Source organism: Paenibacillus glacialis, from assembly GCF_001637205.1.
Taxonomy (GTDB): Bacteria; Bacillota; Bacilli; order Paenibacillales; family Paenibacillaceae; genus Paenibacillus_AQ; species Paenibacillus_AQ glacialis.
Genome location: NZ_LVJH01000011.1, coordinates 1 through 46712 on the forward strand (window position 1 = coordinate 1; position 46712 = coordinate 46712).

The following is a 46712-nucleotide window of genomic DNA, read 5'->3' on the forward strand; positions in this document are numbered from 1 at the left end:
CCAGTGTGGCCGTCAACCAGATCGCGTCGGCTACGCATCGTCGCCTTGGTGAGCCGTTACCTCACCAACTAGCTAATGCGCCGCAGGCCCATCTATAAGTGGCAGATTACTCCGCCTTTCAGTGTCTCTTCATGAGAAGAAATAAATTATCCGGTATTAGCTACCGTTTCCGGTAGTTATCCCAGTCTTATAGGCAGGTTACCTACGTGTTACTCACCCGTCCGCCGCTAAGTTGTTTTGGAAGCAAGCTTCCAAAACAACTCCGCTCGACTTGCATGTATTAGGCATGCCGCCAGCGTTCGTCCTGAGCCAGGATCAAACTCTCCATATAGTAGATCGTTTCAAATCAGCTTTGCAGTGATTTGGAACGATCTATGAAAAGAGCGATATGCTCATTTAAAACAAACTGACGAGAAATTTCTTTCTCTATCAAATGATTTCTCATTTGTTTTGATTTCACTTTCGTGAAATCTACTCACTCGTTGTTCAGTTTTCAAAGACCAATTTTTCTTTTTCGTTGACACCAGTTTATCTCGGCGACAACTTCTATATCTTATCATGCTACCCAGCATTTCGTCAAGCTCTTTTTTTGAGAAGTTTTTAATTTCTCATTTTCACCTTTCGGCAAGCTGCAATGCCTTTTCAAGGGGCGAGAAATAATATAACACGTTTTGATATTACACGTCAACTACTTATTAAATATATTTTCAAACCATACAGGAGAGCCACGCCAGGGAGACCTAATACTGTGACGGTTCCAATCGTAACCGGATTCAACGGAATATATACAGTGGTTATAAGACCTGAGAAATTAACTAAATATATCCCCACTGTTGCCAGCACCATATGTGTTCCAAATACAGTTAACCATCCAAAACCTAATTTCTTCTTAAGCACAATAAACAACAAAGCAAATAAAGATAATATAAGTACACCCATTACAATCCATTTCATCAATGTTTATTCTCCCTTCATGCAGTATCTTTTATTAGCATTTAATATGGCGTCATCTACGAGGCTATCATGTTAATTCTTTATTCCCAGATAATTGTTCGCAACCATGCCTAATTTCTTAGCTTGTTTCAGGTGCATCTGATATTTACGCTCTGCGGCTTCTAACATGTAAATGGCATAGTCCACTTGATCCTCACCCAACGCTTCTTCAAAATACATATATGCTTCTTCCCAATGAGCTTTAGACTTTTCAATTTCTGTAAAGAGCTCACCCTTCGCTTCTTGTTCAGTTGCCCTATCTTCTTTGAGAGTACTACCCCACAGTTTTTTTATTCTCCTCATAAGTAAATCCTCCTTTATCTCGTAACTCCCACTTTCATACATATCGAGAAAAGGACAAACTTAGAACAAACAAAAGAATAAAAAAAGAAGCCCTTCACAGGACTTCTCAGCATTCATATTTAAATTTAGGAACAATAGGATCAATTAAGCTCTCTACGGCCTTCCAGTGCTTTAGATAATGTGACCTCATCGGCATATTCCAAATCGCCTCCGACGGGTAGTCCATGAGCAATACGGGTCACCTTAATGTCAAAGTGGCGAATAAGTCGAGAAACGTACATTGCTGTCGCTTCTCCCTCAATATTAGCATTAGTTGCTAGAATAAGTTCCTTTACTCGCTCATCCGTAAGTCTGTTCAACAATTCTTTTAGACGAATGTCATCAGGACCAATCCCCTCCATAGGAGAAATCGCACCTTGAAGAACATGGAAGTACCCATTAAACTCTTTCGTACGTTCAATGGCCACGACATCTTTATGATCTTGGACGACACAGATCACGGATGAATCGCGCGTTTTATCCTGACAAATACGACAAGGGTCGGTATCTGTAATATTGCAGCAGACAGAGCAGTAATGGAGATTTCTCTTCACACTAACGAGCGCCTTGGCAAAATCTATGACATCGTCCTCTTTCATCGTAATCACATGAAACGCCAAACGACTTGCTGTCTTAGGACCAATACCAGGTAATCGAGTAAACGATTCGATCAGTTTTGCAATAGGTTCGGGATAATACAAAGCTAAAAATCTCCTTCTGCTGAAAAATTAGAATAGGCCAGGGATTTTCATTCCGCCTGTGAATTTACCCATATCATCGTTAGCAAGCTCATCCGCTTTAGTCAGGGCATCATTCACCGCTGTCATCACCAGATCCTGCAACATTTCTACATCTTCTGGATCTACCGCTTCTGGCTTAATCGTAATAGAGAGCAATTTCTTGTGTCCGTTAACTTCAACAGTAACTACTCCGCCGCCAGAACTTCCTTCCACTGACTTCGTAGCAAGACCTTCCTGTGCCTTTAACATTTGTTCCTGCATTTTCTTCACTTGTTTCATCATTTGGTTCATATTATTCATGAGTACCGCTCCTTTTTGGATGCACTTCTATGTGCTATTCTTTTATGACTACAAGGTCTTCTCCAAATAATTGAAGTGCCTCGTCAATCCACGGTTCTGACTTCTCTTCACCATCTTCATGTTCATGCTCTAACTTCAGTTCTTCTTTCGCCTTTTGCGTAGACCCTTCAATAGCCGCCATCCAGTCTCTTTGCATAATCGTAACTAAATAATAAGCTTTCCCAAGCTTTGATTCCATCACGTGCTCGATTACCTGTTTATTAGCTGGCTTCTCCGTGGTCTCACGGTGAATATTATTCTTAAAGGCCACCAGAACAGAATCCTCTAATACAGACACTGGTTCTCCATCCATAAACCAAGCATGGACAGTAACCTTCTCTTCTTTGACTCCCTGAAGAACTGGACCCCATTGCTTCTGAATAGTCGTAAACGTCTCACTATTCTTATGCGCCAAATATTGATCCAAATGGGGAGGAAGCTTGGTCGTTGAGGAAACCCGCGGTGCTGGCATCCCAGATGGTCTTGAATTTGTATTACCATCTCGGACATTCCCTGAAGCTGCACCTGACTTCATAAATTTTTCTATCTTCTTCTCAAGAGCCAATATCTGTTGCTTCAGTTGAGAAATCTCCCCCGAATCCGCAGGCGGTGATGCTTGTGCTCTTTCATTGGATAGTCCAATCTTCAATACCTCTTGCGTACCACCCGGCAAGTTACATAACTTAAGCAGCGCAACTTCAAATAACGTCTGTGGTTGTGAAGCATATTTCATCTCACTTTGATAGTGATTCAAAATATCAATCATTTGGAACAGCTGTTCACAAGAGAATGTCTCTGCCATCTCTTTATACTCTTCCGGATTTAACACTCTGTCCGTCAGCTTGTCCGCGTGTGGTACCATTTTGATCATAAGTAGATCTCGGAAATAATACAACAGGTTCTCCATGCATTTATCTGCACTTTTGCCTTCTTGCATGAAATCCTCAACCATCTGTAGAACTAGGCCTATATCTCCATCAAGCAAGCCTTGGGCCAATCTACCGAACTGTTCAGAGGCGATACCGCCGGTCATGTTTAGTACCTGTTGGTAAGAAACAATATCCTCAGTAAAAGATGCGATCTGATCCAAAATACTTAACGCATCACGCATTCCACCGTCTGACAATCGTGCAATATATTGAAGTGCTTCGTCCTCCGCTTTAATACCTTCTTCGCCGCAAATGCGACGCAAACGCTCTGTCTGTTCATCTAGAGACACTCTACGGAAATCAAACCGCTGACACCGCGAAATAATCGTGGCTGGTAGCTTATGAGGTTCCGTTGTAGCCAGAATAAACATCACATGAGGAGGTGGCTCCTCTAACGTCTTCAATAAGGCATTAAACGCTTCTGTCGTCAGCATGTGCACTTCATCAATGATATAAACCTTCTGTCTGACTTCCGTTGGCGCATATTTAACTTTCTCACGTAAATCTCGAATTTCATCTACCCCACGGTTAGACGCAGCGTCAATTTCTTGAACATCCATCACTGCTCCAGCCGTTATACGTCGGCAAGATTCACATTCATTACAAGGTTCCGGTTCAGGTCCTCGCTCACAGTTAACGGCTTTCGCCAGTATTTTTGCAGCGCTTGTTTTCCCAGTTCCCCGTGGCCCGCTGAACAGGTAGGCATGAGAAACCCGCTGTTCGCGTATTGCATTTTGCAACGTTTGAATAATATGCTGTTGTCCCACCATGTCTTGAAAAGACTGCGGCCGCCAAGCACGGTACAGCGCTATATGTTCCACTTTGCGTTACCCTCTTTCAACTTCCACTTTCATGACGCTTAGTCGCATCATCATTATACTATATTCACGTGTTCAGCAAAACTTGAATTCATGATTACATCAAATATTATTTCAAAAAAGAAAAAGCACCTTCGCCGATTGGCAAAGATGCGTAATAGAAATACTCATATACATAACAAGACCGTGCACCTGTTATTGATAATTGCGATCCAAGCGGCAATCCTGTGCAGCTACTCGGGCTAGGCTTCCCTTCGGCACAAGAGTAACTTGCTTATGGCTGCTTCCTTCCGGACCTGACCAGGTTCACAAGCACTCATTGCGAAGGACCCAACCGTCAACATAGCACAAAGGGACCAAGACCTTACATCGACAAAACCTCTAACAGGAATTCAACCTCGCTACAGCGGATTGCGAGTTACAGGGCACCGCTACCTCCCCGTCTAGCACGATGAGATAAAGTATAGCTCATGAGTGTACAAAAATCAACCGCCTAATATTTCTTATCCATTAATTTGCTAACTTCCTTCATCACAACGCTAAAATTAACCTTCAAATATAGAATAATTATTATTCCAGTTATTCTCATCTATGGGTATTTCATTTCATTATTAATCGTATTGAATCACTACTATACATCACTCTAATCTCCTATATAAGGTCATTGTCGCACATGATTTAAAATATCAAGAAGAAGTAGCGTATCAAGTGGAACTTATACTTTCTTATGTTTATAAAAAAACCCCTAACTCTATGAAGAGTAGGGGTTTTCGTATGTTCGGTACCTCATGCGCTTACGCAGCATAGGTCCAATTAAACGCCGTATTTTTTCTTAAATTTATCAACGCGACCACCAGCATCCAGGAATTTTTGTTTCCCAGTGTAGAACGGATGACAGTTGGAGCAAATTTCTACGCGAAGGTTTTCTTTAACAGAACCTGTCTCGAATACATTACCACAAGCACAAGTAGCTGTAGTGATGTGAAATTTCGGTTGGATTGATTCTTGCATGACTTTCACCTCTTTCCGCCCTGAGCCTCATGTGGACACAGAGTTTTGTGGACATATAATAGCATTGTATCAGGTTCACTTATCATGTGCAATATTTTATTTAATCATACCGACTTTTCAAAGTGCTCTAAGCTACAACGTAATTACCTTTTTGAGACGAGCCATTCCCTCTGGGGGAACGTGTGTGAAGGAACCGATAACAACTTCTGGTAACTCCGCCTTAAATATATCAATCATCTGCTTCATACCTAATATTTCACCTTGAGCTTTCGGAATTAACCCCAGATAACTCTCAGGATCGATATTAAGATTCCGCATTTGAATCAATTTCAATCCGGTGCGTCGACAGAATTCAACCATCGCTTCAATCTCTTCCTCACGATCTGTTACACCAGGGAAAATCAAGTAGTTAATCGAGGTATAGACACCTTGATCTGTTGCATAACGAAGTGATTTCTCTACATTAGCCAGATTATATCCTCTAGGCTTATAGTATGCATTATAATGATCATCTAATGCACTGATCGTACTAACACGCATAAGATCTAGACCTGCATCAACAATCCCACGCATGTGATCGTTCAATCCCGCGTTCGTATTAATATTGATATAGCCCATATCGGTAACCGCTCTAACCTCACGGATTGCATCGATAATAATCTTCGCTTGTGTCGAAGGTTCACCCTCGCATCCTTGTCCGAAGCTAATAATGGATTCTGGCGTCTTCAGATGCTCCAGCATGACTTCCACTAATTCGTCTACCCTTGGACGGAAGTTCATACGGGTCTGTGGTGATACAAATCCACTATCATCAGGTTGCTCAGAAATACACCCGAAACAGCCAGCATTACAAGAATGAGATACTGGGACGCCACCTTCCCATCGATTAAGGAATGTGTTGGATGAAGTTAGACATTCGTATCCCAAAGCACAATTCGATAGATGAGTATACAACCTATTATCAGGGTATTTCTCAGTTAGACGCTTTACACCCTCATTCAGATCGTCGGTATCGCAATTCATCGGATTCCATTTCTCTGGATCATCCGTCAATTGTGCGCTTACGAAAAACTTACCGTCTTTCCACACCACAGCCGAATAACCGAATAACGGCAGTTTATATTCTTTATCTGTCTTCACATAACCGGGAAGATATAACCTTGTATATCCTTGCGGAAGAAGCGCTCCAACCGCTTGCGCATTGTTCGGTAGCGGCTTCATTTCACCACTCTCTGGATCCATTCCCACTACACGAGTGCTTGGTAGTCCTACTAATGTAGCACCATCAGGTAGCGGAATAAGTTCATCTTCCATCATTTCGACTATCATCTCTCCACTACGGGCAAGCCCATAGAGTGAAGGGTGATCAAATACATTTCCTTGTTCATCTGCGTATACCAGATACATGATGTTCCCCTCTTTGTAAATAAGCTATATTTTGCCGCATGGGACTTTATATTTATACATTTATGCTTACACTAACCATTATGACGACGAGACTGAAGAAGATGTTGAAGGTCGGGAAGTTCTACGTGCAGAACTTGGCTTGCTACTACTATTGCTATTATTAGTCGCTGGTTTTGCAGAAGTAGCATCAAATGAAGCTATAAATTCATCATTTGTCTTACAATCGCGTAATTTCTTGAGGAATCCATCAACGAATTCAATCGAATCATTCATGTTCTTACGAACAGCCCAGATCGTATCGAGTTCTTCTTTATTTAGGAGAACTTCCTCACGACGCGTACCGGAACGACGAATATCAATCGCTGGAAAGATACGACGCTCTGCCAACTTACGGTCAAGATGCAGTTCCATATTCCCAGTACCTTTAAATTCTTCATAGATAATATCATCCATACGAGAACCTGTATCTACCAAGGCTGTTGCAAGTATAGTCAAGCTTCCGCCTTCTTCCACATTTCGTGCTGCACCAAAGAAACGTTTCGGGCGATGAAATGCTGCTGGATCTATGCCTCCACTAAGCGTACGACCAGAAGGTGGAATAACTAAGTTGTAAGCACGAGCTAAACGAGTGATGCTATCCATCAAGATCACGACGTCCTTCTTATGTTCAACTAACCGTAATGCACGTTCCAACACAAGTTCAGCCACTTTAATATGATTCTCTGGTAATTCATCAAATGTAGACGCAATGACTTCCCCTTTTACAGAACGTTGCATATCTGTGACTTCTTCTGGGCGTTCATCAATAAGCAGTACAAAAAGTGAAATTTCAGGATTATTCGTGGAAATGCTGTTGGCAATTTCTTTTAAGAGGAGCGTCTTCCCTGCTTTTGGAGGTGCTACAATGAGTCCCCGTTGTCCCAATCCTACGGGTGCGAGTAAATCCATAATTCTTGTAGATAAATGCGTTGGGGATGTTTCAAGCACAAGTTTCTTTTGTGGGTATAGAGGAGTTAGCGCTGGAAAATGTAATCGTTCTGATGCTGTCTGAGGATTTTCTCCATTTACAGCGTTCACCTGAAGCAACCCAAAGTAACGTTCATTCTCTTTCGGCGTTCTACATTTACCTGATACTAAGTCTCCAGTTCTTAAATCAAATTTACGAATTTGTGAGGCAGAGATATAAATATCTTGTGTACTCGGCAAGTAATTTATAGGTCTAAGAAATCCGTATCCTTCAGATAATATTTCCAATACACCTTCCATGAACATCAATCCACTCTGCTCCGCTTGCGCACGCAGAATAGCAAAAATCAATTCTCTCTTCTTTAGTTGCCCATAATATGCAATCTGGTATTGTTTAGCCAGCTTGTATAAATCGGTCAGCTTCATTTCTTCCAAATCAGAAATTTGAAGATCCATTTAATAACCACCTATTCAATTTTATAAGTCCATATATCTTATTCAACAATCTATAAAACTATGAAAGTTCTTTATTTATGATAGCATTACCCAATTAACAAGGAGATATGCAAATTATACCTAAATCCTCCTCGGTAAATTGCATCTCCTTGTTCATGGATTTCAGTAAATCACTCTGTTTCACGCCAAATCTCTGCTCCCAAATGGCGAAAATTCTCAACGATGTTATCATAACCACGGTCTATAAACTCTACACCACCGACTTCCGTAACTCCTTCTTCTACAGTCAGTCCTGCAATAACAAGTGCTGCTCCAGCTCGTAAATCTGTTGCCTTGACCTTCGCAGCGTTCAACTTGCTTCCTTCAATAATCGCAGATCGTCCCTCTACACGAATCTTAGCTCCCATTCGAGCGAGTTCAGGAACATGTTTAAAGCGACTACTGTAAACAAAATCGCTAAGTACACTAACGCCCTCAGCTTGCGTAAGAAGACTTGTCATTGGTGATTGTAGGTCTGTTGGAAACCCAGGATATACGAGTGCCTTTACATCGACAGCTTCATAATTTCTTTGTCCAACAACCCGGATGCTCTCATCAAGTTCTTCAATGTGTACGCCCATTTCAAGTAGCTTAGCAGTCATAGCTTCCATATGTTTAGGGATAACATTGTCGATTAGAACATCTCCGCGTGTAGCAGCGGCTGCTATCATATACGTTCCTGCTTGAATTCGATCGGGAATAATGGAGTGTCGGCAGCCGTGAAGTTCGGAAACGCCCTCGATACGAATAGTCTCTGTACCAGCGCCTTTTATTACGGCTCCCATGGAATTGAGGAGTGTTGCAACATCTATAATCTCAGGCTCTTTAGCCGCATTTTCAATGATAGTAGAACCTTTAGCACGGGCAGCAGCTAACATAATATTAATGGTCGCTCCAACACTGGAAACATCCAAATAAATCTTAGCACCCCGTAGCTCTTTTGCATGCAAGTAAATAGATCCGTGCTCATTTGTTACTGTTGCGCCTAGCGCTTCAAAACCTTTAATGTGTTGATCAATAGGTCGGGGTTCAAAATTACAGCCTCCCGGTAGGCCGATCATCGCTTCTTTGAATCTACCTAGCATGGCACCCATCATATAATAAGAAGCTCTTAGCTTCTTCACTGAGCCATTCGGCATAGGAATTGATTTAATAGAGGAAGGGTCTATCTTCATTTGGCTGCCTTCCCTTGAAACACTCGCGCCAAGATCCTCAAGTATTTCGGCATATACCGCAACATCACTCAAAATCGGTAAATTATCCAAAATGACTTCCGATTCTGCCAAGATAGCGGCAGGAATCAATGCAATAGCGCTGTTTTTGGCACCACTAATGGATACTGTTCCATGCAGCGGCCGTCCTCCAGTGATCATCAATTTTTCCATAAGCTTAAGGGTCCCCCTACGTGTTATGCAGCCGACACACGATACGCGCTGACGGCTTTATATGATAAAAGTGGAAAGACACCGACTAAGCGGTGTACTTTCCACATCAAACTATTCAACTAAGACACCCCTAAGGACTTGTCCTAATGCTATATTACAAAATGCTATTACGCTTGGTTACTTGAACCAAACTCACGCATTTTAGCCATTACCGTTTGTTTGATTGCTTCGCGACCTGGTACGATGAATACACGTGGGTCATATGCATCAGGTTTTGCAGCAAGCACTTCACGAACTGTTTTTGCAAATACTACTTGGTTCTCTGTATTTACGTTGATCTTAGAAGTACCCAAGGAGATTGATTTCTTAATGTCGCTCTCAGGAATACCAGTACCGCCATGAAGAACCATAGGAATATTCGTAGCGTCACGAATTTCTTCCATTTCTTTGAAACCAAGGTTCGGTTCGCCGAGGTAAGGTCCATGAACGGAACCAAGTGCAGGAGCTAGTGTATCGATGCCTGTTTCTTTAACGATACGAATACACTCATCCAACTTAGCATACATAATTCCACCGATAACATCGTCTTCTTGTCCGCCAACAGTTCCAACTTCAGCTTCTACAGAAACACCTTTTGCATGAGCATATTCAACAACTTTTTTAGTCATTTCAATATTCTCATCGATCGGGTGGTGGGAACCATCGATCATTACGGACGAAAATCCAGCGTCAATCGCTTCTTTACATTTGTCAAAGCTAGAACCATGATCAAGATGGATTGCAACTGGCACAGTAATTTTCATATCGTGCAATAGGCCTTCTACCATCTTACAAACAGTAAAGAAACCGCCCATGTGACGCGCTGCTCCTTCAGATACTCCAAGAATTACTGGTGATTTCTCTTCTTCAGCTGCAGCAAGAATCGCTTGTGTCCACTCCAAGTTGTTGATGTTGTACTGACCAACTGCATATTTTCCTTTAAGTGCTTTGTTTAACATGTCTGTCATAGATACTAATGGCATGGTCCAATCCTCCTAAGAAATGTTGTTTTTGTCTATATTAATATGCCGACATTCCATACAATCTATAGTATACCACATCACATCAAAAATACTAACCAAGCATTTCTAATGAAAAAGGTTGTGTGGTTCGTTGATGTTCAGATGTCGCTCATACAGTATAATTCTATATTATTTATCATGCTGTGCAAGATGACACAATTCTAAACACAAAAAAAAATCCTGCAATAAGCAGAATTTAATATCTTAGGTACGCTTCTCAAGCAGGTTTTTCTTCAGCTGTGTGTTAACGGCTACTCTCATTTCATCAATATCAAATGGCTTCGTAAAATGCATAAGTGCTCCGAGATCCGTCGCCTCTTTAATCATGTCTAGTTCACCGTATGCGGTCATCATGATGACTTTGATATCCGTATTGATTTCTTTGATTCTTTTTAGAATCTCAAGTCCATCCATACCTGGGATTTTCATATCCAATAACACTAAGTCTGGTGACTCATTCAGAACAAGCTCTAAAGCCAATTTGCCGTTTGCTGCCTGATACGTATCATATCCTTCGCTACTAAATACTTCCATTAAAAGAATACGAATACCGTTTTGGTCATCCACGATTAATAATTTCTTCTTATCCACCCGTTAACAACCTCCGCACAATTAAATTGCTTGATAAGACGCCCCTCATTTCTGAAAGAAACCCATATTATGTTATTCTTCCTCCGGAGTCTAATTCCTGCTATATGCTTAAATTAACACAAGTAGAAACGGCGTCGCCATGCTTGGCCAAGGACAGCACCCGGTTCAGCGGAAATATAAGGAATAGAAGTATCAAGTGAAACTTATACTTTCTTATATTTTAAAAAAAGGCCTCTCTAGTGATATAGCTGCACGAAGCTGACTTTCTCAACCTCATGCCTATACCATTTAAAGAGACCTTAACTAAAAGGGCTTAACCCTGATATTTCACAGATGCTTTAACGAATTCACGGAACAATGGCTGTGGACGATTCGGACGGGATGTGAATTCCGGATGGAATTGTACCGACAAGAACCAAGGATGCCCTGGAAGCTCAATAATTTCCGCAAGACGTCCATCAGGAGAAGTTCCTGAAATAATCAACCCTGCTTTTTCAATCGCTTCACGGTATTGATTGTTAAACTCATAACGATGACGATGTCTTTCATACACTAATTCATCATCGTAGCAACTCATAGCTAACGAACCAGGTTGCAATTTACATGGATACAGTCCTAGACGCATTGTACCACCTAGATCTTCAATATCCTTTTGTTCTGGCAATAGATCAATGACAGGATACTCCGTCGAAGGATTAATCTCCGAGCTATTCGCACCTTCAAGACCTAGAATCGAACGAGCATACTCAATAACGGATACTTGCATACCTAGGCAAATACCGAAGAATGGAATGTTGTTCTCACGAACGTATTTGATAGCCGAAATCTTACCTTCAATACCACGATCACCAAATCCACCAGGAACCAGAATACCGCTAATGCCTTGTAGCATATCTGCTACATTCTCAGGTGTAATCTCTTCTGCATTAACCCAACGGATCTTCACTTCAACATCAGCTTCAAACCCAGCATGTGAAAGGGATTCTACAACGCTCAAATAAGCATCATGTAATGCCACATATTTACCTACAATGGCAATTTCCACAGTCTTGTCGAGCTTTTGAATGCGATGAACAAGGCTTTCCCACTCTGTCATATCAGGCAATGGCGTAGTCAATTTCAAATGATTAACTACGATCTCATCAAGGCCTTCATCACGCAAATTAAGAGGCACTTCATATAGTGTAGCTGCATCACGACATTCAACGACTGCATTCTCATCAATGTCACAGAATAACGCAATTTTAGCTTTCATATCTGCCGATAGCTCATACTCCGTGCGACATACGATCACATTTGGTTGAATACCAATGCTACGTAATTCTTTTACACTATGTTGGGTCGGTTTCGTCTTCACTTCACCGGCTGCCTTAATGTATGGAATCAATGTCACGTGAATGTACATAACATTATCGCGACCAATCTCACTCTTGATTTGGCGGATAGCTTCAAGGAATGGAAGGCTTTCGATATCCCCTACAGTTCCACCAATCTCAGTTATAACAACGTCCGAGCCAGCTTCACGGCCTGCACGGTATACACGTTCTTTAATTTCATTTGTAATATGAGGAATAACCTGAACAGTTCCCCCTAAATACTCACCGCGACGTTCTTTGCTGATAACTGAAGAATAAATCTTCCCTGTTGTGACGTTACTGTTCTTAGACAAATTGATATCAATAAATCTTTCATAATGGCCAAGGTCCAAATCGGTCTCAGCACCATCGTCCGTCACAAATACTTCACCGTGCTGGTACGGACTCATGGTTCCGGGATCCACATTCAAATACGGATCGAACTTCTGGATTGTTACTTTTAGTCCTCTATTTTTGAGCAGTCTGCCGAGTGAAGCGGCGGTAATCCCTTTTCCTAAAGAAGACACAACTCCGCCCGTCACAAAAATATACTTTGTCACTGTAAAAAAACCTCCTATTTATAAAGTCCAGAAATTCAGGTAACATATGATGTTATCGTAACCTATTAACGCTTCCTTACTCTTGATGGCAAATAACAATATGCGATTTGTCCAAATGGCACAGTTTTTAACCCTATTCAAGCAGAAACGGCTATGCCGTCCTTTTGCAAAGACGGCACCCGTTTTACGCGGAAATATAAGGAATAGAGTATAAATTGAAACTAATACTTTCTTATATTTTAAAAAACAAAAAAGTGACACCCGTAGTACGGGGGCACTTTTTATCAATTCAAAATTATTCAAGTTCAATCATAAGCCCATGCAATAGTTTACTCTGTGCCATGTTCTGTGTCAAGTCAGGAAGATATTATTCACGACTCCAACACATTAAACTCTGATTCGTTCTCTAAAATAAATTAGTTATTACTTTTCGTCGATTTCATCGGAGTCATCTGAGTCATCATCATCTGCAGAATCATCATCAGCGTCATCCAAATCATCGTCTTCTAGCACAACTTCTTCTTCAGCTTCTTCCTCAGAATCATCATCGCTATAAACATCGTCATGATCTTCATCAATTCTGTCGAATTCTTCTGCTTCATCGCCAGCATACGCTTCATCTTCATCAGCGAAGTCATCGTCTTCCAAATCGTCATCGTCATCATTAATGATACGTGGACGTTTGGCGTTAGAAATTGGATCTTCAGCACGATCTACAGGATACCACCGTTTCAATCCCCACAGATTGGTTCCTACACAAGCAAACCGTCCGTCGATATTAATTTCGGTATAGAGCTGTGCAATCAAATCATTCATTTCTTTTTCATTTAGACCACGCTGTTTCGCTACTTCTGACATTAGATCAAGATAATAGTACGGCGTATTCACGGTCTTTAAAATAGCAAAAGCAAGATCAACCATAGGCATTTCCTTGATTCTTTCAGGATCAAGTTTTAAATGGAGTGGGGCACTCACTTATGAACACTTCCTCTCACGCAATGTGCATATTTACACGTAATATCAATCAACATATCCATTAACACAAATAAGTAAAACCTATTTGGGATTAAATTGCAAGTTTTTATGTTCTCGGATTGTTAAGCCAAGTACAACAGGATTTAATAATACGTCTTCACAAATTCGCACGATCAAGTAGAAACGGCAATGCCGTCCTTTTTCAAAGGCGGAACTCGATTCAGCGGAAATATAAGGTATAGAGTATCAATTGAAAATTATACTCCCTTATATTTAAAAAAGGCAGGGGCCCCCCTGCCTTTATGACTGTATCCATTCCCCGAGGAAGAAACTCCTAAATGGGAGTGTCGTAAGAGCCATTCTGGTCTCTTCTGTCTATATTATGTACGCCGCTTCACTTTGACAACAAATCAGTGCCCATTTACAAAAATAAGGGCAAGTTCCCACTCCCGCAGGACTCCATGTTCATAGAATATCTCAGCATGGTTCTTCAAGAGGGGGAAGGCTCAACATGGACTACACTCGATTTATCCAGATGTTGCTCGAAGAAACCGATCGTCGCAACCCAGTCGAAGAGAAACGTATCATGACCTTTCTCAATCCCCGACTCTATTTTGCCTACCATAGGGAATTAAACAAACTTAAAGCAAACGGCGTTAAAATCCCCCACATGCAGTCCTCCCATTTAATTAAAGCCATTATTGCTCCCGTCTCATCTCGAAGTAAGTTTGCCATTAGGTATAAGGATGTTCTGCTACTGGAAGACAATATGCCAATGAAGGTCCACGCTGTTCAGAGTAAAATCGAAACGAATCCAGGCATACCCTATGGCGTGAAACAGATTCGTGCTCCCCGAGCTTGGTCCACATCAACAGGGTATCGCATTAAAATCGGAGTCATCGATACTGGAGTAGATTTCCAACATCCTGATATTCGATATTCACTGACCGGAGGCATTAATCTGTTGAACCGTAATATGTTACCTCTCGACGATAACGGTCATGGTACACATATTGCTGGAACCATTGCAGCAGCAAATAGCACAGAAGGCATGATGGGTGTTGCACCACGAGCTATCATCTGTCCTGTCAAAGCATTCGACCATAATGGCTCAGCTTATGTATCTGATATCATACTAGGCATTGATTGGTGCGTTCGTAATCATGTCCATCTGATAAATATGAGTTTTGGAATGAAGACCCGGAGTCGCGCCTTACAAGAAATCGTAAATAAGGCCTATCTCTCTGGCATTCCGATAGTCGCTTCTTCAGGAAACGACGGCAAACGGCGATCCATCGACTATCCTGCACGTTATTCGCAGACCATCTCCGTAGGAGCTACCGACCAGAACCGACGAATTGCACCATTCAGTAATCGAGGACAGTATATTGATATCTATGCTCCTGGAGATAAAATTATATCCTCCTGGACACATGGTAAATATCATGAAATGAGTGGCACCTCTATGGCTACTTCTCATGTTAGTGGAGCCATCGCGCTTTTGCTTGCACAGAACAACGCCCTTCAGCCGGCAGAAATCAAAACGCTACTTCAACGTACTTCTACTCCTTTGCGTTTGCGCAAAGACCAACGTCTTGATCGCGACTCAGGTGAAGTTAACGCGCTCCGCTTACTGAGAGAAGGAATGAAGTTCATCTCCACTGGCCCCCAACCTGTAACGGCAAGCCTTAAAACAAAGAAAAACCGCCCTTCCAAAATATAGAAGGGCAGTTTTTGTCGTTATTCAATATATTTTAAGTTGTGCTTACATTTTTTCTGGAGAAGTTACACCAATCATCTTCAGAACATTACTAATAACTACACGAACTGCACCAAGCAAGGCAAGGCGTGCTTGTGTTTGCATAACGTCCTCAGTGATAACACGTTCTGCTTTGTAGTAACTATGCAACATAGACGAGAGTTCATAAACATAACGAACCATACGATGTGGTGCATAATTATCTGCTGCTGTAGCAATCTCTTCAGGCAACTCGCCTATTTTACGAAGTAGTTCATACTCGCGGTCATTATTAAGCTTACTCAAATCGATGTCTGACAGTGCCATCAGCGTAACGTTTTGTTCTTCTGCCTGACGGAAGATACTGCAAATACGAGCATGCGCATATTGAACATAGAATACAGGATTCTCATTAGACGTTGAAATCGCTAGATCCATGTCGAAATCTAGATGTGAATCCATGCTACGCATCGTAAAGAAATAGCGAATGGCATCGACTCCAACTTCGTCCATTAGGTCTATCATCGTGACTGCTTTACCTGTACGTTTAGACATCTTCACCTTTTCACCGTCTTGGAATAAGCTCACCATTTGAGCAATCAATACGGTCAACTTCCCAGAATCATAACCTAATGAATCCATAGCTGCCTTCACACGTGGAATATATCCATGATGATCCGCGCCCCAGATGTTGATCATCTGGTCAAACCCTCTGCTATATTTATTGCGATGATAGGCGATATCTGGTGTCAGGTAAGTATAGGTTCCGTCATTCTTCACCAATACGCGGTCTTTGTCGTCTCCGTAATCCGTTGTACGTAACCATGTCGCTTCATCCAACTCGTAAACTTCGCCTCTTGCTTTCAATTCAGAGAGTGCTACCTCTACTTGACCGTTCTCATATAGTGACGTTTCACTAAACCATTCATCAAAGTGCACTCTGAAACGGGAAAGGTCCCGTTTGATCTTAGCCAATTCTTTCTCCAAACCAAAAGTACGTAAGAAGGCAGTGCGCTCCTCTGTGCTCATAGATAGCAACGATTCGCCTTTCTCTGCTACCAGTTCTTTAGCAAAACCAATAATATCTGCACCATGATAGCCATCCTCAGGCATTTCAACGGCTTGACCCAATTCTTGAAGATATCGAGCCTCAATCGACTTACACAAATTAACGATCTGATTACCAGCATCATTAATATAATATTCACGAGTCACTTGGTATCCTGCAAAATCCAGTACATTGCATAATGAATCCCCAACCGCTGCTCCACGAGCATGTCCTAAATGTAGCGTTCCTGTCGGATTAGCACTAACGAACTCGATTTGCACTCTTTTGCCTTGGCCTACGTTACTCCGACCATAGTCGCTGCCATGATCCTGAACCTGCTGCAATACAGGATATAAGTAAGCCTTAGCTAAGGTGAAGTTAATAAATCCTGGTCCGGCAATTTCTGCCTTCTCTATGTTCGCTTTCTTCAAATCCAAATGACCTATGATGCCCTCCGCAATTTGGCGTGGGTTCTTCTTCGCAATCTTCGTTAGTTGCATCGCGATGTTCGTAGCTAGATCTCCGTGAGTCTTATCCTTTGGCACTTCTAGCGTAATCGTTGGAAGTTCTTCAAGGGTAACTACTCCAGCAGCAACCACAGCATCAGCAATCGCTTCTGACACCAATTGGTTGATCAGCTCTAATGGGTTTTGTGTCATGATTTATAATTCCTCCTGTATATGTAAATGTATTGCAAATTGTCCTGATAGCTCATCGAAAACATATAAATCGTATGCAAACCGCACATGCCCATACATTCCCTCGATCTTCATATCCATTTCCGTGGTATAGGTTGAAAGATTAAATGTGGTATATGGCGAGCGATAAAAGCCAGGCAATCTCTTCTCATACTCAAAAGAGTGTTCTGACTGAACTTCGCCGTGGCGAATTATTTTGACTTCATTCTGTGTGATCTTGATCGTGGTTCGGGTAGCGCCGCCCTGTGGACTTGCGTCCAGTTCCTCATATCGCACATACAGTACCGTGCCCTTCTGAATCAATTCAGCAGGCATTTCCTGCACCACATCTTCCCCGTCAACGCGGCTGACTAGCCGTATCTTGGCTTGTGTATTGTCTGACATATATCTAACAATCTCCAATCTGTACATTCCTATTGTACTACTATAGCCAGTTCGCCCATTCAATTCAAATAAAAATAATGAATAAAGATGACCGCTCTTCTGCATGATCAATTGTATAGTTTCTTATATTTCAATAAAACGGCTACCCGCTCCGTGTATAGGGGTAGCCAACTTATAGTCATTACTATTTCATGAATGAGAACTTCACATTCCAGCTAACGCCGCCATCTTTAGTCATATAGACTACTGATTTCGTGGAACTGTTTACGACAGCTAGCCATCCTTTTTTATTATCCGTAAAAGAAATTCTTGCGTCATATCCTTCAATGGATGGTGTAATATTGGTCCATGACTTTTCTCCATTATATGAACTCCCTACAGATACAACTTCTCCAGCAGGTGATCCACCCGCTAAGAATGCCGTGCTTTTACCGATAAGCTGCATGTTGCCCGGATGTCCACCAGGAGAAGCAGGACCTTTTGATACTATGGCCTTACCGCTACCCGGGGCAGGGCCGCCTCCCGCCGTATCTTGCGCGATAACACGATTCCAATGCGATCCTCCATCTGTACTACCATAGAGGGAATAGGATACTTGTGACATACCTGACTCTCCATAGAGCACAGCCCAGACTTGATTGCCGTTGCTATATATTTCCCCACCATTATGACTATCCGCAGCCACCTTCAACTTAAGCGACCAGTGTTTACCTCCATCTACCGTCTTCATGACCTTATAGCCTCCGCTTGGAATAACCACGATAGACCAGCCTGTCTTCATATCACTAAAAAAAGCATATCGGTTATTCACAGGCGTTGGAATTGGGGTGAAATTTTCACCACCATCTACGGTTTTGTAAGCCGAAGTGGCTGTATATCCGAACCCTTCCTTGTCATTCAGTAGATCTATCCGATCAAATGTAATGGATGTATTGGCGTTCTTCCAATGCGATCCTCCATCGGAGGTCTGAATCAAATGTTTCTTTTGTTGGGAAGGTAACGTTGCCAGCGCCCACCCATTCTTATTGTTAGAGAAGTCTATTTGGGCAATTTGCCATTGCCCTGTATATATTTCCTGCCAGTGGCATCCCGCATCGGAGGTGCCTATGATAAAGCCATTACCAGAAGCTCTACCTATACGATCATTCAGAAATTGAATATCTGTAAAATAGAGTGCACTCTGACCTTCTACCTGGTGTTGCTTTTGTAACTGTTGCAGCAGTCCATGGTCCCCTTCTCCACAGACTGTGGTAGATGTAGCGGTTGCTAGTGAACCTGACCCGATGCCCCCTAAAGGAAGAAGTAATACCAGTATTATAAGGATCCGTAGTGAACGATTAATACTCTTTTTCTTCAAGTTCATAGATCATACCCCCTATTCTTAGTTATATACCCTTAACTCATGATTCATCCCCACATGCAGCTCCCTATTTGCTATATAGAAAAGAAACCTTTAGAAGCTCTGAAGAGGCGTACGCTCTTGAAGCAGTTCTAAAGGTTTCTATGTGTTGTACTAATATTATTTCACAAATCCTAGTAGCATTTCACGAATAAGCTTAGCGGCTACAATCTGTGTTTGTTCGGACTGATCATAAATAGGTGCGACTTCTACTAGATCGCAACCTACAACGTTGACTTCGGAATTTGCGATAAGATGTACAGCTTCCAGTAATTCCTTGGAAGTGATTCCTCCCGCTTCTGCTGTACCCGTACCTGGCGCTGCTGAAGGGTCCAACACGTCAATGTCGATTGTGACATAAACAGGGCGGTTGCCCATCTTAGGCAAGGCTTCCTTGAGAGGAGCCGCTACTTCAAATGGATAGAAGTTAATATTCTTATGGCCGAATTGGAACTCTTCGCGTGATCCAGAACGGATGCCGAATTGATAGATATTATTTCCACCCATAAGCGCTGCTGCCTTACGCACTGGTGTGGAGTGAGAAAGGGGTTCTCCTTCATAATGCTCTCTAAGATCGGCGTGTGCATCAATATGAATAAGTATAAGATCAGGGTATTTCGCAAATACCTGTTGAATAACAGGCCACGTCACTAAATGTTCCCCGCCCAGACCAATTGGAAATTTATCATCTGCTAGCAACTTACCCACATATTCACTGATGACTTCAAGGCTACGTCCTGCATTTCCGAAAGGTAGCATGAGATCACCCGCATCAAAGTAGGTCATATCCTCGATGCTTTTATCAAGATAGGGGCTGTATTCTTCCAATCCAATCGATGCTTGACGTATATGGGAAGGTCCGAAGCGAGAACCCGGACGGTAACTAACGGTGTAATCCATAGGCATTCCGTAGATAACTGCCTTAGAGCCTTCGTAATCTTCAGAGCTACAAATAAATACATTTCCTGAGTAAGATTGATCCAGTTTCATCGTCTATTTATTCCCCTTTACTTCGTAAGATCTTCCACGAATTTCGGAAGCGCAAATGCAGCCTTGTGCAGACGGGACGAATAATACTTCGTATCCATTTCAGGAATGCTTGTTTCGTCTACTGCTAGTGGGTCGTGAACTTTACTTCCCATTGTAAATGTCCAAAGTCCACTTGGGTACGTAGGAATGTTCGCTGCGTACACGCGGACAATCGGGAAGATTTCTTTCACGTCACGGTTTACTTGTTGGATAAGGTCAGCCTTAAACCAAGGATTGTCCGTCTGAGCGACAAAAATTCCGTCATCCTTCAAAGCTTCAAAGATACCTTGATAGAATCCACGTTCAAACAATGGCGCAGCAGGACCTACAGGTTCAGTGGAATCAACCATGATCACATCATATTCATTCTTGTGTTCTAGAATATGCATGTATCCATCGTTCACCAAAACTTCCACACGAGGATCCTCTAATTTACCTGCGATAGACGGCAAATACTTCTTAGAGTATTCAATAACTTTACCATCGATCTCAACCAACACAGCCTTCTCTACGCCTGGGTGTCTGAGCACTTCACGAATCACGCCACCATCACCACCACCTACAACTAATACATGCTTAGGGTTAGGATGCGTATTCAGTGCCGGATGGGCAACCATTTCATGATATACAAACTCATCCTTCACAGTTGTCATTACCATACCGTCAAGTACGAGCATCGTTCCGAATTCTTCCGTCTCAATCATCGCTAGATCTTGAAAATCCGTTTTTTCTGTTACATACGTTTCTTTTATTTTTGCTGTAATTCCAAATACAGGGGTTTGTTTCTCTGTGTACCATAATTCCATGGGGTGATCCCTTCTTTCGCTAAAATTATATGTGAATCCTATCATTTCCCAATCATAAAGCGAAGCAGTTACATATTTTATTTAATTGTAGCAGACAAATCACATTATAATAAATCAACATGAAAATGCAACTATTTTCATAATACATTACCCATTTTTCAATATTTCTACCCTACTACCGTGAATATCTAAACCCTTCTATTCCCATAATGAAAAGAAAAGAAACGTAATAGAAAGGGAGCTTCTCTGTCATGTCGCATACATCCCACAAATCACCTAAACGAAAAAAACGCTTTGTCTTTATCGTCAAGCTACTATTCGGCATGTCAGCTCTCGCCCTTCTGGCTGGTGCTACTCTGCTCATATATCTATACAATACAAGTTTACCTGTAGCCGACACTGACCATAATTCACGTATTCTGGATAGCCAGGAAGAGACCATGGCTACTTTTTCAGTAAGTGGGCGTAGTTATGATCCTGTGGCCTTAGATCAAATCTCACCCTACCTGATCGAAGCCACCCTGTCCGTAGAAGATCGGAAGTTCTACGACCATTTGGGTTTTGATATAAAAGGCATGGGGCGGGCAATACTCGTCAATCTCGAGAAAATGAATCGTTCACAAGGTGCAAGCACGCTCACGCAACAACTTGCTCGGAACTTGTATCTCTCTCATGCCAAGACTTGGTCACGTAAAGTACAAGAAGCCTTTTACACGACGCAATTAGAAATGAAATACACGAAACAGGAAATCCTCCAAAAGTACCTTAACGAAATTTACTACGGGCATGGGGCCTACGGAATTGAAGCTGCATCCCGTATGTATTTCGGCAAATCTGCCAAAGATCTAGATCTAGCTGAAAGTTCCATGCTTGCAGGAATCCCCAAAGGACCAACCTATTATTCACCCTATAACCATATAGATAGCGCCTTAAAGCGGCAAAAAATTGTTCTCTCAACCATGGTCGAGACAGGAAATATTACGAAGCAGGAAGCAAATACTGCCGCACGAGAGACACTTCTATTTAAGCCTCAAGGTGAACAAAAAACAACCTCTGTTGCACCTTATTTCCGAGACTATGTTCGCCATATCGTTACCAGCGAACTTGGCATTACCGAGGAGCAATTGGATCATGGTGGGTTGAACATTTATACCACCTTAGATCCCCATGCCCAACAAGCAGCCGAAGACGCGGTAGCAAAGGGAATGGATCCGAACAGTGACCTTGAGACAGCTCTCATCTCTGTCGATCCACGAACAGGATATATTAAAGCCATGGTAGGTGGTAAGAATTATCAGACCAATCAATATAACCATGCACTGGCTACGACACGTCAACCCGGTTCTTCCTTTAAGCCTATTATGTATCTGAGCGCTCTTTCTTCTCTAAAGATGACTGCGCTCAGCACTTTCAAAAGCGAACCGACGCTGTTCCACTATGATAATAATCGCAAAACCTATCAGCCGAGTAACTTTGGTGACAAATATTTAGGTGAAATTGATATGCGTCAAGCGATTGCAGCGAGTGATAACATTTATGCGGTCAACACGATTATGAAGGTAGGCCCTGAGGAGGTTCTGGAAACGGCACGAAAAATGGGTATTCTGAGCCCGCTCCAAGCCGTTCCATCTCTCGCCCTAGGTACATCTCCCATTAGTCCATTTGAAATGGCCTCTGCCTTTGGAGTGATAAGCAATGCGGGTCTTCGAATGGCTCCTATAGCCGTATTGAAAATAACCGATGCCTCAGGTGAGCTAATATATGAAGCGGAACCACGTTCAGGCGAACAAGTCGTAGATCCCGCAGCAGCTTATGTCCTTACACACCTTATGGAAAGTGTCTTTGAGACGGGTGGTACGGGTAATCGGGTATCCTCTATGATGAAACGGCCAGTGGCTGGTAAGACAGGCACTACAAATACGGATGCATGGCTCGTTGGCTTCACACCCGAGTTAGCTACCGCAGTCTGGGTGGGATACGATAAAGGGCGTAATATTGAGAATAGTGATGGACGTCGAGCCGCACCTATTTTTGCTCAGTATACAGAGAAAGCACTGGAGAATGTCCCTCCAAAAATTTTCCCAATTCCAGATGGTGTCGTCAGCGCCTATATTAATCCTGAATCAGGACTACTGGCTACGAAGGACTGCCCGAATAAAACCCTAGAAGTGTTCATTAAAGGTACAGAACCCTCCGTTTATTGCATACTACATGGCGGTGGACCTGAAGAGGTTCCTAAAGAAGTTCAGACCAAGAATCAATCCTGGTGGTCCAATCTTAGACAATGGTGGATGGAGTAACGGTATTGAACTGAACGTACTTGATCACATTATAGAAGCAAACATAAAAAGAGCTGATTTCAGCTCTTTTTTTATGAGATCGTGATACCTTTTACAATCTCAACAATTTTTATATTTAAACAATCAAATATTCGTTTGATTATTATGGTGTGCGGGTGTATATTGAAGTAACAATCAAACTATCGTTTGAATATAAATGTTTATACCCTCATTAAATCGTGCAAAAGAGGAGAGTGTACATGGAACAATTAAACGTAAAGCCTACACTTAACGAAGATGTCTGTGAAGTCTCTTGCGTCAATCTTGACACAATCACTCACCTTCAAACTGTTATACAAGAAGATGAAATCCTTGGGATGGTTGATATTTTCAAAGCCCTCGCTGATCCAACACGCATGAAGATTGCCTTCATGTTAGATCAAGCACACGAACTATGTGTATGCGATGTAGCAGCTGTTCTCGGCAGTAGTATGGCAACAACCTCACATCATTTACGCACGTTGAAAACCATGAATATCGCTTCATCTCGTAAAGAAGGTAAAAATGTGATCTATTCATTAAAAGACGATCATATCAGAACTCTTATTCAGATGACTTTGGAACATCAGAGGGAGAAGATAGACGATGAGTACAAATAATAATAACCCTAAAATACCCGTTACACCTTACGTTGAATACCCTGTTGAAGGCTTATCTTGTGCCAACTGTACGCGAGAAATGCAAGAAGAAATTCAGAAATTGGCGTATGGTTCTGATGCAAAGCTGAGCTATGTAAGTCGCAAGTTGACCCTGAGCGCAGATGTGGATATGTTACGGGTTGAGCGTATTCTGAAGAATGATGGAGCACGTCTCGTACAGAAGAAGAGCGACCATCACGGACATGATCACGGCGACGATAGCGATCACCACGAACATAGTCATGAAGGCAATCGTCTTATCAAATGGCTGCTTGCAATAGCGGCTACATTCTATATATTAACTTTCGTCTTGAATGGCCTCATACCTCAACCGATACTTATTACCTTATATGTCATTGCTATCGTGCTTAGTGGTTACTCTACTTTTTGGCGTGGTCTAAATAATCTTATACATCTTAAGTTCAATATGGATACACTGATGACCGTAGCACTCACAGGAGCTGTCGTTATTGGTGAATGGAAGGAAGCAACACTCGTGGCCATTCTGTTCGGGGTGAATGAGCTGCTCGAAAGTTACGGTATGGGACGTGCCCGGAAGTCGATGGAAGCACTACTTGCCAATGCACCTAAAGAAGCTTCATTACTACGTAACGGGGAGGTTACAAGCGTTCCTATTGCCAGTCTTCGTGTAGGAGACCTCGTACGCGTTAGATCAGGAGAGAAAATCCCTTCCGATGGCATCATATATGAAGGCAGTAGTGCAGTTAACGAGGCGGCCATCACAGGTGAATCCTTACCCGTAACCAAGAAAAAAGGGGATACTGTCTTCGGAGGCAGTGTAAATGCTGAAGGATTACTGGATATACGAATTGAGAAAGCTTACGAGGATTCTTCATTATCTAAAATCATGCATTTGGTACAAGAAGCCCAAGAAAGTAAAACACCAACAGAGTTATTTATAGATAAATTCGCTAAATATTATACTCCTGCCATTATGATTGTTGCTCTCCTAGTGATCATTGTACCTCCACTATTATTCGGGCAGCCATGGATGAAATGGGTATACCAAGGACTTGCAATTCTTATTGTTGGATGCCCCTGTTCACTCGTGCTATCCTCGCCGATTGCATTGGTAAGCGGAATGACACGCAGTGCTCGTAATGGCATTCTAATCAAAGGTGGCGTGCATCTCGAGCAGTTAGGTAAGATAGAGGCAATCGCCTTTGATAAGACCGGTACTTTAACCCAAGGTGTTCCCTCTGTCATGGAGGAAGTCATCTATGATACAGAACGATTCTATAATGTTGCAGGCTCTTTAGAGCAATCCTCTCTCCACCCCTTGGCTAAAGCGGTCGTTCGGCACATCACGAATCAACGTGCATCGAGTATCTTTCCAGATTCACTTCATTTAACAACCTTGCCTGGTTCAGGAATACAAGGTGAAGTGGAAGGAACAACCTTCTGGATGGGTAACGAGGATATATTAACACGTGTGATTGCATCCCATTCAGAACATATGGATACCGTACAACGTGATATTCTCCGTATGAAGGAGAACGGTCTCACTCTGATCATTACCGTAGACGAGACCCATGTGCTTGGTGTACTCGGACTTGCGGATAAAATACGCCCAGAGACGAAAGACGTTATCCGACAGCTTCATCAAGCAGGCATCACACAGACGGTCATGCTTACAGGTGATCATGAGCAATCAGCACGATTAATTGCTGCTGAAGCCGGTGTCTCTAGTTATTATGCGAGTCTGCTACCAGAACAGAAAGTAGACCAGATTAAGAGCCTAGCCTCTCAATGGAACGTTGCCATGGTCGGTGACGGCATCAACGATGCCCCTGCGCTTGCTACCGCCCAATTAGGAATAGCAATGGGCAAAGGAACGGACAGCGCTATGGAGACGGCTGACATCGTTCTCATGCAAGATCATCTCGGTAAGTTACCAAGCGCCATTCATATGGCACGTCGAGTTAATCGTATCATTGGCTGGAATATCGGAATATCCCTTACTCTCAAAGCCATTGCACTTCTACTCACGATTCCCGGCTGGCTGACCCTTTGGATCGCGATATTATCCGACATGGGTGCTACCATTCTTGTTACGCTACTCGGAATGTCCATTCTACTAGGTAAGGATAAATCATAAATAGAATAAAAAGGCATTCCAAGACCTCTCAATGAGATCTTAGAATGCCTTTTTTCATGAGCAATGAATTTCGAATTGCCTTAAACCTCTAACGCCTTCTTCAATTCCTCAGGTGTAGCTGCCCACCACTCCTCATTACGAGTCATTAGCAGATTCTTAAGGGCTGTTTTGTCTTCCGCGTTCATTCCATCTAACAGAATTTTACGCTTCAATGCACCATCCAGCTTATTCACATGATCCGCTAGAATCTTATACCCTCTGCGAGCTTCCGTATCAATCCACATCTCACATGCCGTAGCTCCTCCGTAGAATTGCCCTTCCGCTGTGCGATCCACGGCTACCCATACAACCCATACTTGACGGCCATTCGGCACATCTTCGCGATTGGCAGAGAACTTAATACCCTTCTCTACTTTACTCTTCGCATGCATCGCGCCAACGTCCACCTTAGCTTCCCCTTGATCAACGATGATCGGTGATACATTGTTCAGGTCGATAGAACCCGAACCAAAACCCGTATGTTTACTCTTGCTACTTACAATATTCAGGGCAATTTGTTTCTTGCCGCCTTGTTCTTTGTTATCCATTTTATTATTGTCCTCCCACTACAAAACAGAAATAAAAACCCATATTTCTGACTCCAGCTATTAATAACTGTTATTCATTTTATTTTAACTAATAATTGCCGAATTGCAAACATATACATGCTGTAGATGCTTGTCAACGGGAGGTATTCATGTATGGCCCCATCTCGCTCAAAAATGATTGTAATAACGTTTGTCGCTCTATTTCTTCTTAGTGGAACCTGGTGGACACTTCTCAGGGAATCACCAGAATCAGATTCAGCTTATGCGCCTAATAAGGCCAAGCCTTCAGACAGCATCGTTCAACTCCCACAGAAAGAAAGTGTGCAGAACCCCACTGCAGAAGTGCTAAGTAAGCGAGTCGTGGAGTATCATCTTGATGTTTCATTAGATCCTGATGAGAAGGTACTGAAAGGTACTGAGACGCTAACCTGGACACATCCTGGAAAAAACACAGTCACAGAACTCTATTTCCACCTATATCCGAATGCATTCTCCTCCACGGACACCACCTTTATGAAAGAGTCTGGTGGTAGACTGCGGAACGACGTTATGCCTACGGATGGGTTTGGGTCCATGACCCTTACCGAACTTGAGACAGCCGATGGACTTTCCCTTATGCACCGCATTCAATATGTACAACCTGATGATGGCAATAGCAAGGACACAAGTCTTGTCAAAGTGCGCCTCCCACGACCTGTCAAAGGTGGCGAGAGCATCACTCTTAATATGAAGTTCGAAGTGAAGCTCCCTCAAATATTTGCCCGAATGGGTACCGCTGGTAACTTCGTTATGGCTGGACAATGGTTTCCCAAGATCAGTGTCTATGAACCAGCTGGCTTAAGAGGTAGAACGACGGAAGGTTGGAATCTTCATCAATACCATGGTAATTCCGAGTTCTACGCTGATTTCGGTATCTACAATGTTCGCATTCACGTTCCAGAGAACTATATTGTCGCTGCGACAGGGTTTCCGATTAAATCTGCGCAGTTTCTCAAAGGTCAGAAAATCTATCAGTTCTACGCTGATGATGTACATGATTTCGCTTGGTCAGCATCCCCTGACTTCATTGTAGCCGAGAAGCCATTCTCATCGCAGGAAGTACCAGGCGTTCGAATCAAGCTATACCTGGATCCTGCCCATAAGGATATGAAGGAACGATATTTCTATGCCGCTGAGGTCGCTCTAAAATACTTCAGTAAATGGTATGGTCCCTATCCTTACTCTACTCTTTCGATCGTTGTTCCTCCTGAAGCAGGAAACGGGGCGGGAGGAATGGAGTATCCAACCCTAGTTACAGCCTTTGGTGCTAAGAACGATTCACCTGGTTATGAACTGGAGCGAACCGTCATTCACGAAATAGGTCACCAATACTTCTATGGCATGATCGCTAGCAATGAGTTCGAAGAGGCTTGGCTTGATGAAGGATTCACTTCTTACGCCGAAGATAAGTTAATGGAGCAGGAATTTGGAATCATTCCCAACCTACCCATACAAGCAGCGATCATCTCACCCGCTACACTCACACAAGAAGCATGGAAATATGGTTCTCAGGATCATTATGCCCAGAATGTTTATTACCGTGGCAAACTGGTGCTGAAAGGCATCGAGCGGCAAGTAGGTAACCAGATGATGAACAAAATCATGGCTGCTTATACGAAGAAATATCGATTCAATCATCCTACTACACGTGATTTCCAACAAGTTGTGGAGCAAGTTACACATACCTCATGGAAAACGTATTTCAATCAATATGTATATGGAAAGCAGATGACCGACTTCGCCATTGATAATATCACTATACAGAAAAAAATTAGCAGTTCAGGGACACTGTATGAATCGAACGTAACCGTGAGTCGACAAGACGGTAATTACCCTAATATCCCACTGTTATTTACATTTGCCGACGGTCATACCCTTCAAAAAGTATGGAATGGCATCGGAGATAGCACCCAGTTCAGACTTCAGTACAAATCTCCACTATCCTGGGTCATGATTGATCCACAATACACCCTTGTGTTAGAGCATAAATATATCAACAACTATTTAAAGGCGGATCTCGACGTTAAGAAGGTATCCCGCTGGAATATAAGTGTCACCAAGTTGGTGGAAACGCTACTTGGAAGTCTATCCTGGTGAGGTGAGAGACGAATGAGGAGCAATATCGCCCATGGTTGGAAAAGTCTAAAGAATCAATTCTATGTCGTCATCATTCTATTTCTGTACCACCTACTATTTGGATACTTTCTATACCGTTTGGTGAATTCAGCGGTAGTGCCGTTACTTCAGCGCTATCCAGATCCACCTCCCACTGAATTAAGTCAGATCCTATTCTATGTTGAAGGACAACTAGATCTAACCCAAAGTACCACGGTTCACAACTACCTATGGATTCTGCTCGGCATGTTACTTTTCCGTATGTTTCTTACCCCATTTATTCATTCAGGGATATTCTACGGATTGCACCAAGAACGTAAAGGAGAGATGGGTGCTTTCTTCTTCCAAGGAATTAAACGTTGCTGGAAACCAGTCATGCTATTGTACTGGATCGAAACACTCCTGGTTCTCGTTCCCGCCTATTGGCTAATACCTAAGCTTCTTAATAAGATTGCCATGACTGGATTGATGTCTCCTTCTATATTAATACAAGCTATTCCATGGGTAGCTGGATGGTGTATATACCGTTATGTCATCCATCAGATCATTCTTTACATGCAGTTTGGCACAACAGGGGAGGTATCCATCTTCTCTTCTACTTGGATATGTTTACGCCATGTTCTATCTGTTATTGGGATCTCTCTCATCTTGGGTACCTTAAGTCTACTGCTATTCTGTCTATTTACTGGTCTCTCTCTTTTATGGACCGGAATACTTGCCCTCATCCTTCAACAGGCATACCCATTAATCACTTGTCTATTCAAAATGTGGAACATCACATCACAATATCATTTGTGGTCTGACAAGTTATCAAACAAGTAGAAACGGCTGCGCCGTCCTTCTCCAAGGACGGCACCCGTTTCAGCGGAAATATAAGGAATAGAGTGTCAAGTGAAACTAATACTTTCTTATATGGTGGATAGTCAATCCTTATCGCACTTGGTTTGACAATCCATCATATTTAAATAAATAATAACTATTTTGTTATCTCTTAAGCCCCTTGATATAAGAAGAACCCCACCCTTTTCAAGCGAAAAAGGTGGGGTTCTTCTTGTCCTACTATGCATTTATGGTTTGCCAAAGTGGAGATCCTCTGTTAAAATCATTTAGTAACAACTTTGTAATATATATAAGCTATTCTTTTCAATAAATAAAGCATTGTCGATTGTCACTTTCAGGTGTACGAAACAGCCTAATTCCTAGACACCAGGAAGCGGGGGATCCATTTTATGGGTGAATTGATCTCGCAACAAAGAGATCATAGGGGACCTTCAACCGAATCCTTAAGCTAACCTCGCAGGCATTGGAAGGGGAAAACGTATTTGAAGAAGAAACTAACTGCTACAGCCTTGAGCATAGCTCTTGCGCTGACCATAGGAACAGGTAGCGTATTTGCCGACTCAAAGATGGATTCCGTGATTGACCGTACTATTGGGGTTACTTATAAGACGGGTGGAACAACGACGAATGGATTTGATTGTTCTGGATTCACTCGGTATGTATTCTTGAAATTAGGCATGACTTTACCACATCAGTCTACAGCCCAATACAAGATGGGTACTGCCGTATCCAAAAGTCAGATGAGACCTGGAGACCTAGTGTTCTTTAACACATTTGGTAAAGGCGTATCTCACGTTGGAATATTCGTCGGTAGTGGAAAATTTGCACATGCATCTTCTTCACGTGGTGTTATTGTTAGCTCACTTTCAGAAAGCTACTACGCAAAGCGATACATTGGTGCTAAACGAGTTATGAGTACTTCGAAATATCAAGCTGCAGCTTACAACTAAAATAAAATATGGCATTATATCTTCAACCCGTAGTTGAGCCGAAATCTCACTGCGGGTTTCTTATATACTAAGACGTACGAAATCATAAAAAAGTTGACACTTTATCAAAAAAATATAATTACACTCGCAAAATCAAGTAAATGTAGTCAATCATTCTATGATTCTAGCGATAACTCCAAAAAAATATAACTATTCTGCATAAAAAATGATAGAAACAATTGCCAAATGTCCATCCCTTTGCTACAATTAACAACAGTGAGTTCTTAGTAACAACTTTGTCATAAACTTTGTAACTATTACGTTAATCATATCTGCCGAATTCCCGAAAGGGAAGTGGGGGAACCAGTCTTGGGTGAATTGATCTTGCAACAGAGGGATCATAGGGAACCTTCAACCGAATCCTTAAGCTAACCTCGCAGGCGACGGAAGGAGTTAACTTTTTTGAAAAAGAAATTAACAACTACAGTACTAGGATTAGCATTATTGTTTAGCATTGGAACTGGAAGCGCTTTCGCAGACTCTGCACTGGACAAGGCCATCGCTCCTACAATTGGTACTCCATACGAGGCAGCAGGAAACGATACGAATGGATTCGATTGTTCTGGATTTACAACTTACGTGTTCAATAAACTTAGTATTGATTTACCACGTCAATCTAGTTCACAGTACGGTATGGGAACAGCTGTTAGTCGTGATGATTTAAAAGCAGGCGATTTAGTATTTTTCAATACCAATGGTAGAGGTGTTTCTCACGTTGGGATATTTGTAGGTAATGGTAAGTTTGCACATTCCTCTTCATCTAATGGTGTCAAAATTAACTCTCTTAGTGAATCCTATTATGTTACCCACTATGTTGGTGCTAAGAGAATTATGAGTAACGATACATATGAATCTGTCGCTATCGACAAATAGATTATTTACTACCGGCCTGTGGAAGAGATTTAATAAATCTCAACTGCAGGTTTTTTCAAAATATAAAAAAGTATAAGTTTCACTTCATACTCTATTCCTTATATTTCCGCTGAAACGGGTGCCGTCCTTGGAGAAGGACGGCGCTGCCGTTTCTACTTGTATGTGTAATCGTCCATACTAATCATCACCCGCCTCGTTGAAAAGTAAACAAACAGAAAGGATCCTCTATATGATCACTCCGCACTTTATCATTACACTTATGACACTTGAACATGCACGTGCTATATCTGAATGGGATTATCCCGCTCCCTATAACATATACGGCTGGATGCCCTGGAAACAAATGGTGGACCTTCGCGTTGAATTTGCCGATCCCGTTCTTCGTGCAGAGCAGTATGCTTCTATTATCTATGAACACGGAGAGTTATGCGGGTTTGCACAATTTTTCCCGTTAGTAGGTGTAACTCGACTCGGCATCGGTATGCGTCCCGATTTATGCGGACAAGGGATGGGTAAATCTTTTGTGCAATCTATTGTTAATGAAGCAGCAAACCGGAAACCACAGGATGAAATCGATTTAGAGGTTCTTACATGGAACAATCGTGCTATTCAGGTATACCAAAAGGTAGGGTTTGAAATTACAGACAGTTATGAGCGAATGACTCCAGATGGTAACAAGCCATTTTATTGTATGGTTTTCAGACAAATCTCTGATTTCCATGATAAATAGCATAGTATTAGAAGATTATTGAAACAAATATTGGTATTTCGGTCTTTTTTTTGACACAAATACTATGCTGTGCGTTCAGCATCCGTTATAATATAATCATCAGCTTACATAAGAAAGGAAGAAAAATATGCAAAAATATATCATGAGCGGTTTCTTTTTTACTGCGTGTATTTTGGCGCTTGTACTTATTTTTACCCTACCTGGTAAAGAAGAAGTGGCAAAGGAAGCAAAACCTAGTATGCCAGAAGTGGTATTAGATGCTGCCGCTGCCGAAACACTAGTTAAAGCCAATTGCATATCTTGTCATGGTGATCAGCTACAAGGTGGCGCAGGTCCAAATCTACAAAAGATTGGTAGCACCCTATCCCCTGAAGAGATTTATTCACTTGTAGGTAAAGGTAAAGGAATCATGCCTGCCTTTAAAGGGTCACTTAAAGAAGAAGAAATTGCCAATGTAGCACAATTCTTAGCAACTAAAAAGTAAACCACATGACCAAGTAGACCCGGCTGCGCCGTCCCTCTCCAAGGACCGCACCCGTTTTTCGTGGAAATATAAGGAATAGAGTATCAAGTGAAAACGGGAACCTTCCAAATGAAGGGTTCCCGTTTGCTGTGAGGACGTCCATCCTCTATTTATTCTTCATAACCTCTACTTCACATTCTCTCTCTTCTGGACACATTTTTTCAAAGGCTTCATTATACTGTTGTGCTTCTTTCATATCAATAGCAGTAAGGTATCCTACATCCCATGAGGTGAGTCGCAGAATAACCGTCTTATAGTCAATAGTGATCAGGGGATGATGGTTAAAGGCTTCGGAAATCGTTGCAACTTCATCTACGAAAGCAATACCTTTCATAAAACTATAAAAAATATATTTACGTTCGATAAAGCGCTCCTCAACCAATGTCCACCCCTTAAGCAGATTCAAATGTGCAGACACTTGCTCTTTTGTATACGTCACTCTTTAGGCTGCCCCCTTTTACATAACTACATCGTCTTCCTCTGGATTCACAGATATGACTCATTGTATTCATACAATAATATAATCATGCGCAACATTTATCTTTTAGACTAACGCTACAAATGCAAGTTCAGTATCTCCAATAAGAATATTGATACGGTGAGTTTCCGGATCATGCATGACAATCCCACTTCCTACCGTAATGACAGGGTTTGTACCTAGTCCGTAGAATACATCCTCCGCTAGAGCTTCCATAACCTCGTTCTTATCCTCATCCGGTAATTGAACCCATTCTTCTTCTTCCATCTCAAAAAACACATAACTATCTTCAATTTGTCCTATAGCCACTGTTAATTCTTTATGGATTTCATGATAATCGCGACCGTGTTTAACACCCATATTGTACCCCTCCATTTCGTATGTTCGCAGAGCTTTTATGATTCATTTCATTATACAGGAAAATAGCCCTTAAATAAAAAGCCCATTCTGACGATAAATAATATAATGCGTCTCTTGTGCGACAGCCCATCATCAATTTTTCATATGGCAGCATGAAAGGATTCAATTCTATTTCTCATGGATGAGGTGTACAATGGAAATTTCAACACTTATTGGCTTAATTCTAGGTATTGTCTCTGTACTAGTAGGTATGATACTCAAAGGGTCACCATTGACTGCGCTTTGGGTACCCGCTGCTTATGTTATTATTTTGGGAGGCACTGCAGCAACGCTCTTCATTGGATTTCCTATGAATGAGCTCAAAAAAATCCCAAAACTGCTTAAAATAGTTTTTGTGAAACAGAAACTCATGGATAGAATCCAAATGATTACGCTCTTCATGGAGTGGGCTTCCATTACAAGACGTGAGGGACTACTTGCACTTGAAACAAAGGTTGAAGAAATTAACGATGATTTCATGCGTAACGGTATGCGGATGATTATTGACGGTAATGATCAGGATTTCGTCCGTGATGTCTTAATGGAAGATATCAATGCGACAGAAGATCGTCATAAGGCTGGGGCTCTTATTTTCTCCCAAGCAGGTATGTATGCTCCTTCACTTGGAGTGTTGGGTGCTGTTATTGGTCTTATTGCTGCATTGTCCCACATGGAAGACATGGCGGAACTTGCCACAGCAATCGGAGCAGCCTTTATTGCCACTTTGCTTGGTATCTTCTGTGGTTATGTATTATTCCACCCTATTTCTAACAAACTTAAACGTCTATCCAAGAATGAAGTGGAACTTAGACTTATGATGCTTGAAGGTCTATTGTCCATTCAATCTGGTGTATCTACCATCGCTATTAACCAGAAGCTGTCTGTCTTCTTAACCCCTGCTGAGCGTGCACAAATGAAGACGAAGGAGGATGGTTCAAGTGAGTAAAAAGGCCAGACGTCATGAGCACGAAGAACATGCGGACGAGTCATGGTTACTCCCTTATGCGGATCTTCTCACTCTACTTCTAGCTCTTTTTATTGTTCTATATTCAATGAGCGCAACCGATGCCAAGAAGTTTGAGGAGATGAGTGAAGCGTTCAATGCAGCTTTCACTTCTGGAACGGGTGTCCTAGACTACAAATCACCGATTTCAAGTACTCAACCTACTTCTCAAGCTACGGCAACTCAGAATGATAAAGATATAACTTCCAAGAAGGACAAGAAGAAAGATCAGCAAGCACTCCTCATTAAGCAGGAACAGATCGATTTAGAAAAGCTAAAAAAACAAATGGATCAGTATATTCAAAAGAGTGGACTTACAAATCAACTCGATACCAAGCTTAATCAGTCTCAACTCATGATTACCATTAGTGACACAGCGCTATTTGCTTCTGGTAAGGCTAACGTAAAACCTGAATCAAAACAATTAGCCGCAGCCATATCTGAAATGTTACAGCAGTTCCCTGATTATGAAGTCGTTGTTTCAGGACATACGGATAATATTCCTATTTATAACATCGATTATGAATCGAACTGGGATCTAAGCTCTGCTCGGGCATTACAATTTTTAAAAATATTACTGCTGAACACCAATCTTGATCCTAAAAAATTCACGCCTGTTGGTTATGGTGAATATCATCCAATCGCAGAAAATAGTACAGCCGTAAATCGAGCTAAGAATCGCCGCGTAGAGGTATCTCTTATTCGTAAATACCAAGATAGCACCCAACTCATGAATATTTCGGGTTCTAAGGAGTAACAACAAATAAAACGCCCATTCTCAATGGGCGTTTTTCTTTTGATCTATAGCGAATTATCAGACCTTATACTACTCAGACTGATAATGCATCCGACCTATATCATCAATCAAACTCTTATTCAAGCGTATAGTTCAACATGCTCCCAAGATCCTGCTTCTCTTCAGCTGTTAAGTCCCACCAAGTTCCCACCGGATGATCACCCAGTTCAATATTCATAATTCGCACACGTTGAAGATCAGTGACTTCATATCCGAATGCTTGACACATCCGACGAATCTGCCTATTCTTGCCTTCTGTCAGAATGATACGAAATCTCCGTTCTGATAATTGAGTTACTTCGCAAGGTTGAGTCATCTCACCTAATATTCTTACACCTGATGACATTCCTCTCAAAAAGGAATCCGTAATCACTCGATCTACGCTTACTAAATATTCTTTCTCATGTTTGCCTTCTGCTCGTAAAATTTTGTTTACGATATCTCCATCATTCGTCATAAGAATTAAGCCTTCAGAATCCTTATCCAATCTTCCGATAGGGAAAATACGTTCCGAATGCCCTATGAAATCGACAATATTGCCACGAATATGTAGCTCTGTTGTACAAGTAATACCAATAGGCTTATTTAGGGCAATATAGAGATGACGCTTCTTAGAAGCCAATGGCTCACCGTTAATTCGTACGTCATCGCCGTACTCGGCCTGACTGCCGAGTACGGCTAACTCTCCATTGATAGTCACTTCGCCATTCTCTACCTTTTTGTCCGCTTCTCTACGAGAGCAGAACCCAGTCTCACTAATGTATTTATTAATCCGCACGGTTCTATTCCCCTCTATGTTTAGTTATTCTAATCGATGACTTATTCATAATCTTTGATAAACGTATTATACATATATGCGTTTATGATATAATTTCGTTTGCGATCATCTTCATATCCCCATGTACTCATGTTATCCGGATAGAAGGAATAATAATCAAATGGCTTGACCCATCAAGCTTATTATCTCATATATCATACCGCTAACCCTGAATTTTGAAAAGCTTGAACAATCTCCACAAAGTTATTAACATATTAACAGTTTTATATTTTATATGTGTATAAGTTTGTTGATATATTCTATCTTATACACAAAGTTATGCACATCATGTTAACAACAGATCATTTGTTCGATGAATAAACCATTTTTTATAGAGGAGGATATTTATAAAATGAGTTATCCACAAAATAATCCCCAGTTTAATCTTTCTATAGATCACAGTGTACATGAACATTGGATGCGCCAGGCCGTTCTCTTAGCACAAGAAGCTGAGAACCTCGGTGAGGTTCCGATTGGAGCCATTATTGTCCGGGGTGATGACATCATCGGACGCGGATATAATTTAAGAGAACAGACGATGGATCCTACCGCACATGCAGAAATGATTGCGATTCGTGATGCTAGCCAACAGCTCGATGCCTGGCGTCTTCTAGAGTGTAGATTGTATGTTACCCTTGAACCTTGCCCTATGTGTGCTGGAGCGATCGTTCAGTCCCGTGTTCCACAGGTTATCTACGGTACAACAGATCCCAAAGCAGGATGCGCTGGTACATTAATGAATCTTCTTCAAGAACCACGCTTTAACCATAGAACAGATGTCATCTCAGATGTATTACAGGAAGAGTGCTCTCAATTGCTAACTAATTTCTTCCGTCGACTTCGTAATAAATAATGAATTACGGATACCATTACCGATCCAGGAGGTGACCCCTGTGAACCTTACTTTTTATGATACGATTAGTGGCATATATTTACGTCCATTACAGAAAGACGATAGTCGATCTTTATTAGACCTACGCATCCTTACACGCAGCGTATATGCCGCCTATGAGCCTCGACAATATGAAAGCTTCTATACGCTCCATGAACAGCAGCAGCTTATTCTCCGTCGTATACACGATGCTGAGAATGATCATGCCTATATGTTTGGTATTTTTAATATGAATGGCAAGCTCATCGGCCAAATTACCCTCTCTAATGTCGTTCGTGGTGTAGGTCAATTTGCCGATGTAGGCTATTTCATTGATCCCGAAGAAAAGAATAAAGGATATATGACTGCTGCATTACATTTGATCCTCAAGTATAGCTTTCAATCGCTCGCGCTTCATCGAATCCAAGCTGCCATTCTACTCGACAATCAGCCTTCGCGTCGTGTGCTTGAGAAAGTTGGATTTCAACCCGAAGGCATCGCTCGTCAATTTATTAAAATAAACGATCAATGGCAGGATCATCAAACATTTGCTATTCTTGCCGATGAATATCCAATAGCGAATACCTCGAAGTAAAAGCATCTTCTACAATGAAAAATAGCCCCGCACATGAAGTGCGGGGCTATTTCTCTACAAGGAAATATTATTAATTTCCAAACGCTTGTTGAAATTGTTCCATTGTAAGAACGTTAGCCGCTTCAGGAATACCAATGACGAACGTTTGTTTTTCATTAATCTTGTTGTACTGAGATGAACCCTTCAGTGCAAGTTTAACATCTTGTTTGGTTTCAGGATCATTGAGTTCAATATTCATCACGACATCCTGATATGCTGGAAATCCTTTTTTATTAATCGCAGTATTGACGCTAAAGGTGTTAACCTTCAAGTAACTTTTCAATTCCTCAAGGGCTTTATTGAACTCATCTTTATTAGCAGTGTTCAGTTCATCCTTAACTGTTTTGATATCTTCAGCAGTCACGCCAAGCATTTCTTTGTACTCATCTTTCTCAACAATAGTAAGAATATTAGGCAATACTTTCTCAACTAAGATCGTAATTGCTTCTTTTACATTATCATTCGTAATATTAAATTGTGCGACTTGTTTAGCTTCTACGCCTTCAGGAAGATTCGCATCCTTAACGGCGATATCTTTAAAGTACTTAGCTCCATCAAATTCTGTAAAGAATGCGCCAGAAATTTCATTCGTTAGCTTCTGCGTTTTCTTAGGATCGATAGCATCTAGATTGAATTCAGTACCTTCTTCTGCTGCAAGTTTTTTAAGATCCAATTCTACATACTTACCAACTACAGTCTCTGGTAAAGGTAGCATAGGAATACTTGGAACTTTAATATAAACTTTTTCCTTAGTCATCACCATCGGAATGTTAAAGCTCATAGCCATGTCACCTTTAAGATTCAAACCCAACGTTAATTCTGTTTGCATTGGATCCAATTGATATACACCATCAACCGTTAACTCGGCATTCTTAAGCATACTCATTACTGTCCCAGAAACACTATCATTCCCTGTTAATTCTGGCGCATTAATTTTCAAATCCTCAATAACTACCTTACTTTTCATTTCATACGAAGTCATCGTCATCGCATTGCCCGCAGCGCTTTGTAACGCCTCTTTCGGGTCCTGCTTACTGCCACAACCTGATAGTACGACTGTCATTGCTAAGAACAATGATAGCCCTATGGCTGTAAATTTCTTATTCATTTGGTTCTCTCCCCTCAGTCTTTGTAACTTTAGTCACTTTCTTAATCATAAACTAATTCTCGTTTTAGCGAAACACTTTATGGAAAATAATAACGTAAATTTTAACATTATAGTGGATTTATTGTTGTTATCCCTTTTCCAACTTAAAATAACACCTTAGCAGTAGCACTAAGGTGTTATCAAATAAATCCTTTCCTTATACACTCAGGTTTAGCCCTCTTTGTTCAAGTGACTCACATGATTATGGTTCTTCACTTTCTTAGACCCTGAGAGTGGTTCTTGTATGGCATTAGATTCATTATCATTTCGACGCTGGTGTTTCTCCTGTGCTTCGGGAACAGGAATCGCTTTTGGCTTACTCACCCTTGTTCACCCCATTCGAAGGATCCCATCTTTCTTAAGACGGGTCAGTTACATCATGTAGCGATTGAGCACATTCATGAATATGTCGTGTATAATCCCCTGCTAAATTCTGAATAACGTCCGTATGCTCATCTACCGAGCGACCATCACGCTCCACATCAACAAGTTGTACACCGACCTCACGCGCATCCTTATACGTACATTGGAAGTCAAAAGAGTACGCTTGCCTGCCAGCCGTACCAATGTTGATTCTGATGCTGTTAGAGTCGGCCTCATCGGCAACTACTAAAGCCCGGTCCGACGGGTGAAGAACGCTTGGCAATGTAGACTGCCACGCATCTACAAGTTGATTTTGATTCAATTGAAAATCTTGGCTCATGAAGAACACCTCCCCTTCACTATAAGTTGTGAAAAGAGGCATTCTTTTATACAAAAAAACCACTCTCAATTACTGAGAATGGTTAGTAAGTTTAATTGTAATGGCGGAGAGGGTGGGATTCGAACCCACGTGGAGTTGCCCCCTAACGGTTTTCAAGACCGCCCCGTTATGACCGCTTCGGTACCTCTCCAAAAAGTTATTCAGTTGTTTGCGATAAGCAATTAATCTCTAACAACAAAAATTATCTTATCACAACTGAATACCAAAAGGCAAGCTTTTTTTAAAATTTATTTTTTTGCAGCAATAACCTTGACGTTTCCCATGTAAGGCTGAAGCACTTCAGGGATGAGAACACTGCCATCTGCTTGCTGATAATTCTCAAGAATAGCAGCAAAAGTACGCCCAACTGCCAATGCAGAACCATTCAATGTATGCACGAATTCTGGCTTAGACTTCGCTTCCGGACGGAATCGAATGTTAGCACGACGAGCTTGAAAGTCCTCCGTATTGGAGCAAGAGGAGATCTCACGGTACATGTCACTCTCTGGAAGCCATACTTCAATGTCATAGGTCTTCGCAGCTGAGAAGCCCATATCTCCTGTACTAAGAGCTAGGACACGATACGGAAGCTTCAGAAGCTCTAGTACACGTTCTGCGTTCGCAGTCATCTTTTCCAACTCTTCATAAGAGGAATCTGGGTGTACAATTTTGACAAGCTCAACTTTGTTGAATTGATGTTGACGAATGAGCCCGCGCGTGTCTCTACCTGCAGATCCAGCTTCTGAACGGAAACATGAACTATATGCCACGAAACTCTTTGGTAAATCATCCATAGTCAAAATCTCATCGCGGTAATAGTTGGTTACTGGCACTTCAGCTGTTGGAATAAGATAATATTCCGAATCTTGAATCTTGAACAGATCCTCTTCAAATTTTGGAAGCTGCCCTGTGCCACGTAGACTATCCCCATTTACGATATAAGGAGGAAGCATTTCTTCATAGCCGTGTTCACTGCTGTGCAGATCCATCATGAAGTTAATAAGCGCACGCTCTAAACGTGCTCCCATGCCTTTATAGAAGGTAAAGCGTGAACCGGTTACTTTAGCTGCTGCTTCAAAATCAAGTATCCCTAGATCCTGCGCAATGTCCCAATGTGCTTTCGGTGTGAAATCAAATGCAGTAGGTTCCGACCAACGACGTACTTCTACATTATCAGCTTCTGACTTACCCAAAGGTACCGATTCATGCGGGATGTTAGGTAGAGCCATCGTTAAGTCTGCAATGCTAACTTCAAGTTCTCGAACTTCCTCATCGAATGCTTTAATCTGGTCTGACACTTCACGCATTTCGATAATTAGCGCCTCTGCATCTTCACCATTCTTTTTAAGCTTTGCTACTTCACCCGATACCGTGTTTCTACGGCTCTTTAGCGTTTCGCTTTCTTGTAGCAGTTCTCTACGGCGTCCATCTAGTCTAGGGAAATCTGCGATAAGCTCGGGTGATTTATTCCGATTCTTCAGTGCTTCTTCCACCCTAGCAAAGTCGCCGCGCAATATTTTTACATCTAACACAGGTATACCCTCCTCAAGAAAAACAACCTCGACCCCTTGGTCAGATAGATATTCCCCTAGCATCCACTTGTAGACGGATCCTCATACCCGGAGAAAATCTATCTGATGTTCATCAGTCATATTCATCAAAGAACGATAACTGATATCCATTAAAGGTCAAGGTGTTCTTATCTTCACTCTGTAAATTTAACTAATTGAAGCATTGTGTGCTCTAATCATATCCACAAAATATTGATGGAGACGATAATCATCCGTCAACTCTGGGTGATATGAAGAAACTAACAAATGCCCTTGCCTTGCCGTAACGATCTCATCTTGGTATGTGGATAGAACTTCCACTTCATTACCCACGTTTGTTATTAATGGTGCCCTAATGAACACCGCTCTAACAGGTTCATCAATACCTTTGACGCCTAAGTCGGTCTCAAAGCTCTCACGTTGACGGCCAAATGCGTTACGAGCGACAGTTATATCCATCAACGCTAAGTGTGCTTCATCTTGACCTTCAATTCTCTCAGCAAGGACAATGAGCCCTGCACATGTCCCAAATATAGGATTACCATTTTCCGAGAAATTACGAATAGCTTCAATAAAACCATACTTACGCATGAGCTTACCTATCGTCGTACTCTCACCACCAGGAATAATAAGTCCCTGAACATCTGCTAACTCTTCGATCTTTTTCACGGTCACTGCCTCAGCACCCGCAAGTTCAATACTACGAATATGCTCTGTGACAGCTCCTTGTAATGCTAATACTCCAACTTTCATATCCCTTTAAACCTTCTCTCTTACCAGCCGCGATCCGACATACGCTCGGAAGGTTTTAAAGATGAAATCTCGATACCTTTCATTGGGGCACCTAAATTCTTAGATACTTCAGCAATTAATTTATAATCACGGAAATGTGTTGTAGCTTCAACAATGGCACGTGCGAATTTCTCTGGATATTCGGATTTGAAAATACCAGATCCTACAAATACGCCATCTGCACCTAAATGCATCATTAACGCTGCGTCAGCTGGTGTAGCAACACCACCTGCTGCAAAGTTAACGACAGGTAATTTACCTAGCTGTTGAACTTCAAGCAATAAGTCATGGGCAACACCCAAGTTCTTAGCTTCAGCATACAATTCGTCCTTCGACATATTCTGTACTTTACGGATTTGACCGTTAATGTGACGCATATGGCGTACAGCTTCAACGATATTTCCTGTTCCTGGTTCTCCTTTGGTACGAATCATGGAAGCACCTTCGCCAATACGACGTAAAGCTTCTCCTAGATCTTTCGCTCCACATACAAAAGGAACCGTGAAATCCCATTTATCAATATGGAATACTTCATCTGCTGGTGTTAGCACTTCACTTTCGTCAAGATAATCTACACCAAGTGACTCTAATACCTTTGCTTCTACGAAATGACCAATACGTGCTTTTGCCATAACTGGAATAGATACAACTTTCATAACTTCTTCCACTATAGTAGGATCTGCCATGCGAGCAACACCACCAGCTGCCCGAATATCAGAGGGAACTCGTTCTAAAGCCATGACAGCTGTCGCGCCTGCTGCTTCTGCAATTTTAGCTTGTTCTGCATTCATGACGTCCATAATGACGCCACCCTTTTGCATTTCTGCCATACCTCTTTTAACCCGAGATGTTCCCGTTTCCATGTTTACGCCTCCTGAAATATATATGGTCAGTCCATTCCCTTCATATACTAATAAGCTTCGCATAATAGGTGGAATGGACGGTAACTCCAACACGATTGGACCCTAATCTATATTGATATTAAAAAAGATTCTTGATTCCGTCAAACAAATCGACGAATAAATCTTTAATAGCTCGGAACAATAAGCGGAACCATCCGCCTTTTTCCACTTCATCAGCTGTTACCAGATTGACCGTCTTCTCCTGAGCTTCACCCATGCCCTCAGCTTTATAGGTATAAGTGATGGTACCTACTTTGGTACCTTTAGCAAGCGGAGCTACAAGCTCGTCTTTATTCAGAAGAGTAACCTTGGATGTAATTGCAGGGTTTTGTGTTCCTTTTGGTACCATGAACTTAACATCTAAGTCCGATACCACACCTACAGTTGTTTCCACGCCCTTCTTCACGGGTACAGTTTCAGTTCCCACTACGACAGACTTAGGTGCAACTACCTGTTTGATCTCAAAGTTATTAAATCCGAAATCAAGCACTTTCTTCGTTTCAATAAAACGAGCAGGATTTGTCTCAGCTCCCATAACGACACTGATCAACCGCATGCCATCTCTTTCTGCCGTACCCGCAAAACAGTTCCCGGCAGCAATCGTATGACCTGTTTTCAATCCATCTAACCCTGGATACGCATAAGCCTTAAAGTTCGTAATATCTTTATTGGCTTCCAACATCCAGTTATAGTTAATGATTGGCTTACTATCACGTTCACGGAATGGGTACGATTGTATCGCCGTGAATCTCGCAAAGTCAGGATGATCTTGTACGATGAACTTCGCGAGTAAAGCCGTATCCATCGCAGACATTACTGTCTCACGATCTTCACTTGGTCTGTATTCAGCTGGCATGTCTGCCCGACTCAATCCCGTGGAGTTAATGAAGAATGCTGTCTTCATTCCCATACGTTTGGTCTGTTCATTCATCAATTGAACAAATGCTGCTTCAGAACCTGCTACGCGTTCAGCTAAAGCTACAGTAGCATCATTCGCTGACCCTACAGCCATAGCTATGTATAATTCCTCAACCGTATGTTGATCTCCTTCTGCCAAGAAGATACGTGATCCCACTGTTTTTGCTGCATTTGGTCCCACCGTAACGATGTCATCCCATTTAAGCTTCCCTTGCTTCACTTGGTCTGCCACAATGTACTCTGTCATCATCTTAGTCATACTAGCAGGTGGCAACGCCACGTCACTATTGAGAGATAACAGAATCTCTCCCGTTGTAGGTTCGATGAGTACCGCTGATTTCACTTGTAATCCCAAACTCTTTACATCTGGAATCTTTACTGCCTTAGATGGGGTAACTGCTTTCGTAGCATCCGTCGCTGTTACCTCTGTCTTCGTTGTTGCTTCCCCTTCTGCTAACACCACGAGTGGTAATGAGGACATACATAACATATTTATAAGCATAACCGAAGCTATACTTTTCTTAAGCCATTTGCGTCTACTTATTCTTACTACCTTGTGTTTCAAAGCATATAAGCTCCTCTCTATCCTTAACTATCCATTGCTTATTCTATTCTAACACAGCATATTCATCAAAAAAAGACAGACAGAACGAATTTCGTCCTGTCTCTTGTAAGAAAATTGTATTTTAATATACGTTTATCACAATTAAACCGAGTAATTCGGTGCTTCTTTAGTGATTTGAACATCATGTGGATGACTTTCACGTAGTCCAGCACCTGTAATACGGATAAATTGCGTATCATTACGCAGTTCGTCTAGTGTTTGAACACCGCAATATCCCATACCAGAGCGAAGGCCCCCAATTAGTTGAAGTATTGTATCAGACAGTGGCCCTTTATAAGCCACACGGCCTTCAATACCCTCAGGTACCAGCTTTTTATCGTCATCTTGGAAATAACGATCTTTACTTCCTTGTTTCATAGCACTGATCGATCCCATTCCACGGTACACTTTATATTTACGTCCTTGATAAATTTCTGATTCACCAGGACTTTCTTTAGTACCCGCAAACAAGCTACCTAACATAACTGCATGTCCACCAGCGGCAATAGCCTTCGTAATCTCGCCTGAGTATTTAATACCTCCATCGGCAATAATCGGAACCCCATACTCCTTAGCTACCAGAGCACAATCATATATTGCCGTAATTTGTGGAACACCGATTCCAGCAATAACTCGTGTAGTACAGATAGAACCTGGACCGATACCCACCTTAACAACAGATGCACCAGCTTCAATCAAATCACGTGTTGCTTCACCTGTTGCTACATTACCTGCAATAATGGTGAGTTCTGGATGATTGCCACGCAGTTCGCGTACAGCATCAATAATATTAATGTGATGTCCATGGGCAGAATCTATCGTGATAACATCTACACCAGCTTTAACCAGAGCTTCTGTACGTTCTAACGTGTCTTTGGAGATACCAATCGCTGCCCCAACCAAAAGGCGGCCTTGAGCATCCTTAGCGGCGTTAGGGAACTGAATTGCTTTCTCAATATCCTTAATTGTGATAAGACCTTTAAGGATATTGTTTGAATCCACTAATGGAAGTTTCTCGATCTTATGTTTCTGCAATAGAACTTCCGCTTCTTGAAGCGTCGTTCCTACTGGCGCAGTAACCAAATCTTCCTTAGTCATCACGTCGCTAATCTTAATGCTGTAATCATGTATAAATCTCAAGTCGCGATTCGTCAAAATACCGACTAATTTATTATCCTCATTCACGATAGGTACACCAGAAATACGGAACTTAGCCATTACTGCTTCAGCATCAGATACCAGATTATCCGGTTTTAGTGAAAACGGGTTTGTAATAACCCCACTCTCAGAACGTTTAACACGATCTACTTCCTCAGCCTGCTGTTCGATCGACATATTCTTATGGATGATGCCGATTCCACCTTCTCTAGCAATCGCTATAGCCAGAGCAGCCTCCGTCACTGTATCCATACCCGCACTAATGAGGGGAATATTCAACTTCACATGCTTACTTAATCTTGTGGACACGTCCACTTCCTTAGGTAGTACCTCTGACTTACGTGGTACTAGTAGTACATCATCAAAAGTTAATCCTTCTTTACCAAACTTATCTTCACGCACCTTGTGTGGCCTCCCCTAATTTTCATAAATAAACCAAATAAACCCTTATAAATAAAGCTAAAAATGCATTTCCTGAAAATATATTATTGCCATCTTAGCAAAGGGGGTTGGGGCTGTCAAGAACATCAGTAAGGTTTCCCTTATATATCATTCCCAAGTCTTTGTGTAACTAACACTGTCCACTGGTAGAGGACACTTCTTGAAAGTGAAAGGGTTTACATCTATCCGTTTAAGTATAAAATCCCTATTCCTTAGTGAGAATACAACAGAAATTAAAGTCAAGTTATTGGAAAACATAATCACTTTTCTGTAAAAATATACACTTTCCTGAACCGTTAATTTCTCATCTCATAAAATAAATTTCATAAAGCATAAAAAAACCACCGTTGATCGAAATCAACGGTGGTCTTTGTGTGCTTGGCGACGTCCTACTCTCCCAGGACCCTGCGGTCCAAGTACCATCGGCGCTGGAGGGCTTAACGGTCGTGTTCGGGATGGGTACGTGTGGAACCCCTCCGCTATCGCCACCAAACGTGATTTTTCTCGTCATCATATTTCTTGAATTACTCCAAGTGAATATCAATCTCTAGAAAAAACTTCAGCTTTATGCTGTTATACAAGGTTTAATCCTTGAAAAC

General features: G+C 41.8%; 44 protein-coding genes, 1 tRNA gene, 2 rRNA genes, 1 other RNA gene and 2 riboswitches. Of the genes, 14 read left to right on the forward strand and 34 right to left on the reverse strand.

Annotated elements, in window-relative coordinates; translation table 11 throughout:
* From PGLA_RS08400 to rpoE, 15 genes are all read right to left on the reverse strand, one after another.
* Nucleotides 1–331: ribosomal RNA gene (locus PGLA_RS08400) — 16S ribosomal RNA — on the reverse strand; the annotation flags it as partial.
* 353 nt (nt 332–684) lie between these two features.
* Nucleotides 685–954 carry a pro-sigmaK processing inhibitor BofA family protein gene (locus PGLA_RS08405; protein WP_068531542.1) on the reverse strand — a complete coding sequence of 90 codons (270 nt, stop codon included), beginning with the start codon at nt 952–954 and terminating at the stop codon, nt 685–687.
* A gap of 72 nt (nt 955–1026) precedes the next feature.
* The gene (locus PGLA_RS08410) at nt 1027–1296 is read right to left on the reverse strand and encodes a DUF2508 family protein (RefSeq protein WP_145939513.1); all 270 of its coding nucleotides are present in this window, start codon (nt 1294–1296) and stop codon (nt 1027–1029) included.
* 140 nt (nt 1297–1436) lie between these two features.
* On the reverse strand, nt 1437–2036 hold the full coding sequence (gene recR / locus PGLA_RS08415; RefSeq protein ID WP_068531544.1) for a recombination mediator RecR: 600 nt from the start codon (nt 2034–2036) through the stop codon (nt 1437–1439).
* Nucleotides 2037–2063: 27 nt separating this feature from the next.
* Nucleotides 2064–2375 (reverse strand): YbaB/EbfC family nucleoid-associated protein, encoded by a 312-nt coding sequence (locus tag PGLA_RS08420; protein WP_068531547.1) that lies wholly within the window; start codon nt 2373–2375, stop codon nt 2064–2066.
* Between the two features lie 34 nt (nt 2376–2409).
* Complete coding sequence (gene dnaX / locus PGLA_RS08425) at nt 2410–4164, reverse strand: DNA polymerase III subunit gamma/tau (protein WP_068531549.1); 1755 nt, start codon at nt 4162–4164, stop codon at nt 2410–2412.
* 181 nt (nt 4165–4345) lie between these two features.
* An RNA gene (ffs, locus tag PGLA_RS08430) (signal recognition particle sRNA large type) lies at nt 4346–4613 on the reverse strand.
* 361 nt (nt 4614–4974) lie between these two features.
* Nucleotides 4975–5172: a 50S ribosomal protein L31 gene (rpmE, locus tag PGLA_RS08435; RefSeq protein ID WP_068531551.1), complete on the reverse strand. Its 198-nt coding sequence runs from the start codon at nt 5170–5172 to the stop codon at nt 4975–4977.
* Between the two features lie 132 nt (nt 5173–5304).
* Nucleotides 5305–6579, reverse strand: a complete 1275-nt coding sequence (locus tag PGLA_RS08440; RefSeq protein WP_068531553.1) for a radical SAM family protein — start codon at nt 6577–6579, stop codon at nt 5305–5307.
* A gap of 78 nt (nt 6580–6657) precedes the next feature.
* The gene (gene rho, locus PGLA_RS08445; protein WP_068531556.1) at nt 6658–8001 is read right to left on the reverse strand and encodes a transcription termination factor Rho; all 1344 of its coding nucleotides are present in this window, start codon (nt 7999–8001) and stop codon (nt 6658–6660) included.
* A gap of 170 nt (nt 8002–8171) precedes the next feature.
* Nucleotides 8172–9425: a UDP-N-acetylglucosamine 1-carboxyvinyltransferase gene (locus tag PGLA_RS08450; RefSeq protein WP_068531558.1), complete on the reverse strand. Its 1254-nt coding sequence runs from the start codon at nt 9423–9425 to the stop codon at nt 8172–8174.
* Nucleotides 9426–9592: 167 nt separating this feature from the next.
* A complete protein-coding gene (gene fba / locus PGLA_RS08455; RefSeq protein ID WP_068531559.1) occupies nt 9593–10447 on the reverse strand; it encodes a class II fructose-1,6-bisphosphate aldolase in 855 nt (284 codons plus the stop codon).
* A 243-nt stretch (nt 10448–10690) separates the two neighbouring features.
* Complete coding sequence (locus tag PGLA_RS08460; protein ID WP_068531561.1) at nt 10691–11077, reverse strand: response regulator; 387 nt, start codon at nt 11075–11077, stop codon at nt 10691–10693.
* Between the two features lie 313 nt (nt 11078–11390).
* Entirely contained in the window at nt 11391–12992 is a 1602-nt protein-coding gene (locus tag PGLA_RS08465; protein WP_068531564.1) for a CTP synthase, read from the reverse strand.
* 423 nt (nt 12993–13415) lie between these two features.
* Nucleotides 13416–13967: a DNA-directed RNA polymerase subunit delta gene (gene rpoE / locus PGLA_RS08470; RefSeq protein WP_068531566.1), complete on the reverse strand. Its 552-nt coding sequence runs from the start codon at nt 13965–13967 to the stop codon at nt 13416–13418.
* Nucleotides 13968–14478: 511 nt separating this feature from the next.
* Here rpoE and PGLA_RS08475 point away from each other — a divergent pair.
* Nucleotides 14479–15690, forward strand: coding sequence for a S8 family peptidase (locus PGLA_RS08475; RefSeq protein WP_068531568.1), 1212 nt, complete (start codon nt 14479–14481; stop codon nt 15688–15690).
* 42 nt (nt 15691–15732) lie between these two features.
* Here the strand turns inward: PGLA_RS08475 and argS are convergent, their stop codons facing one another.
* The 5 genes from argS to speE form a co-directional block, all read right to left on the reverse strand.
* Entirely contained in the window at nt 15733–17412 is a 1680-nt protein-coding gene (gene argS, locus PGLA_RS08480; RefSeq protein ID WP_068531570.1) for an arginine--tRNA ligase, read from the reverse strand.
* 3 nt (nt 17413–17415) lie between these two features.
* Nucleotides 17416–17835, reverse strand: coding sequence for a YwiB family protein (locus PGLA_RS08485; RefSeq protein WP_068531572.1), 420 nt, complete (start codon nt 17833–17835; stop codon nt 17416–17418).
* A 184-nt stretch (nt 17836–18019) separates the two neighbouring features.
* A complete protein-coding gene (locus PGLA_RS08490; protein WP_068531574.1) occupies nt 18020–19198 on the reverse strand; it encodes a beta propeller repeat protein in 1179 nt (392 codons plus the stop codon).
* 156 nt (nt 19199–19354) lie between these two features.
* Nucleotides 19355–20224 carry an agmatinase gene (gene speB, locus PGLA_RS08495; RefSeq protein WP_068531576.1) on the reverse strand — a complete coding sequence of 290 codons (870 nt, stop codon included), beginning with the start codon at nt 20222–20224 and terminating at the stop codon, nt 19355–19357.
* Nucleotides 20225–20241: 17 nt separating this feature from the next.
* Nucleotides 20242–21069 carry a polyamine aminopropyltransferase gene (speE, locus tag PGLA_RS08500; protein ID WP_068531578.1) on the reverse strand — a complete coding sequence of 276 codons (828 nt, stop codon included), beginning with the start codon at nt 21067–21069 and terminating at the stop codon, nt 20242–20244.
* Nucleotides 21070–21320: 251 nt separating this feature from the next.
* On the opposite strand from speE, the gene PGLA_RS08505 reads away from it, so the two are divergent.
* The 3 genes from PGLA_RS08505 (at nt 21321) to PGLA_RS08515 (ending at nt 26165) form a co-directional block, all read left to right on the forward strand.
* Complete coding sequence (locus tag PGLA_RS08505) at nt 21321–23369, forward strand: transglycosylase domain-containing protein (protein ID WP_068531580.1); 2049 nt, start codon at nt 21321–21323, stop codon at nt 23367–23369.
* A 239-nt stretch (nt 23370–23608) separates the two neighbouring features.
* Nucleotides 23609–24007, forward strand: coding sequence for an ArsR/SmtB family transcription factor (locus tag PGLA_RS08510; protein ID WP_068531582.1), 399 nt, complete (start codon nt 23609–23611; stop codon nt 24005–24007).
* Complete coding sequence (locus PGLA_RS08515; RefSeq protein WP_068531584.1) at nt 23994–26165, forward strand: heavy metal translocating P-type ATPase; 2172 nt, start codon at nt 23994–23996, stop codon at nt 26163–26165. Before PGLA_RS08510 ends, PGLA_RS08515 begins: the two co-directional genes overlap by 14 nt.
* Before the next feature lie 80 nt (nt 26166–26245).
* Here PGLA_RS08515 and PGLA_RS08520 read toward each other — a convergent pair whose 3' ends face one another.
* Nucleotides 26246–26752: a YwhD family protein gene (locus PGLA_RS08520; RefSeq protein WP_068531586.1), complete on the reverse strand. Its 507-nt coding sequence runs from the start codon at nt 26750–26752 to the stop codon at nt 26246–26248.
* 153 nt (nt 26753–26905) lie between these two features.
* Between PGLA_RS08520 and PGLA_RS08525 the strand changes: the two genes are divergently transcribed.
* From PGLA_RS08525 to PGLA_RS08550, 6 genes are all read left to right on the forward strand, one after another.
* Complete coding sequence (locus tag PGLA_RS08525) at nt 26906–28888, forward strand: M1 family metallopeptidase (RefSeq protein ID WP_068531588.1); 1983 nt, start codon at nt 26906–26908, stop codon at nt 28886–28888.
* Nucleotides 28889–28900: 12 nt separating this feature from the next.
* Nucleotides 28901–29728, forward strand: a complete 828-nt coding sequence (locus tag PGLA_RS08530; protein WP_068531590.1) for a hypothetical protein — start codon at nt 28901–28903, stop codon at nt 29726–29728.
* Between the two features lie 357 nt (nt 29729–30085).
* A riboswitch (cyclic di-AMP (ydaO/yuaA leader) is annotated at nt 30086–30224 on the forward strand.
* A gap of 4 nt (nt 30225–30228) precedes the next feature.
* A complete protein-coding gene (locus PGLA_RS08535; RefSeq protein WP_068531592.1) occupies nt 30229–30696 on the forward strand; it encodes a C40 family peptidase in 468 nt (155 codons plus the stop codon).
* 302 nt (nt 30697–30998) lie between these two features.
* A riboswitch (cyclic di-AMP (ydaO/yuaA leader) is annotated at nt 30999–31133 on the forward strand.
* 4 nt (nt 31134–31137) lie between these two features.
* Nucleotides 31138–31608, forward strand: coding sequence for a C40 family peptidase (locus PGLA_RS08540; protein ID WP_068531594.1), 471 nt, complete (start codon nt 31138–31140; stop codon nt 31606–31608).
* Nucleotides 31609–31837: 229 nt separating this feature from the next.
* Nucleotides 31838–32338: a GNAT family N-acetyltransferase gene (locus PGLA_RS08545; protein WP_068531595.1), complete on the forward strand. Its 501-nt coding sequence runs from the start codon at nt 31838–31840 to the stop codon at nt 32336–32338.
* Nucleotides 32339–32465: 127 nt separating this feature from the next.
* Nucleotides 32466–32822, forward strand: coding sequence for a c-type cytochrome (locus tag PGLA_RS08550; protein WP_068531597.1), 357 nt, complete (start codon nt 32466–32468; stop codon nt 32820–32822).
* 145 nt (nt 32823–32967) lie between these two features.
* Here the strand turns inward: PGLA_RS08550 and PGLA_RS08555 are convergent, their stop codons facing one another.
* A complete protein-coding gene (locus PGLA_RS08555) occupies nt 32968–33300 on the reverse strand; it encodes a 4a-hydroxytetrahydrobiopterin dehydratase (RefSeq protein WP_068531599.1) in 333 nt (110 codons plus the stop codon).
* Nucleotides 33301–33405: 105 nt separating this feature from the next.
* Entirely contained in the window at nt 33406–33699 is a 294-nt protein-coding gene (locus PGLA_RS08560; protein ID WP_068531601.1) for a hypothetical protein, read from the reverse strand.
* Nucleotides 33700–33892: 193 nt separating this feature from the next.
* Here PGLA_RS08560 and motA point away from each other — a divergent pair, with 193 nt between their 5' ends.
* Complete coding sequence (gene motA, locus PGLA_RS08565; RefSeq protein ID WP_068531604.1) at nt 33893–34684, forward strand: flagellar motor stator protein MotA; 792 nt, start codon at nt 33893–33895, stop codon at nt 34682–34684.
* Nucleotides 34677–35498, forward strand: a complete 822-nt coding sequence (gene motB, locus PGLA_RS08570) for a flagellar motor protein MotB (protein ID WP_068531606.1) — start codon at nt 34677–34679, stop codon at nt 35496–35498. The genes motA and motB overlap by 8 nt, the downstream gene beginning before the upstream one ends.
* A 115-nt stretch (nt 35499–35613) precedes the next feature.
* Here motB and rluF read toward each other — a convergent pair whose 3' ends face one another.
* Nucleotides 35614–36315, reverse strand: a complete 702-nt coding sequence (gene rluF / locus PGLA_RS08575) for a 23S rRNA pseudouridine(2604) synthase RluF (protein WP_068531608.1) — start codon at nt 36313–36315, stop codon at nt 35614–35616.
* Nucleotides 36316–36706: 391 nt separating this feature from the next.
* On the opposite strand from rluF, the gene tadA reads away from it, so the two are divergent.
* Complete coding sequence (tadA, locus tag PGLA_RS08580) at nt 36707–37207, forward strand: tRNA adenosine(34) deaminase TadA (RefSeq protein ID WP_068531609.1); 501 nt, start codon at nt 36707–36709, stop codon at nt 37205–37207.
* 40 nt (nt 37208–37247) lie between these two features.
* Nucleotides 37248–37820, forward strand: a complete 573-nt coding sequence (locus PGLA_RS08585) for a GNAT family N-acetyltransferase (protein WP_068531611.1) — start codon at nt 37248–37250, stop codon at nt 37818–37820.
* A 70-nt stretch (nt 37821–37890) separates the two neighbouring features.
* On the opposite strand, the gene PGLA_RS08590 is transcribed toward PGLA_RS08585, so the two are convergent.
* The 10 genes from PGLA_RS08590 to rrf all read right to left on the reverse strand — a co-directional run bounded on the left by PGLA_RS08590 (nt 37891) and on the right by rrf (nt 46606).
* The gene (locus tag PGLA_RS08590; RefSeq protein WP_068531613.1) at nt 37891–38967 is read right to left on the reverse strand and encodes a hypothetical protein; all 1077 of its coding nucleotides are present in this window, start codon (nt 38965–38967) and stop codon (nt 37891–37893) included.
* A gap of 210 nt (nt 38968–39177) precedes the next feature.
* Nucleotides 39178–39330 carry a small acid-soluble spore protein P gene (locus tag PGLA_RS08595; RefSeq protein ID WP_068531615.1) on the reverse strand — a complete coding sequence of 51 codons (153 nt, stop codon included), beginning with the start codon at nt 39328–39330 and terminating at the stop codon, nt 39178–39180.
* Nucleotides 39331–39364: 34 nt separating this feature from the next.
* Complete coding sequence (locus PGLA_RS08600) at nt 39365–39709, reverse strand: hypothetical protein (RefSeq protein WP_068531618.1); 345 nt, start codon at nt 39707–39709, stop codon at nt 39365–39367.
* Nucleotides 39710–39810: 101 nt separating this feature from the next.
* Nucleotides 39811–39899, reverse strand: a tRNA-Ser gene (locus PGLA_RS08605).
* 97 nt (nt 39900–39996) lie between these two features.
* Nucleotides 39997–41280 (reverse strand): serine--tRNA ligase, encoded by a 1284-nt coding sequence (gene serS, locus PGLA_RS08610; protein ID WP_068531620.1) that lies wholly within the window; start codon nt 41278–41280, stop codon nt 39997–39999.
* Between the two features lie 186 nt (nt 41281–41466).
* Nucleotides 41467–42051 (reverse strand): pyridoxal 5'-phosphate synthase glutaminase subunit PdxT, encoded by a 585-nt coding sequence (pdxT, locus tag PGLA_RS08615; RefSeq protein ID WP_068531622.1) that lies wholly within the window; start codon nt 42049–42051, stop codon nt 41467–41469.
* A 20-nt stretch (nt 42052–42071) separates the two neighbouring features.
* On the reverse strand, nt 42072–42953 hold the full coding sequence (gene pdxS, locus PGLA_RS08620) for a pyridoxal 5'-phosphate synthase lyase subunit PdxS (protein ID WP_068531624.1): 882 nt from the start codon (nt 42951–42953) through the stop codon (nt 42072–42074).
* Nucleotides 42954–43071: 118 nt separating this feature from the next.
* Nucleotides 43072–44475 carry a D-alanyl-D-alanine carboxypeptidase family protein gene (locus PGLA_RS08625; RefSeq protein ID WP_068531626.1) on the reverse strand — a complete coding sequence of 468 codons (1404 nt, stop codon included), beginning with the start codon at nt 44473–44475 and terminating at the stop codon, nt 43072–43074.
* Nucleotides 44476–44616: 141 nt separating this feature from the next.
* Nucleotides 44617–46074: an IMP dehydrogenase gene (gene guaB / locus PGLA_RS08630; protein WP_068531629.1), complete on the reverse strand. Its 1458-nt coding sequence runs from the start codon at nt 46072–46074 to the stop codon at nt 44617–44619.
* A 415-nt stretch (nt 46075–46489) separates the two neighbouring features.
* Nucleotides 46490–46606, reverse strand: a 5S ribosomal RNA gene (gene rrf, locus PGLA_RS08635).
* Nucleotides 46607–46712 lie beyond the last annotated feature (106 nt).

What these genes read in the sequence shown, in the direction of transcription:
- PGLA_RS08405 (WP_068531542.1), bottom strand. Translation starts at nt 954, where the DNA reads ATGAAATGGATTGTAATGGGTGTACTTATATTATCTTTATTTGCTTTG.
- PGLA_RS08410 (WP_145939513.1), bottom strand. Translation starts at nt 1,296, where the DNA reads ATGAGGAGAATAAAAAAACTGTGGGGTAGTACTCTCAAAGAAGATAGG.
- PGLA_RS08420 (WP_068531547.1), bottom strand. Translation starts at nt 2,375, where the DNA reads ATGAATAATATGAACCAAATGATGAAACAAGTGAAGAAAATGCAGGAA.
- rpmE (WP_068531551.1), bottom strand. Translation starts at nt 5,172, where the DNA reads ATGCAAGAATCAATCCAACCGAAATTTCACATCACTACAGCTACTTGT.
- PGLA_RS08440 (WP_068531553.1), bottom strand. Translation starts at nt 6,579, where the DNA reads ATGTATCTGGTATACGCAGATGAACAAGGAAATGTATTTGATCACCCT.
- rho (WP_068531556.1), bottom strand. Translation starts at nt 8,001, where the DNA reads ATGGATCTTCAAATTTCTGATTTGGAAGAAATGAAGCTGACCGATTTA.
- PGLA_RS08450 (WP_068531558.1), bottom strand. Translation starts at nt 9,425, where the DNA reads ATGGAAAAATTGATGATCACTGGAGGACGGCCGCTGCATGGAACAGTA.
- fba (WP_068531559.1), bottom strand. Translation starts at nt 10,447, where the DNA reads ATGCCATTAGTATCTATGACAGACATGTTAAACAAAGCACTTAAAGGA.
- PGLA_RS08475 (WP_068531568.1), top strand. Translation starts at nt 14,479, where the DNA reads ATGGACTACACTCGATTTATCCAGATGTTGCTCGAAGAAACCGATCGT.
- argS (WP_068531570.1), bottom strand. Translation starts at nt 17,412, where the DNA reads ATGACACAAAACCCATTAGAGCTGATCAACCAATTGGTGTCAGAAGCG.
- PGLA_RS08485 (WP_068531572.1), bottom strand. Translation starts at nt 17,835, where the DNA reads ATGTCAGACAATACACAAGCCAAGATACGGCTAGTCAGCCGCGTTGAC.
- PGLA_RS08490 (WP_068531574.1), bottom strand. Translation starts at nt 19,198, where the DNA reads ATGAACTTGAAGAAAAAGAGTATTAATCGTTCACTACGGATCCTTATA.
- speB (WP_068531576.1), bottom strand. Translation starts at nt 20,224, where the DNA reads ATGAAACTGGATCAATCTTACTCAGGAAATGTATTTATTTGTAGCTCT.
- speE (WP_068531578.1), bottom strand. Translation starts at nt 21,069, where the DNA reads ATGGAATTATGGTACACAGAGAAACAAACCCCTGTATTTGGAATTACA.
- PGLA_RS08505 (WP_068531580.1), top strand. Translation starts at nt 21,321, where the DNA reads ATGTCGCATACATCCCACAAATCACCTAAACGAAAAAAACGCTTTGTC.
- PGLA_RS08510 (WP_068531582.1), top strand. Translation starts at nt 23,609, where the DNA reads ATGGAACAATTAAACGTAAAGCCTACACTTAACGAAGATGTCTGTGAA.
- PGLA_RS08515 (WP_068531584.1), top strand. Translation starts at nt 23,994, where the DNA reads ATGAGTACAAATAATAATAACCCTAAAATACCCGTTACACCTTACGTT.
- PGLA_RS08520 (WP_068531586.1), bottom strand. Translation starts at nt 26,752, where the DNA reads ATGGATAACAAAGAACAAGGCGGCAAGAAACAAATTGCCCTGAATATT.
- PGLA_RS08525 (WP_068531588.1), top strand. Translation starts at nt 26,906, where the DNA reads ATGGCCCCATCTCGCTCAAAAATGATTGTAATAACGTTTGTCGCTCTA.
- PGLA_RS08530 (WP_068531590.1), top strand. Translation starts at nt 28,901, where the DNA reads ATGAGGAGCAATATCGCCCATGGTTGGAAAAGTCTAAAGAATCAATTC.
- PGLA_RS08545 (WP_068531595.1), top strand. Translation starts at nt 31,838, where the DNA reads ATGATCACTCCGCACTTTATCATTACACTTATGACACTTGAACATGCA.
- PGLA_RS08550 (WP_068531597.1), top strand. Translation starts at nt 32,466, where the DNA reads ATGCAAAAATATATCATGAGCGGTTTCTTTTTTACTGCGTGTATTTTG.
- PGLA_RS08560 (WP_068531601.1), bottom strand. Translation starts at nt 33,699, where the DNA reads ATGGGTGTTAAACACGGTCGCGATTATCATGAAATCCATAAAGAATTA.
- motA (WP_068531604.1), top strand. Translation starts at nt 33,893, where the DNA reads ATGGAAATTTCAACACTTATTGGCTTAATTCTAGGTATTGTCTCTGTA.
- tadA (WP_068531609.1), top strand. Translation starts at nt 36,707, where the DNA reads ATGAGTTATCCACAAAATAATCCCCAGTTTAATCTTTCTATAGATCAC.
- PGLA_RS08590 (WP_068531613.1), bottom strand. Translation starts at nt 38,967, where the DNA reads ATGAATAAGAAATTTACAGCCATAGGGCTATCATTGTTCTTAGCAATG.
- PGLA_RS08600 (WP_068531618.1), bottom strand. Translation starts at nt 39,709, where the DNA reads ATGAGCCAAGATTTTCAATTGAATCAAAATCAACTTGTAGATGCGTGG.
- pdxT (WP_068531622.1), bottom strand. Translation starts at nt 42,051, where the DNA reads ATGAAAGTTGGAGTATTAGCATTACAAGGAGCTGTCACAGAGCATATT.
- pdxS (WP_068531624.1), bottom strand. Translation starts at nt 42,953, where the DNA reads ATGGAAACGGGAACATCTCGGGTTAAAAGAGGTATGGCAGAAATGCAA.